60 protein-coding genes and 2 pseudogenes (2 of these 62 cut by a window edge) are annotated in these 57,671 nt (G+C 42.5%); 50 read left to right on the forward strand and 12 right to left on the reverse strand.

Annotation, left to right across the window (positions count from 1 at the left end; translation table 11 throughout):
• The 5 genes from MKP07_RS09520 to MKP07_RS09540 form a co-directional block, all read left to right on the forward strand.
• A protein-coding gene (locus MKP07_RS09520; protein WP_240846998.1) for a hypothetical protein crosses the window boundary here: on the forward strand, positions 1-281 show its 3' portion. The gene continues 322 nt to the left of window position 1, outside the view; 281 of the gene's 603 nt are visible here — the last part of the coding sequence; its start codon lies beyond the left edge, outside the window; the stop codon is at positions 279-281.
• 150 nt (positions 282-431) lie between these two features.
• Complete coding sequence (locus MKP07_RS09525; protein WP_240846999.1) at positions 432-1,526, forward strand: hypothetical protein; 1,095 nt, start codon at positions 432-434, stop codon at positions 1,524-1,526.
• A 188-nt stretch (positions 1,527-1,714) separates the two neighbouring features.
• Positions 1,715-2,524, forward strand: a complete 810-nt coding sequence (locus tag MKP07_RS09530) for a DUF4274 domain-containing protein (RefSeq protein WP_240847000.1) — start codon at positions 1,715-1,717, stop codon at positions 2,522-2,524.
• Between the two features lie 108 nt (positions 2,525-2,632).
• The gene (locus MKP07_RS09535; RefSeq protein ID WP_240847001.1) at positions 2,633-3,118 is read left to right on the forward strand and encodes a hypothetical protein; all 486 of its coding nucleotides are present in this window, start codon (positions 2,633-2,635) and stop codon (positions 3,116-3,118) included.
• Positions 3,106-3,411 (forward strand): hypothetical protein, encoded by a 306-nt coding sequence (locus MKP07_RS09540; RefSeq protein ID WP_240847002.1) that lies wholly within the window; start codon positions 3,106-3,108, stop codon positions 3,409-3,411. Before MKP07_RS09535 ends, MKP07_RS09540 begins: the two co-directional genes overlap by 13 nt.
• Here MKP07_RS09540 and MKP07_RS09545 read toward each other — a convergent pair.
• Positions 3,386-3,619: a hypothetical protein gene (locus tag MKP07_RS09545; protein WP_240847003.1), complete on the reverse strand. Its 234-nt coding sequence runs from the start codon at positions 3,617-3,619 to the stop codon at positions 3,386-3,388. The genes MKP07_RS09540 and MKP07_RS09545 overlap by 26 nt on opposite strands.
• A gap of 55 nt (positions 3,620-3,674) precedes the next feature.
• Between MKP07_RS09545 and MKP07_RS09550 the strand changes: the two genes are divergently transcribed.
• The 8 genes from MKP07_RS09550 to MKP07_RS09580 all read left to right on the forward strand — a co-directional run bounded on the left by MKP07_RS09550 (position 3,675) and on the right by MKP07_RS09580 (position 10,188).
• A complete protein-coding gene (locus MKP07_RS09550; RefSeq protein WP_240847004.1) occupies positions 3,675-4,250 on the forward strand; it encodes a hypothetical protein in 576 nt (191 codons plus the stop codon).
• 219 nt (positions 4,251-4,469) lie between these two features.
• Positions 4,470-4,988, forward strand: a complete 519-nt coding sequence (locus MKP07_RS09555; RefSeq protein ID WP_240847005.1) for a hypothetical protein — start codon at positions 4,470-4,472, stop codon at positions 4,986-4,988.
• Positions 4,989-6,370: 1,382 nt separating this feature from the next.
• Positions 6,371-6,829: a hypothetical protein gene (locus MKP07_RS09560; RefSeq protein WP_240847006.1), complete on the forward strand. Its 459-nt coding sequence runs from the start codon at positions 6,371-6,373 to the stop codon at positions 6,827-6,829.
• A 237-nt stretch (positions 6,830-7,066) separates the two neighbouring features.
• The gene (locus tag MKP07_RS09565; protein ID WP_240847007.1) at positions 7,067-7,564 is read left to right on the forward strand and encodes a GNAT family N-acetyltransferase; all 498 of its coding nucleotides are present in this window, start codon (positions 7,067-7,069) and stop codon (positions 7,562-7,564) included.
• Between the two features lie 98 nt (positions 7,565-7,662).
• Positions 7,663-7,884: a hypothetical protein gene (locus tag MKP07_RS09570; protein ID WP_240847008.1), complete on the forward strand. Its 222-nt coding sequence runs from the start codon at positions 7,663-7,665 to the stop codon at positions 7,882-7,884.
• Between the two features lie 254 nt (positions 7,885-8,138).
• Positions 8,139-8,429 (forward strand): DUF4062 domain-containing protein, encoded by a 291-nt coding sequence (locus MKP07_RS42340; RefSeq protein WP_394803551.1) that lies wholly within the window; start codon positions 8,139-8,141, stop codon positions 8,427-8,429.
• A 14-nt stretch (positions 8,430-8,443) separates the two neighbouring features.
• On the forward strand, positions 8,444-9,016 hold the full coding sequence (locus MKP07_RS09575; RefSeq protein WP_240847009.1) for a hypothetical protein: 573 nt from the start codon (positions 8,444-8,446) through the stop codon (positions 9,014-9,016).
• Positions 9,017-9,477: 461 nt separating this feature from the next.
• Complete coding sequence (locus MKP07_RS09580) at positions 9,478-10,188, forward strand: Cthe_2314 family HEPN domain-containing protein (RefSeq protein ID WP_240847010.1); 711 nt, start codon at positions 9,478-9,480, stop codon at positions 10,186-10,188.
• 220 nt (positions 10,189-10,408) lie between these two features.
• Here MKP07_RS09580 and MKP07_RS09585 read toward each other — a convergent pair whose 3' ends face one another.
• Positions 10,409-10,741, reverse strand: a complete 333-nt coding sequence (locus MKP07_RS09585; protein ID WP_240847011.1) for a hypothetical protein — start codon at positions 10,739-10,741, stop codon at positions 10,409-10,411.
• Between the two features lie 1,697 nt (positions 10,742-12,438).
• Positions 12,439-12,720: a helix-turn-helix domain-containing protein gene (locus tag MKP07_RS09590; protein ID WP_240847012.1), complete on the reverse strand. Its 282-nt coding sequence runs from the start codon at positions 12,718-12,720 to the stop codon at positions 12,439-12,441.
• Between the two features lie 149 nt (positions 12,721-12,869).
• Here MKP07_RS09590 and MKP07_RS09595 point away from each other — a divergent pair, with 149 nt between their 5' ends.
• From MKP07_RS09595 to MKP07_RS09600, 3 genes are all read left to right on the forward strand, one after another.
• A complete protein-coding gene (locus MKP07_RS09595; protein WP_240847013.1) occupies positions 12,870-13,358 on the forward strand; it encodes a hypothetical protein in 489 nt (162 codons plus the stop codon).
• A gap of 119 nt (positions 13,359-13,477) precedes the next feature.
• Positions 13,478-13,612: a hypothetical protein gene (locus tag MKP07_RS38130; protein ID WP_262919229.1), complete on the forward strand. Its 135-nt coding sequence runs from the start codon at positions 13,478-13,480 to the stop codon at positions 13,610-13,612.
• A 226-nt stretch (positions 13,613-13,838) separates the two neighbouring features.
• A complete protein-coding gene (locus MKP07_RS09600) occupies positions 13,839-14,036 on the forward strand; it encodes a hypothetical protein (protein WP_240847014.1) in 198 nt (65 codons plus the stop codon).
• 52 nt (positions 14,037-14,088) lie between these two features.
• Here MKP07_RS09600 and MKP07_RS09605 read toward each other — a convergent pair whose 3' ends face one another.
• Complete coding sequence (locus MKP07_RS09605; protein WP_240847015.1) at positions 14,089-14,244, reverse strand: hypothetical protein; 156 nt, start codon at positions 14,242-14,244, stop codon at positions 14,089-14,091.
• A 367-nt stretch (positions 14,245-14,611) separates the two neighbouring features.
• On the opposite strand from MKP07_RS09605, the gene MKP07_RS09610 reads away from it, so the two are divergent.
• A complete protein-coding gene (locus MKP07_RS09610) occupies positions 14,612-15,460 on the forward strand; it encodes a glycoside hydrolase family 43 protein (RefSeq protein ID WP_240847016.1) in 849 nt (282 codons plus the stop codon).
• A 509-nt stretch (positions 15,461-15,969) separates the two neighbouring features.
• Positions 15,970-18,450: pseudogene (locus MKP07_RS09615) on the forward strand (DUF5695 domain-containing protein).
• 247 nt (positions 18,451-18,697) lie between these two features.
• On the opposite strand, the gene MKP07_RS09620 reads toward MKP07_RS09615, so the two are convergent.
• Complete coding sequence (locus tag MKP07_RS09620; RefSeq protein ID WP_240847017.1) at positions 18,698-19,351, reverse strand: DUF6805 domain-containing protein; 654 nt, start codon at positions 19,349-19,351, stop codon at positions 18,698-18,700.
• Positions 19,320-20,969, reverse strand: a complete 1,650-nt coding sequence (locus MKP07_RS09625) for a glycoside hydrolase family 127 protein (RefSeq protein WP_240847018.1) — start codon at positions 20,967-20,969, stop codon at positions 19,320-19,322. Before MKP07_RS09625 ends, MKP07_RS09620 begins: the two co-directional genes overlap by 32 nt.
• A 252-nt stretch (positions 20,970-21,221) precedes the next feature.
• Here MKP07_RS09625 and MKP07_RS09630 point away from each other — a divergent pair, with 252 nt between their 5' ends.
• The 30 genes and pseudogenes from MKP07_RS09630 (at position 21,222) to MKP07_RS09765 (ending at position 54,183) form a co-directional block, all read left to right on the forward strand.
• Positions 21,222-21,677, forward strand: a complete 456-nt coding sequence (locus MKP07_RS09630; protein WP_240847019.1) for a ligand-binding sensor domain-containing protein — start codon at positions 21,222-21,224, stop codon at positions 21,675-21,677.
• A gap of 11 nt (positions 21,678-21,688) precedes the next feature.
• Positions 21,689-22,363: a ligand-binding sensor domain-containing protein gene (locus MKP07_RS09635; protein ID WP_240847020.1), complete on the forward strand. Its 675-nt coding sequence runs from the start codon at positions 21,689-21,691 to the stop codon at positions 22,361-22,363.
• Complete coding sequence (locus MKP07_RS41075) at positions 22,360-23,790, forward strand: ligand-binding sensor domain-containing protein (protein WP_317235978.1); 1,431 nt, start codon at positions 22,360-22,362, stop codon at positions 23,788-23,790. Before MKP07_RS09635 ends, MKP07_RS41075 begins: the two co-directional genes overlap by 4 nt.
• Positions 23,791-23,825: 35 nt before the next feature.
• Positions 23,826-25,412, forward strand: a complete 1,587-nt coding sequence (locus MKP07_RS09645) for a hybrid sensor histidine kinase/response regulator transcription factor (RefSeq protein WP_262919673.1) — start codon at positions 23,826-23,828, stop codon at positions 25,410-25,412.
• A 143-nt stretch (positions 25,413-25,555) separates the two neighbouring features.
• Positions 25,556-26,710: a glycoside hydrolase family 43 protein gene (locus tag MKP07_RS09650; RefSeq protein ID WP_240847022.1), complete on the forward strand. Its 1,155-nt coding sequence runs from the start codon at positions 25,556-25,558 to the stop codon at positions 26,708-26,710.
• Between the two features lie 143 nt (positions 26,711-26,853).
• Positions 26,854-27,411 (forward strand): family 43 glycosylhydrolase, encoded by a 558-nt coding sequence (locus MKP07_RS38145; RefSeq protein WP_317235979.1) that lies wholly within the window; start codon positions 26,854-26,856, stop codon positions 27,409-27,411.
• The gene (locus MKP07_RS38150) at positions 27,386-27,733 is read left to right on the forward strand and encodes a family 43 glycosylhydrolase (RefSeq protein ID WP_262919230.1); all 348 of its coding nucleotides are present in this window, start codon (positions 27,386-27,388) and stop codon (positions 27,731-27,733) included. Before MKP07_RS38145 ends, MKP07_RS38150 begins: the two co-directional genes overlap by 26 nt.
• A 42-nt stretch (positions 27,734-27,775) precedes the next feature.
• Positions 27,776-29,173, forward strand: coding sequence for a glycoside hydrolase family 2 protein (locus MKP07_RS09660; protein WP_240847023.1), 1,398 nt, complete (start codon positions 27,776-27,778; stop codon positions 29,171-29,173).
• Positions 29,158-30,210, forward strand: coding sequence for a DUF4982 domain-containing protein (locus MKP07_RS09665; RefSeq protein ID WP_240847024.1), 1,053 nt, complete (start codon positions 29,158-29,160; stop codon positions 30,208-30,210). Before MKP07_RS09660 ends, MKP07_RS09665 begins: the two co-directional genes overlap by 16 nt.
• Before the next feature lie 32 nt (positions 30,211-30,242).
• On the forward strand, positions 30,243-31,070 hold the full coding sequence (locus tag MKP07_RS09670) for a glycoside hydrolase family 16 protein (RefSeq protein ID WP_240847025.1): 828 nt from the start codon (positions 30,243-30,245) through the stop codon (positions 31,068-31,070).
• Between the two features lie 397 nt (positions 31,071-31,467).
• Positions 31,468-31,845, forward strand: a complete 378-nt coding sequence (locus tag MKP07_RS09675) for a carboxypeptidase-like regulatory domain-containing protein (RefSeq protein ID WP_240847026.1) — start codon at positions 31,468-31,470, stop codon at positions 31,843-31,845.
• Between the two features lie 17 nt (positions 31,846-31,862).
• Complete coding sequence (locus tag MKP07_RS09680) at positions 31,863-34,409, forward strand: SusC/RagA family TonB-linked outer membrane protein (RefSeq protein WP_240850727.1); 2,547 nt, start codon at positions 31,863-31,865, stop codon at positions 34,407-34,409.
• Entirely contained in the window at positions 34,406-34,735 is a 330-nt protein-coding gene (locus tag MKP07_RS09685) for a hypothetical protein (RefSeq protein ID WP_240847027.1), read from the forward strand. Before MKP07_RS09680 ends, MKP07_RS09685 begins: the two co-directional genes overlap by 4 nt.
• A gap of 11 nt (positions 34,736-34,746) precedes the next feature.
• A complete protein-coding gene (locus MKP07_RS09690; protein WP_240847028.1) occupies positions 34,747-36,750 on the forward strand; it encodes a RagB/SusD family nutrient uptake outer membrane protein in 2,004 nt (667 codons plus the stop codon).
• Positions 36,751-37,016: 266 nt separating this feature from the next.
• Positions 37,017-38,155: pseudogene (locus MKP07_RS09695) on the forward strand (glycoside hydrolase family 88/105 protein).
• A 16-nt stretch (positions 38,156-38,171) separates the two neighbouring features.
• Positions 38,172-38,498 (forward strand): hypothetical protein, encoded by a 327-nt coding sequence (locus MKP07_RS09700; RefSeq protein WP_240847029.1) that lies wholly within the window; start codon positions 38,172-38,174, stop codon positions 38,496-38,498.
• A 256-nt stretch (positions 38,499-38,754) separates the two neighbouring features.
• A complete protein-coding gene (locus tag MKP07_RS09705; protein WP_240847030.1) occupies positions 38,755-39,303 on the forward strand; it encodes a family 43 glycosylhydrolase in 549 nt (182 codons plus the stop codon).
• A gap of 16 nt (positions 39,304-39,319) precedes the next feature.
• Positions 39,320-39,646 (forward strand): hypothetical protein, encoded by a 327-nt coding sequence (locus tag MKP07_RS09710; RefSeq protein WP_240847031.1) that lies wholly within the window; start codon positions 39,320-39,322, stop codon positions 39,644-39,646.
• The gene (locus tag MKP07_RS09715) at positions 39,568-40,620 is read left to right on the forward strand and encodes a DUF2264 domain-containing protein (protein WP_240847032.1); all 1,053 of its coding nucleotides are present in this window, start codon (positions 39,568-39,570) and stop codon (positions 40,618-40,620) included. Before MKP07_RS09710 ends, MKP07_RS09715 begins: the two co-directional genes overlap by 79 nt.
• Positions 40,584-41,357, forward strand: coding sequence for a hypothetical protein (locus tag MKP07_RS09720; RefSeq protein ID WP_240847033.1), 774 nt, complete (start codon positions 40,584-40,586; stop codon positions 41,355-41,357). The genes MKP07_RS09715 and MKP07_RS09720 overlap by 37 nt, the downstream gene beginning before the upstream one ends.
• 526 nt (positions 41,358-41,883) lie before the next feature.
• Complete coding sequence (locus MKP07_RS09725) at positions 41,884-44,919, forward strand: SusC/RagA family TonB-linked outer membrane protein (RefSeq protein WP_240847034.1); 3,036 nt, start codon at positions 41,884-41,886, stop codon at positions 44,917-44,919.
• A gap of 40 nt (positions 44,920-44,959) precedes the next feature.
• Positions 44,960-45,094 carry a hypothetical protein gene (locus MKP07_RS38155; RefSeq protein ID WP_262919231.1) on the forward strand — a complete coding sequence of 45 codons (135 nt, stop codon included), beginning with the start codon at positions 44,960-44,962 and terminating at the stop codon, positions 45,092-45,094.
• Positions 45,095-45,165: 71 nt separating this feature from the next.
• Positions 45,166-45,564 carry a hypothetical protein gene (locus MKP07_RS09730; protein ID WP_240847035.1) on the forward strand — a complete coding sequence of 133 codons (399 nt, stop codon included), beginning with the start codon at positions 45,166-45,168 and terminating at the stop codon, positions 45,562-45,564.
• Positions 45,552-47,102, forward strand: coding sequence for a RagB/SusD family nutrient uptake outer membrane protein (locus MKP07_RS09735; RefSeq protein WP_240847036.1), 1,551 nt, complete (start codon positions 45,552-45,554; stop codon positions 47,100-47,102). Before MKP07_RS09730 ends, MKP07_RS09735 begins: the two co-directional genes overlap by 13 nt.
• A 36-nt stretch (positions 47,103-47,138) precedes the next feature.
• Positions 47,139-48,329 (forward strand): DUF5000 domain-containing lipoprotein, encoded by a 1,191-nt coding sequence (locus MKP07_RS09740; RefSeq protein WP_240847037.1) that lies wholly within the window; start codon positions 47,139-47,141, stop codon positions 48,327-48,329.
• A 33-nt stretch (positions 48,330-48,362) separates the two neighbouring features.
• Positions 48,363-49,616, forward strand: a complete 1,254-nt coding sequence (locus MKP07_RS09745) for a DUF4998 domain-containing protein (protein ID WP_240847038.1) — start codon at positions 48,363-48,365, stop codon at positions 49,614-49,616.
• 95 nt (positions 49,617-49,711) lie between these two features.
• Positions 49,712-50,947 carry a fibronectin type III domain-containing protein gene (locus tag MKP07_RS09750; protein ID WP_240847039.1) on the forward strand — a complete coding sequence of 412 codons (1,236 nt, stop codon included), beginning with the start codon at positions 49,712-49,714 and terminating at the stop codon, positions 50,945-50,947.
• Positions 50,948-51,023: 76 nt separating this feature from the next.
• The gene (locus MKP07_RS09755) at positions 51,024-51,365 is read left to right on the forward strand and encodes a hypothetical protein (RefSeq protein ID WP_240847040.1); all 342 of its coding nucleotides are present in this window, start codon (positions 51,024-51,026) and stop codon (positions 51,363-51,365) included.
• Positions 51,314-53,344, forward strand: coding sequence for a glycoside hydrolase family 2 TIM barrel-domain containing protein (locus MKP07_RS09760; RefSeq protein WP_240847041.1), 2,031 nt, complete (start codon positions 51,314-51,316; stop codon positions 53,342-53,344). The genes MKP07_RS09755 and MKP07_RS09760 overlap by 52 nt, the downstream gene beginning before the upstream one ends.
• Positions 53,345-53,346: 2 nt before the next feature.
• The gene (locus tag MKP07_RS09765) at positions 53,347-54,183 is read left to right on the forward strand and encodes a beta-galactosidase small subunit (protein WP_240850729.1); all 837 of its coding nucleotides are present in this window, start codon (positions 53,347-53,349) and stop codon (positions 54,181-54,183) included.
• 61 nt (positions 54,184-54,244) lie between these two features.
• On the opposite strand, the gene MKP07_RS09770 is transcribed toward MKP07_RS09765, so the two are convergent.
• The 6 genes from MKP07_RS09770 to MKP07_RS09795 form a co-directional block, all read right to left on the reverse strand.
• On the reverse strand, positions 54,245-54,496 hold the full coding sequence (locus tag MKP07_RS09770; RefSeq protein ID WP_240847042.1) for a zinc-binding dehydrogenase: 252 nt from the start codon (positions 54,494-54,496) through the stop codon (positions 54,245-54,247).
• Positions 54,496-55,170 carry an NAD(P)-dependent alcohol dehydrogenase gene (locus MKP07_RS09775; protein WP_240847043.1) on the reverse strand — a complete coding sequence of 225 codons (675 nt, stop codon included), beginning with the start codon at positions 55,168-55,170 and terminating at the stop codon, positions 54,496-54,498. Before MKP07_RS09775 ends, MKP07_RS09770 begins: the two co-directional genes overlap by 1 nt.
• Positions 55,171-55,293: 123 nt before the next feature.
• Positions 55,294-55,584 carry a cyclic nucleotide-binding domain-containing protein gene (locus MKP07_RS09780; protein ID WP_240847044.1) on the reverse strand — a complete coding sequence of 97 codons (291 nt, stop codon included), beginning with the start codon at positions 55,582-55,584 and terminating at the stop codon, positions 55,294-55,296.
• Between the two features lie 31 nt (positions 55,585-55,615).
• The gene (locus MKP07_RS09785) at positions 55,616-55,867 is read right to left on the reverse strand and encodes a hypothetical protein (protein WP_240847045.1); all 252 of its coding nucleotides are present in this window, start codon (positions 55,865-55,867) and stop codon (positions 55,616-55,618) included.
• A gap of 49 nt (positions 55,868-55,916) precedes the next feature.
• On the reverse strand, positions 55,917-56,207 hold the full coding sequence (locus MKP07_RS09790) for a macro domain-containing protein (protein ID WP_394803553.1): 291 nt from the start codon (positions 56,205-56,207) through the stop codon (positions 55,917-55,919).
• Entirely contained in the window at positions 56,204-56,428 is a 225-nt protein-coding gene (locus MKP07_RS09795; RefSeq protein WP_240847046.1) for a macro domain-containing protein, read from the reverse strand. The genes MKP07_RS09790 and MKP07_RS09795 overlap by 4 nt, the downstream gene beginning before the upstream one ends.
• Before the next feature lie 344 nt (positions 56,429-56,772).
• On the opposite strand from MKP07_RS09795, the gene MKP07_RS38160 reads away from it, so the two are divergent.
• Positions 56,773-57,516, forward strand: coding sequence for a glycoside hydrolase family 10 protein (locus tag MKP07_RS38160; RefSeq protein ID WP_262919232.1), 744 nt, complete (start codon positions 56,773-56,775; stop codon positions 57,514-57,516).
• 43 nt (positions 57,517-57,559) lie between these two features.
• Positions 57,560-57,671: the 5' portion of a family 10 glycosylhydrolase gene (locus MKP07_RS38165; RefSeq protein WP_317235980.1), read on the forward strand. Its footprint extends 335 nt past the window's final position; 112 of the gene's 447 nt are visible here — the first part of the coding sequence; it begins with the start codon at positions 57,560-57,562; the stop codon falls past the right edge of the window.

The raw sequence follows: 57,671 nt of genomic DNA on the forward strand, positions 1-57,671 counted from the left end.
TGGTTAGGATTGACGGTGCCGACTATATTCTGAGGTTTGACGATAAGCCGCAGCAGCTAACCACCTTGAAGGTGAACGACAAAATAATAATAAAGAGCCATGCCGTATCGCACGCACCCAAATATGCCTATCCGATCATATCGGGAGAATATGCAGAACGGGATGGTAAAGTGCTTTATAGCCATCTCCCCGCAAAGGTGGTTGTTGAGGAGTATACAACCAGGTGCTTTGTTTCCAATTCTTGTTTTAGCGCTCTTTTGGGGGCGCTTTTTTCTTCTTGATTGTTATTGCAATAGTGTGGCTAAATAAAAACGTTGGTATAGTTTACAACTATTGAATAACAAATTAAAATAGTGAGTAACATTTAATAACAGAATGGTTTCGCCTATATTTGAGTTAGCTGCAATATTCCCAAATCATTAGGAGAAAAGATGACACCGGAACTTAAAGAAATAGAAAAACAAATCCCTGGAAAACATAAATTTGGATTTACTCCAAAGTATAAATCAGATTTCCATACTCAGCTTTCTGAAAAATCATTTTTTGCAATTACAAACCAGGTATTTGAAAAGCTCGAATGGAAAGTAATCTATATTGATGAGCATTCGACTAAAGCAAGACGAAAAACGAAAAGCCTGGGAATGACTCAATATACGGAATCCATCACTGTTTCATATGATTATGGTAACGTAACAATAAAAAGCGAATCTTTAGGGAATGAGATTTGGGACAATGGAAGAAACTCAAAAAGAGTTCGTTTATTTATTAAAGTGTTTCAAGATATTGCAAAGACATATAATCGAGAAGAGTTAAAACAATTGGAAAAAGAACAAGAAGCCGAAGAAAATTGGGATGATTATCAACTTCCTTCGGAATTACCCGCACCTAAAAAAGTAAAAACACCTAATATTTTATTTCCTATCGTAATCGCAATTTTGACTTCAATTATTTTAGCATTTGCATTAGCAAAAATTTCAATAACAGGAAAATATATGATTTTTTTGTTTGAGTTTGCAGTAGGGTTAGGCATTGCATTTTCCCTAAAACTTGGAATTAAGCTTGGAAATTATACAGATATTATCAAGTTAAGAAACATATTAATTGCATCAATAATAATTGTTTTCATCGGAAATCAAATATTTCAATATAACATCGTTGTAAATGAAAACAATTTGGGAGGAATAGAATTTTTTGGATTTATAAAATTAAAGCTGCAGCAAGGTTTAACAATCAAAACATTAAATCTTGGAAGTATTGGACTAATTATAAGTTGGGCGATTCAACTGGGCTTAACATTCGTATTTGGTTATTTATATTTGATGAGATTTTTAATCAATTATGTTATTAAACGGGTACCACAAGAAGTTACGGATTTTGCATTCTATCATTTTATAAAAGGAAAAGATGAACAGCAAGTTAGACTGGAATTATCTGCTTTAGGATGGTCAAATGAAAATAATCAAAATGAAGTTTTCGAAGCAATCGACGGAATCCAGGGAAACAACGAAATGAACAGAACAACTTAAAATATTACGGCTAACGAGCAGTTCGGCAAAAGAGCGCAGAGCAGCTAGGTTGAGCGTATGTACTTAATTGTGCTGCCAATGTTGTGGGCATTAACTACGTTCTCGCAAAGCCTAACCTTTCCGCTGCTTTTTCCGCTCTATTGCCAAGCCACAGAATTATTACGTACTCCTAATTAACACCACTTCATATGACAGAGCTATCACCTCACAGGAAAAAATTCATTGACGACAACTTCTATGAAGCACAGGCAGACAAGGAGCTTGACCGACAGAAATTTAACCTATTGACAAATCCCGAGGAACTTCATTATCTGGCTGATCAACATAATTGGGATGACGGGGTGACGATATTACAATGGATTGCGGAAAGTAAAAACTGCAGCCAGGCCACTGCATTGCAAATTTTTTGGCTGGCACAACCACAAGACTTTCAAACCTACAAATTGACGGAAAGTCTTAAAGACGATGATGCTGATCAAACCTTTAGCCTGCTAAAAACGATCTACAAAAACTACCAGGAAGGTTTTTATCAAAAAGCAGATATACATTTTGACCCGGCCATTCATATAGAAAAAGAACAACAGGTTCCAGACTTTATGAAACAACCCACAAACGGAGAAGAAACTTATATTTATTTAGACAAAAACGAGGTGGATAGTTGGTTTGGCGAAGGTTTAGCAAATAAAATAACCCGCTGCGACAGCGCCATGGAGTTGTTTAATATTGCTTCCTTTACAAAATCGGTAGACGCGGCAAAGCTAATTTTAAACCATCCCTTATGTGACAAAGGAATTGCAGTGTTGCTTTTTTGGCGATTAAAAACCTTTGCCAATATGTGGTACGAAACCAACTCGATGGCGGCAGATATCATTGGCAAAATTCGTAAAAATGAATTTGCTGAAATGGTGGCGTATCATCCAAAGTTGGATAAAGAAATCAAATTGAAGGAACCAAAGCCTAAGTGGGCAATACCGGCAATGATGAAGCAAAAAGTTTAATGGCATCAAACAGGTTTTCTGCCCTCGTTGGGTGTTTTCATCAACCGTTTATAACCAAATGGCTTCACATATATTTGAGTTGGTAGCAATAAATCTAAGACCCTGCAAATGACAAAAGACGACTTTTTAAAACTATTAAGACATTCATCGACAACTGCATATGACTTTGCAAAAAACTATGTTATTGATGACTTGCCGAACAATTTTAAATATTCTGTGATTTTGAACGCTTCCTCTGACGACCACAGTTTGACACAATTCGACATCTATCCTAATGACAATGACAAGCAAGTTGAGCTTATAAAAGAAAATGAAGTTGCTGAACTTTTATGCAGGAAAGACAAAGTTCCTGTTTGGATAGACATAGCTGTTGAATGCGTTTATAAAAGAAACACAATTTTCAAACTACTTTGTGCAGGGCGTTATTCTGACAACCCAGAAGAGTTCTATTATACCGGAAATGGGACAGGACCATTTGGAGTCAAAAGTCCAAACTTACCATTCGACTATGTAGACGGAAATAAATTTGAACTTAAAAAAATACAAAAAGTCGCTATTAAATTAGTTGAAACGAAATTAAAATGTTGGGAGTAAGAGTAAAAATAATTGAGTTTGTGGATGACTCACAACCAGGTTGGGTTCGCTGTGTATTGACAGATGCATTTGGGAGGAAATGGTTTTTTATGGAGAAAGTTCCAATTGTTACAGCTGACTATTTAGACGAAAAATCTTCTTATCCGCAATACGGTGTAATCAACTGTGTAATTATAAGTGAAAACGGAAAAGATAACCATATTAACATTGACACAAGTAAGCCTTATGGAGTTTATTCAGAGGAGGACAATACGAATTTCACGATTCTTAAAACTCAACTAATTGACGAGTAATTTTACTGCCACCAACAATTGGTTTTGCAAGAGTGCGGCTGACAGTCATAGGCTCAACTTCGGTAATTTTATTTGTTCCTTGGTTGGTGTTTTTCCCCAGCCAATCAGCTTCTATAAAAGCGGTGCTTAGCAGCGACAACAGCGTATAACTAACATAAACGTTTGTATTGCTTACAAGTGACTGACAGTAATTCGAAATTTCAGGCAACAGTTAATAACCAATGGTTTCACATATATTTGAGTAAGTAGCAATAGAAAAACCTATGCAAACGAATAGAGAATTTTATTTTTCAGTTGGGATAAATGACATTCCCTGGGATAGGCTGGTTCATTGGTATGGACGTGCGACTGACTTTCCGGCTTATTTTTATGACCTGCTTTCCGGCGAGCCAACGCGGCAGAAGGCTGCTATTGACCAAATTGGAATAAACATCGAGCATCAGGACGGCATAATGATGGCAACACCATTCACCTTACTATTCCTGTTCCGACTTCTTTCTTTCGACAAGACTAATAAAGAACAGATCCTAAGCAAAATTTTGACCGTTGCAAAAGCCGCCCAATTTCAGCTGCAGCTTTATGAAAATCGAGAAACACCTACGACCATTAATAGCATCCGGGAACTGCTAAGTGGGAAATATATCTGGCCGGAATTTGAAAGCGAACACCAGGACGAAATAAATGGGGAAGTATATAATTACGATGATGTGCATTATTATTGGCTGAAGTATACTTTTGATATTATAGAGACATTTTCATTTATTTTGGCAAGACTTACTGAGAAGAATGAAATAGATATTTCCGGTCAAATTCTGAAAATTATCGAAAATCAGCGATAACATGTTTGGACTATTTTCAAAGAAAAATAAAAGTGAATGCCCGATCGACATGGAAACAAGGCTATGGATGGAAAACGCTTTTCTTTGGTTGGCTACTCAATTCGGACATGATAATATTGCTACAAAACCAATGCTCTTACCACACCTGAGCATTTCCCCGTTCGATATGACGGCTCAGAGGAATCATTAACCAGGACAGCAGCAATTATAGCCAGGCAAATGGAGCTTGAGATTAGTGAAATCAACCTCGACACTTATGAGCAAAGTCTTCAGGAGTTCAACGGCGGCTTTGGACATCGTATCTGGACTGAGGTAGACAAAGGCAGCGGTGAAGAAATGGCTGCGGGCCTATACTTTGATAAAAACGAGCAGGGAAAGTATGAGATCTTTATTGAAAAGAGGAATTTGAATGATCCCGAAAACCTGGTGGCAACAGTTGCCCATGAGTTTGCTCATATCAAACTTTTGGGAGAGAAAAGGCTTGATTTTAATGATGAAGAGCTGACAGATTTGACGCCGGTTGTATTTGGCCTGGGAATATTTAACGCGAACTCATCTTTTAAAGAACATAAAACATACGATGGTTATGGGCACAATAGCATCGGCTATTTAAAACAAAAAGAATGGGGGTATGCGCTTGCGCTATACGCGTATTTCCGGGAAGAAGAAAACCCGGACTGGATAAAGTACTTAACGCCCAACATAAAATCTGATTTCAAAAAAGCATTGATTATATAAACGCCAATACGGACAAGGTTTTTCAAGAGCCCTATAAAGGCGATAACTAACACTTATAGCATCTTTCAACTCTGGTTGCGCCTTAGTTGGTGTTAGAGCATTGAATATTAATGACACTCTTTCGTCTTTTTTGTTAAAGGAGACCTCTCATTACGTCCACGATAGTTATCGGGACTCCATTCGACGTAATGACCCTTGTATGTCATCGCCTCATTGATTTTGCTTGCAAATTCCCTGGTCAAAAAGGCAACAACGGCGATGTAGGGGAAGGCCAACAATGGCAAAAATGCATTGTGTTTGCCAAAACAATATAAAGCCACATGCCCTACCTATACCAAAGCGATACAGGAACGATACACGAAGGATACAGCCAGGATATAGAAAGGATACAGCCAGGATACAGAATGGATATAGCCAGGATATAGAAAGGATACAGCCCGGATACAGAAAGGATACAGAAAACATGTGCTTTGGGATCAGAAGGGGTCAGGAGGGATCACAAGGGATCATTAGGTGTCATTAGGGATCAGAAGGGATCAAAAAAATAAACCGCCCCATTGATATCCTAATTTTATAATCGACAAATGTTTTAAAAATGAAACACAAATACCATACAACCCCGCTTGTTAGCTTTGCCCATATTTTAGGCGCTGCCGATGTTTTTGAGGTTGACAGAGAATATTTTTTGCATGCTGAGAATAGCGTAATTCTCGGTTGGACTTTTTTCACCAAACACTCGTATCGTGTTTGGTGCTCATTATGAACCATTCTGTCTGCATGGTTTACAAGCATTAAATAGCCATTTAAAATATTGAGCAACATTTTATAACAGAGTTGTTTCGCATATATTTGAGTTACAGACAACCATATGAACATTGTGCAGAAATATGATAACAAAAAAAAATACTAATAGCTGGGCTAACTTTAATAGCGACAATAATAATAATTAAAATGGGGTTATTTGACTTTTTAAAACCAAAATCCAGCAACGGGCAATTTGTTAATGAGGCATCTTTCAATAGCAACCGAGACAAACAAATGCAAATGACGCCGCAAACACTTGGCGAATTAAGAAAACTTAATGTTACGGCTGACACGGAATTAAAACTTGAATATTTTTTTACACTAACGCGGCAGACAAGGCAGAGCAATTGGCAACTGAAATCCGCAAATTGAATTACTCAGTTCAATATGGCGTTTCGGCTGGTGACAAGAAGTTGTTTATAGTAACCGGATGGACAACAAAAATGAAGATCGCAGATGAAATTGTAAAACAATGGACAAAAAAATGTGCGAACTTGGATATAAATTTGACTGCGAATTTGACGGTTGGGGAGCAGACCCAAGACCGGCCCCAAATGATAAAATAAATATTACTGAAAATGCGTTTGACGGACTTCGGTATGGCGTTTTCTGTGACAGCAAGCCAACTTGGACTTTCATTACCAACAGACAGTACAATTGTTTATGGAGTAATTATGGATTGGGAAATGGGTGGTTCGACAGCAACAATAGCTTCTTATCAGACAGGTGACGCAAGTTTGTATTTAAGCTCAGGCGGTGGCGTTATCGGTGGTGGACAACACGAGAATGTTAGTAATGCAGCAAAGCGATTTGTGAGTTTATCACAAACCTTTCTTTACAAAGCGACAAAAATCGAAACGAAAACTTTGCCGACAACAGACCAAATAAAATTCTATTTGCTAACAAACAAAGGGATGTATGGTGGACAAGACATAATGAATAACTTTGAAAATAAATCTTCCAAATGGTTGCCACTATTTGAAGAAGGAAATAAAGCCTTAACCGAACTCAGACAAACAACGCCAGAAAAGGAATGACAAAATGACTGCTTGTAACATCAGTTGGTAATAGTGGGGTAGATACTTGTCAGATCATCATTTGTAGTTCTATTGGGCGTTTCTACAAAATATTAGGCTAATGTTCTCCAAATATCGCCTACCTCTTCGCCCTGGTTGGGTGTTTTCACCCACCAGTCATCTTTTGGCACTCTTGGCAGATCGCGCTTTATAATAATCAAAATCGCCGCCGTTTATTTATTTTTACGGTATCTCCATATGTACCAACAATTAGAAACCGAGCGCCTATTCATAAGGCCTATAACAACGGCAGACAGCCCATTTATACTTACACTGGTAAATACGCCCGGCTGGCTACAATTCATTGGCGACCGGCATATACACAACAGCCATGATGCTGAAAAATATATCCAGAAGATCCTCGACAGCCAAAATTTCTTTTACAGCGTTTTTGAAATTAAAGCAACCCAACAGCCCATTGGTATCGTAACTTTTTTATACCGGGATAACCAGGAGTTTCCCGACATTGGGTTTGCCCTCTTACCTCAATTTGAAAAGCAGGGCTACGCATTAGAGGCCAGCCAAAAATACCTGGACGAAATTATTGCGCAAAAAATAACGCCCACTGTTATCGGTATTACCCTTCCCGAAAATAAAAACTCCATTCAACTACTGGAGCGGTTGGGGCTGAAATTTCAGCGCTATGTTATTAAAGACGATGAGCGGCTAGCAGTATACGCTATCGACATTCAATAGTTACAGACGGAGCTTAGTTCAGTATTTGAGCGCCTTACGGTTTTCCGTAAGAAAGGCATTTAGTGCTACAATATATTTGAAGCCATATAAGTCATCATATGGCGCAGCGCAAACAATACAACCTCAATACAAAATACGGCCGGGGCAAAGCCCGCGAGCAGGCCCGGTACAATTACGATAATGGTACACCCGAATACCGGGCCGATATTGACAACATGAAAACCATTGCCTGGCTGGTGATCATCGTAATTGCCATTATAGTAGGAGCGATCACTTATTCTGTTTCAGGTACAGCAGGGTTGGTTAAATGGCTGAAATAAGAAATACGGGAAAAATACCCCCTTTATAATTTGATAATGTTTTTTTATTTTTATGGCTGTACCAAAACGTACTAAACATGAACGATTCTTAGCGAGCAATAAAAGCACATTTTCATAAATCGTTTGCAAGTGTTTTAAATAATTATAAACGATTAAAACGCTTAAATACTAAAATAAGATTTTGAGCGTCAACATCTGACAAAACTATTTCGCATATTCGAGTTACCTGCAATACAATCAACCCATTCTGATAGATGAAAATATTTTTAAGTTCGACTGCTTACGACTTATTGGACTTCCGAGCAAAAATTGTTGAAGTATTAAATAAGAATGGACATGAAGTTATTTTTCATGAAAGTCCAACTTTTCCAGCGAAAATAGACTTGCATTCACATGACCAATGCCTGCAAGCTATTGAGGAATGTCAAATGGTGTTATGTATTATTGACAAAAGATATGGAGGGAGATATAGCGGAGATTTATTAAAAAAGAAAAATCATTCAAATTTTCGATTTCAGGGTTTGATGCGAAAGGCGAAAGATTAAAAGAAGAAATTGATATGACAGTCGCAAAAATGAGTATAACATGGTGCGAATTAGAAAGAGCATATACTTTGAATAAAAATGTAATCACATTCTGCAGACAACGAACTTTGGATGAAAAAGATACCAGACGACATAATCAATATCTAAAAACATTCAAACCTGCTTATGCTGAAAAAAACGAGTTGTTTGACCTGATTGATTGGATAACTAAACAACGAAGAAATAATTGGATTGTACCATATAGTACTATTGTTGATTTTGAAGAAAAGTTAAAAGTTTACATCGATGAGTATGATAAACTCAAACTGAAAACAACAGTTAGTAAGAAATATACAAAAAATAGAATCTGCATAATTGTAGAGGGGGAAATAGATAGAATTGTAGTTCAAACGCTTATCAGAAAATCAAAAATTCAGGGAGACTTTGTAATTATTCCTTCTTATGGAAAATATAGAATTGTTCAGAATACTAATGACTATATAAGACCATTTGCTGAAACCTTTGACCAAGTAATTGTGCTTGTCGACACAGACGCAAAAACCCAGAACAATTTGAGACTTTCAAGAAGAATGCACAAACTCTATTAGATAACTTAATAAAACCAAATGTACATTTTTACGGTGCAAATCCAGAAATAGAAGCATGGATTGTTGCAGGTATAGATGAAGATTTGTATAGAAAATATGAAGGTTATATAACAAAAGAGCTGTTTAAAGATTTTTATGATATACCCACAATTGACAATGTTAGAGCTTATATGAGGAAATTCAACATTGCACAAGCTCTACAATTGTCAAATGATATGCAATTATTTGTATCTTTTCTAAGAGACATAGCATTCATGGAAAGAATCTAAAATGTACTGCAGGTAACACGGGTTTTGCGTCAGGCGGGCTGAAGTGCAAAATTCAACGATAGTTTTTCAATTAAACTTTATTAATAAATTGAAGCTTTGTACTCCGAAACCCGCCCGAACGCAAAGCCTCAAAACGTTAGCGGCAATATTTGGGCTACCTTCCTCAATTAAAGCACCTTTCAATTTTCTATAATGAATAAGACAATTACTTTGAAAGCTGACACATTTAAATATCCGACAAAAGAAGAACGCAAAAAAATTAACCAGGTTATTTCTGAAGTTAAAAATATAGAAGTTGATTATAAGTCTGCAACAATAGCAATATTAGAAAATGAGCCCTTTGAAAATGCCATTAAATCCGAAGACATATATTGGTGGAGCAACTGCCTAACTAATCGACTCGGAAAGTTGAGAGAAACTTACGTTTATGTGCAAACTCATTTTTTAAGAACGAAAGAAGACGTATCAAAAGAATCATTAAACTCTTATACAGACAAAATACTTCTTGACTATTACATAGAAATTTTTTATTACTTTTATTTTTCTTCGAGAGACGTTTTGGGACAATTAATTAATTTAGTTGAAGACTTAAAAATTGAGGAAAATAAAATATTTCTAAACGAAAAATTTGTAGAAAAAGTCAAAACATCAAAAACCAAAGAGGCTTTAAATGACTTTCTAAATAACACTAAAGACTCCTACAAAATAAGAAACTCATTTAACCATAGATTCACACCCACACATATTGACAATCGAGCAACAAAAAATATTACAAAAGAGGACAATACTATTGGATTCAATATACCCGCTGAAATAGAAATTGAAACATTCATTGACGATATTGAAAATCTAATGAATCAAATATCTAGCTTGATGAACATACTTAGTAAAGAAATTAAATAATACTGCTGCTAACAAGCGGTTTTGCAATAGTGCGGCTGACAATCAAAAACTCAACTTTTCTACCACTGTTTCGCGTTCGCCCTTTTTTATTAGCTTCTAAAAATGTAAGTTAGCAAACAAAAATGGCTACGGCTCGCAGAAGTACAAAACTGAACTTTTTGTTCACTATTGCCGCACCATCGCAAAGCCGCCAACCGTTAAGAAGCGGCAGCATCTACTATCAAGCCTTACCCTTTTTGCTGTTGATATATTCAGTCGCTTCTTCATTTGAAATCTTATCCATTATAGTGCCCAGCTTGGTATAGGTAAAACCCATGGAATCTAAAAGCAATTCAATAGTTGAAATTTTTACATCAGACTTACCAGAGAATACATCAGAAATAGTTGCTAACCTTAAGCCTGTTCGTGATGATATCTTATCATAGCTATGATCCAATGATAGATCATTGATACCTTCTTTCTTATTTTTTAAGTGTTTCTTTTTATTGATGAGCAATAGCTTGTTTAATGCGCAAGCTAATTTGAGTTGAGCTGGTATTTTATCCTCATTCAATTTCATTTTGGAAAAGAACAATAAAAAAATATTTTTTACTTACGGTGTAGCGTAAGTATTGTTTTTTTATTATATTTACAGTATGGATTAAAATCAATAATATTGAAGTTTCATATAAACTAATTTGAAAGCTTCACTTGGAGTCTCGTTCTGAAATAGGGCAAACATTAAAGAACACGGGAGGATAAGATGAAGGCTCGCGTCTTTGCGCGAGCTCTCTTATACGTGTTCGGCCTGCCCGGCCTTCAGAACGGTAAGATGAGCCTCGCGCATTTTTTATGCACTCACCTCACCAACGAGACTCATCCACCGCAAACCAGGATGAGTATGCAAACACCTAATAATACCGTTGCTAATACAAGCACCCATAGCCGGGCGCCTCCTGCCAAAGTATTGATAGCATTAGTTCTTTGACAGGATTGTTTTTAATTTCTTCGAACCTTTTTGCTTGTCTGCCACAGGCAGGCTTGTCCAAAAAATCCCGATAGCTATCGGGACAAAAAGACCCACCGGCGGCACTTATCCCGAAAGCATTCGGGACCGGGAAGGGTGCTACTAGCATCTACGAATATATGGTGTGTCCGCCCCTCTGTACCTACCGTGTTATGGGCGGACGCTGATCGGTGAATATGAATGTTCTCGTCCCGGTATCATTGACTCCGATTAAATATCTTAATCGATAGTACTAGTCCCATCATTAAGTCGAATGTTTAAACGGCCTTGATGCACGAGCGTTAAAAAAATGGATGGAGCGAAACGTTAAAAATGCCCACTGTTCGAGCCCGTGGTATCATAGTAAATATTATGGTCTACGTAGCGTCCCGAACCTTCGGGATGGCATTTTAGTGAAGCGTAGTCCATTTTTAGCAAGGGCATCACTCCCGATAGCTATCGGGATGACTTTTTGCTCCACTTTTGTGTTAAGACAAAAGTGGAAAAAGCAGTTTGCGAAGCAGATGACGAAATGAAAAATTAGGCTGAACGAGCATACGACTTCTAACAGGAGATTTCTCCACGCGCTCCACTACGTTGCGCTTGGTCGAAACGACGATAAAGAAAAGCTAAGGTCTCCGAAAAGGCCTCAGACGTAACAGGAGATCTCTCCCCGTCCATGTAGGCCGGGCAGGCATGCGCTCCTGCGTCGCTTAGTCGAAACGACGATAAAAAGAAGCGATGGTCTCCGTAAGGAATCTCCTTAGAGCTTATTCGAACTTTTTGGAATTGGATGTCGAAGGGTTTGAGCCAGCATACGCGGATGATCGTCTTTGGTAGTAATGCTCAATAGGAGTTTCGTCCGCCTTGCAAGCGAAAAGGAAAATGAAGCGGAACGGCGATCCCGCCACGGCGGGATCAAAGCCTGAAGCGCCCATTTTCCGCCAGGGCTACGCAGCGCTGCTCGCCTCAAGACTGACTAGTCCCGAAACTTCGGGATTGGTTCTTTTGTATGCACGGATGGTTGGTAATGACAAAAGAACGGAAAAAGAGACTGCATTTGTCTTCGTAAAAGGAGATCTCTCCCCGTCCATACGGCCGGGCAGGCGCGCGCTGCGCTTCGGTCGAGACGACGATAGAAAAGGGCTACTGCCTTCATAAGAAATTTCCAGGAAAGGCTCCTTAAATCGTTCAACGCTACGGCTACCGGAATGAGTGATATCCTCACCCTAAATAACTGGAACAAAATAACAAAGCAGTAAACGCTACTTCCGTTTCTTCTTTGTCTTGGCTGTTTCGTAAGGCGTTTCCTCATCAGCTGCAAGCGGCAACTGCTCGGCAGGGTTTAGGTCGGCGCAAACATACTCCAGCAGGTTGCCGGGATCAACACCAATAGCCAGGGCTATCAAATACAATTCCTCCGCCCGTAAATGACTGCGATCATTTAGCGTTAGTTCGTTCATGCGGGCTTTGGATAACCCGGCTTTGCGTGCTGCTTCCGACTTGTTTACAGAACGCTGCGACAAAAACAATCCTAATTTAGTCATTGACCTTAAGCGTTTTAGATGTCAAAATTCACACATTAAAGTTAGTTCAAAAAATACCCACTTCATAGGTTGAAAATAAAAAATAATTCTATACCTTAGTGTAGAATTTCTATACGAATATTCGTTTAACCTATGCTAAAAACACAGTTATGTTAACACCATTACATCTACAGGCTGTGGCATCGCCACTATTATGCCCTGTTTTCGATGAAGCCAAATGGCTTCGCGTGCTATTTACCATCAGCGATACCGAGCAATGGCTGCAGGAGCAGCAGGTACAACATCTCTATCGCCTGCCACTAAAAAATCATAGAAAGCTGCTGCGTAAAAACTGGTACCTGGGCGCTTCTGCTTTAGCGCATATTGTAGAGCGGCACTACTACAAAATCTCCCGGCATCCGGCTACCGGTAAGTTCACTATCGATATCCCGTATATCATTGCCCATATCCGCGATGCATTTCAACAACAGCCGGAGCCTATACCCCAAAGCAGCAACCTGCAAAGGGTTTGGGATGCCGGCGAGCCTATCGGTTATGATGATAAAGGCAATACCGTGTCTGTACTCACCGTAGTGTCTGATGCCGCAGGTAGCATTATTACGGCGTTTCCGGGCAATATCCATCAATCTTTAACCTAAACCTATGAAGTGAGTATAAAAGTCAGCTAGCTACAATATAAACCAGGCAATGATGATTTTTATGCGAATTCCCTGTCTGCTGACAGGCATCTGACCATTTTAAAATAAAAAAATAACAGATGAAAAAGCACCATTTACACCCCGGGTATTTGCTGAACCGCATTGCGGCCAACTATAGCGGCAACCCGGCAAAGGCTGATCCTATGCGGGTATTACAATCCTTTTTGATTATGCCGGGCGTGCCGAACAAATAAAAGCTTTTGATGATTATTGCCGTGCCGCCCTAAAAGACAGCTATAGCTGGTTGCGCGGCAGTCCGGCCAATGCCTTGCATTATGGCGAGCAGCTGGAGTTATTAATAGAAGCCTGTTACCTCCTGCACCAGCAGGAGGGCCGGTACCGGTGGTCCGGGTACAATGCCGTGGCTGTGTCTGTAGCAGAGTTTCCCGTACTGCTTAGTTCAAAGAGTTTGCCAACCCTATGGGTTTTATTGCTAAGTTTTTTGAAAAGCGGTCTTTACGCCGCTGGAAGCAATGGCTGCACCTGTTTACTACAGCTGCTTTATCCAACGGTTCACTGGCAGAAGAAATGGATGCGGCCGATATTTTTACTTGTATCAACTATATGAAAAAGCTGGTGGATACTGCATCGCGCCTGTTAGCATTGCAGCAAGGCTAGCAGTGGTTTTCAGGTAATGCCGCGTTGCCGGGGCGGCCTGGCCGGTGGGTAATTACCCTCGGGCAAACAGGTCGCTCATGGTAACCTCTGCCACCACACGCCCGGTAAAATCTTCGTTTTTCTTTACGCCAAACGTAGTGATAAGCGTAGGGAAGATGGCTTTGCGTGTTTGAGTTTGTCCGGTAAATACGGCTACTTTTTGCTGCACTTGTGGATGGTTTTTACATTATTTATAATTGTCCATAAAGGCATAAAAACTTAGTAGTGGACAGATATAAAAACTTATAATTGTCCATAACTCCCTTTTTGCAATGGCATTTCCTGGTGTTTTTGAGCGTATGGCTATTGCTGTAATCATTTGAATTGCAGTATATTTATTGCTTTCACCACCCTCTTGTTTATGAAAATAATAAATATGCGATTGATAAAACCAGCCCTGCTATTGGCGTTTACCGTTTGCTACTGTATTGGGTTGGCTCAAAAAGGCCGGTTGTGCTTCGCCACGACATTCCGCTGGATTCAATTCGCTTAAGCGATCCCTTTATACTGGCCGATAAAAAACAGCCACCTATTATATGACCGGTACCGGTGGCGGTTTATGGAAAAGCAAAGACCTGAAAACCTGGACCGGCCCTTACCGGGTAGTGCAGGTAGATACCAATTCGTGGATGGGCCCGAGGCCTGTAATATGGGCAGCCGAATTACATGAGTATAAAGGACGGTATTATAATTTTGCCACTTTTACCAACCCGGCAGTAATGATTGATACCGTAAAGGGAAACCCTATTGAACGCAGGGCCAGCCATGTGCTGGTAAGCGATCAACCCGATGGTCCGTATGTGCCCATGAAGGATAGGACTTACTTACCCGCTAACATGCCCACCCTGGATGGCACTTTTTGGGTAGATAAAGATCAGAAACCCTACATGGTGTATTGTTACGAATGGCTACAGAACTGGGATGGTACTATTGAAAAGATAGAATTGAAACCCGACCTGAGCGGCAGCATTGGTAAAGGGCATTTGTTGTTTAAAGCCAGTGCATCGCCGTGGAGTAAGGAGCGTGATGAAAAAGGTAATATTATTTTTAATAAGGTAACGGACGGTCCTTTTTTATTTAATACACAAACAGGCCGCCTGGGCATGTTATGGACCAGCTGGATCTTTAATGTATACACACAGGGTGTAGCTTACTCTGAAAGCGGCACACTCGATGGTCCCTGGGTGCACGAAAAAGAACCCATAACGCCACCCAATTTCGGCCATGGCATGTTGTTTAAAACCTTCGAAGGCAAGCTGCTGATGTCCGTACATAGCCATAGAGAAGACAAGCCCGGTCAAATCATTCGCATTCCCCATTTATTTGAAGTAGATGACTCCGGCGACCGGCTGGTGGTAGGTAAAGAATATCGCCCCGGCCGTTGATGTCATTAGCAGGTTTAAATCTGGTTAAAAGAGGTTAATTAACATACAGAGAAATTTAATGCAGTAAGGTACTTTAGTAGCTTACAAAGAAATGGGTGAATGATGAATGACGGTTATTGAAGTGATATGAAGCGTTGTCAGGCTGAGCATGTCGAAGCCATAGGGTCTTAAGCGATGTCTGTCAATACCCTTCGTCTTCCGATAGCTATCGGAACAGGGTGACATTATGGTTAATTGGCCCATTCAACTACTAAACCCCTTTCTCCTAAATACCATATATGCGAAAAACGCTTATTGTCCTCTCTCTTTTATATACAAGCTTCTCAGGGCTGGCCCAATCCCCTGGGAGCGGCTGGCCAAAGCCCCGTCCACACTACAGATAGAGCAAGGCTTCGACACCTATCGAACCCCGAATTTATTATAAAGCTGGTACGCGCTTCACAAACCGTTGCAGCCCTGCATCCCAATAGCCATCCCAGTTTCGACTTTACCCCGGCGATAGCCTGAAAGTGCGAAGCAGCAATGGCCTGTACCACCTGGGCGATCTAAACCTCAGGTTAAAGCAACCCGGCGATACTGCCTGGAAAAGCTTTTCAACAGCGGCCGCACGTAAACCGGTAGCCGCTATTAAGGCTACTAATGGTGTTCTTGCCGGAGCTGATATTACCCCAACTTTTGCTGCTGATATGCCTTTGCAGGTAAAGCGTTTCTGGGAGATAAAGAATAATAAACTGCTGTTGCGTTTTGTATTGCATAATGCCACAAAGCGGCCTGTCGAAATAGGCGCACTGGGTATGCCCATGATCTTTAATAACCTTATTGAAAGAAGAACATTGGAGCAGGCACATGTACAGAATGTTTTTTACGATCCGTATATAGGAGGTCGTGGGGGTTATTTACAGGTAACCAGATTAAACGGTCATGCGCCATCACTGTTGGTGTTGCCGGAACCTAATACTTCGTTTGAAGCGTATAACCCTTTACTGGATGATCCGACGCCACGCGGCATTGTGTTTGAAGGTTTTTACGAATGGATGGCTTTGAGTAAGGCTTATGCCGAAAAGGAATGGAAACAGGCAGAGCCCTGGAATAAGCCTACTTCGATCATTTTACAACCAGGCGAAACAACAACTTATGGTGTGCAACTCATATTGTCAGGCACGCCGAGGGATATTGAAACAACGTTGAGAAAGAACAACCGGCCTGTTGCTGTAGGCATACCGGGCTATGTAATACCCACCAATGTAAAAGGCCAACTCTTCCTGGAATATAAAAGCCCGGTACAGCAAATAGAAGTGGCACCTAACGATGCGTTAGCGCTTACTAAGATAACCGCTACTGATAAAAGCATACAGGCTTATGCTATAGTTGCAAAGTTATTTGGCCGGGCCAGGGTAACCATTACTTATAAGGATGGTATGCAACAGGTGGTTCATTACAAAGTGATCCATCCGGAGCGAAAGACCATTGAAACATTCGGAAATTTTTCGACCACCAAACAATGGTATGATAATAAAAACGATCCCTTTCACCGGTCGCCGGGTATTATTACTTACGATTATGAAAAACAACAACAGGTAGACCAGGATAACCGTGCCTGGATAGCAGGCCTGAGCGATGAAGGTGGTGCGGGCGGTTGGTTGGGGGCTATGATGAAGCAACTGGTATTGCCCAATAAAACAGAGATCGAAAAGCTGGAACGTTTTGTGGATGAAACCTTATTAGGCCAAATACAGGTGAAAGAAGGGCCTCAACAATACGGTGTCAAAAAAGCCTTTTTATTACGAGCCGGATTCGATGCCGAAAGGCACTTACAGCAGCAATATTAATTTTAAAACCTGGTCTGCATGGCCTTTAAAGGAAGCCAATAATCTGGGTCGCGCCTATAACTATCCGCATGTAGCAGCAGCTTATTGGGTATTATACCGGATGGCCAGGAATCATAAAGGCTTAACCACGCACCATAATTGGGACTGGTACCTGGAGCATGCCTATAATACCATTACCGGTATGATGGAACATGCGCCGTATTACACGCAGTTTGGTTTAATGGAAGGGTCGGTTTTTTATTTTATATTAAAAGACCTGAAGGCTGAAGGCAAAAAAGAAATGGCCGACAAGCTGGAAGCCATTATGAAGAAAAGGGCTATTCAATGGAACAAGCTGGAATTTCCGTTTGGCAGCGAAATGCCTTGGGACTCTACCGGCCAGGAAGAAGTATACATCTGGTGCCTTTTCTTTGGATATGAAGATAAGGCCACCGTTACGCTGAATGCCATATTAGGTTATATGCCTACATTACCGTCATGGGCTTATAATGGTAATGCCCGCCGCTACTGGGATTTTTTATATGGTGGAAAAACGCAACGCATAGAACGTATGATCCATCACTACGGATCGGAGCTGAATGCCATACCGGTGCTTACCGAATACAGGAGAAAGCCCAACGACCTGTATTTGCTGCGCGTAGGCTATGGCGGTGTATTGGGGGTATTGCTAATATTACGGAAGATGGTTTTGCTCCCTGCGCCTTTCATGCGTTTCCGGCAAGTTTAAAAAATGACGGCATTAATGGAGATTATGGATCGGGCTTTTATGGCTATGCCATCAATACCGCTACCTATATTGCCCAGGATAAAAAATTGGGCTGGCTGGCTTTTGGCGGAAACCTAAGCGAAAAGGCCGGTTGGATACATGTTGATATTACTACAGCGGCGCAAAGGGATATTTTTATTGCCCCGGTTGGCTTATGGATTACGTTGGACGCGGGCCAGGTAAAAGCCATTGCTTATAACAAGCTCACCAAAGAGATCAGGTTGACATTGGCCCCTGCTGATGCGCATACCTGGGCTGCTTATTTCAGGTTAGAATCAACAACAGTATCGGCCACAACATATAAACCGGTAACGAATCTTTCATTAGAGCAGGGGCGCTTTGCGTTGCCATTAAATGATGCTACAACAACCGTAGTATTAAAACCAAGTAAATAGGAATTAGTAACTGCTACGGAATCGTTTTTTTTACGCAACTAAACATTTAACCCCGCCTAATAAAGTCGGGAAGACGCGAGGGTAAAGCTGTATAGAGTGTACGGATGGGGCTTTAAGACTACATTTTATAAGATATGTCAAAGGAAATTGCTCATGCATGCATATTTACGAGCGCCTTTAGAATCTTTGTAGCAACCAGCCATTGCAAACATATTCGTGTATTAGTGACATTTTTATGCTTCTACTTTTACTTTCGAATGGTTCGTACCCCGAATACACGACCGGCTGTTTTACCATTGGTGGATTGAACTTTTACCCGGATAGTTGTTTTGTCTTTAACCAAATCCACAGGCAGGCTGTATTCTTCATCAAAGAATTTACCAGGCTTGCCGCCTTTTAGTTCTACCGATGCTACTTTTACATCATCTACCAGTATGTCGAAGCTGCGGCCCTTGTCGTCGCCAATATAGCTAAATAACAAGGCCGTTGGTTTGCCAGCTTCTACTTTCATGTTAAAAGAAAAGAAGCCGTCTCTTCTTACTTCACGCCCGCTGCGACCATAAGCCGCATCAACATAAGATTGTTCGCTGGCTTTAAGGTCATGATCACGTTCGGGCTGCATTTCACCGATGCGGAAATTATCGATGGTTTGTGTTTCTATCAGCTGCTGGCGCTTTTTCTCTGCTTCGTATTCTGCTTGTTTAGCCAGCCAGTCCGCATTGGTAAAATAGTCCCAGTAAACGCTGTAATGATTATCAATATTCTTATAGAACGGTGTCAGCTTCACATCAAAAGGTTTGCCGGTATTTTTAGTTTGAAAGGTTAAGGGTGCCGAAGCGTCTTTAACGATCCAGTCAGTCACATTGCGGTTATCCGTCAATAGTACCGGTATGCCATACACCGGGTCTGGTGTTTTTTACCCAGATCCCCGCCAACACCAGCGGCCCGTACATCAGGGCCACACGATTGGCATTGTCGGGCATGGCTTCGGCATATAAATTCATTTCGAAAGATACCTGCACCTTATCATTATTACGCCACTTATTGGGTACAACAATATAACCCTCATCGTTAACGGTTGTGTTAACGGTTTTGCCATTGATGGTTACAACAGGTATACCCTTGTTCCACCAGGGGTGACGAATTTTAAAAGAAAAGGTTGAGGGCTTTTGAGTGGTAACGGTAAAGCTGGTGGTATTGGCTTCGGGATAAGCAGTGTTTTGTGTAATACTTACTCCTTTGCTTCTCCAGTTGAGCTGCGAAGGAATAAACAGATTGACGTAGAGGCTGCCATCAGCCCCTTCAAAATAAATACTCTCGGTGTATTTGGTATGATTTTCCATGCCACTGCCCACACAGCAGGTAAAGCTATGCAGGGAGTCGCTGAAATGTTTTTTAGCGCCCATGCGCAACGGCTCAAAATAGAGCATCATGGCTGTGTTGGGGTTCTGTGAAGCCAGAATGTCATTGTATAATGCTCTTTCAAAATAGTTCATCAAAGTAGCCGATGGCTTCCAGGCAAAAAGCTGACCGGTAAGCTTGAGCATATTATAAATACAGCAACTTTCAGCTGTATTATCGCTGAGCGCATCGCTGAGCTTACCGGGTTGGCCCAGGTATTCGTAGTTGCCGTTGCCGCCCGTTACATAGCTATGATGGTTCACCAGTATATCCCAGGTTCTTTCAGCAATGGTGGCATCGCTTTTATTGGAAGTAAGGGTGTACTGCCTGGCGGCACCAATGGCTTTGGGAATATTGGTATTAGAGTGTTTGCCTGCAAGCGGATCAGGCTGCCCTTCGGCCAGGGGTTTCATTACGAAGTCGTCATAAAATTTATAAGAAAGATCCAGGTACTTTTTATTGCCGGTAATGGCATAAATATTCGCCAGTATATCATTCATGCCGCCAAATTCGCAACGCAGCATTTTTAGCCTTTGCTCCTCGGTTAAAGGGTTGACAATAGTGGCTGTCCAATCGGCCATTTTAATGACCGCGCCCAGTGCTTTGGTGTTGTTGCAATATAAGTAAGCATCTACCAGTCCGGCCATTACTTTATGTACCGTATACCAGGGTGCCCATCCGCCATTAAGGTCAAAACCACCACTTTTGATCTCACCCCGCTGTACGCCATAAAAAATAGAATCTTCTTTGGGTATGGCGCCAACATAGCCCGTCTTCCGGGCATCCTGGCATTTGATCAGCTCATCTACTATATAATCCACTTTTTGTTTAAAGCGTGCGTCTTTCTCCGAAGCATAGATCATAGAACAAGCCGATAGATAATGACCCAGGGTGTGGCCTGAAAGGCCCTCGCTTTCCCATCCGCCATAGGCGCTGTCTTTAGGTTTGAGGCCGGAGTTCTTATAAAACCGGTTCAGTAACCGGTCTGCTTTCAGCGAAAGTATATAATCACCATTGATCTTCATAGCATGCTTAAACGGACTTTGGCCGGTCAGTTTCACATCTTTCAAGCTAAACGCGTAAGCACCTGCCTTAATAGTGGGCTGTACTTTGAACAATGCATTACTTCGCTCAGGTATGTATGACTGAGCAAAAGCATTGGCTGAAAAAGAAGTGCTGCAAGGGTGGTGGTATATTTAAATCGCATGACAGGATATTATTAAAAGGACAAGCTCTAAAGTAAAAACTGTTTCAAAAACGGCATACGCGCATTTTAACAAAGACTAGGCGTATGTTAACTAAACAATCGGGGTTCTGTTTTTTAAAATTGTTTTGGTGGCTGATTTAAAATAGCCGCTTTTTATTACCTTGTGGGGGCCGATATGTTCCGCAGAACCATACTTTCTACCATTTGTCTGTTGCTTCTTGTTGAGATACTGCAAGCGCAGGATGCTTTTAAAGTTAAATACCTGGACAATAACCAGGGTTTATCTAACAACTCTGTAAAATGTATTTTCAAGGATAGCAAAGGCTATGTATGGTTTGGTACCTACGATGGACTGAACCGTTATGACGGGTATGAATTTAAGGTGTTACGCAACCGTATTAATGATAGTACTTCATTACCTCATAATTATATTTCTGCATTGAATGAGGATAATGATCATAATTTATGGATCGGCATGGGACAGGGTGCTGTAACCTACAATACTTTTACCAATGTAGTGTCACCCGTTTATTATTACCCGCATCAATCTTCGCAAAAACATAAGGTAAGTGTTTATATTAACAGTATAGAGAAAGATAGCGAAGGAAATATTTTTTAGGTACCAGCGGTTTGAGTGTATTAGTGCGGTTTAAGGATCAAAAAGAAGCGGTGCAGATACCACTTTATAATGCAGATGGCAGCTCCAATATTTACGCGTTCGTTCAGGCTATGTATGTTGACCCGCAAAAGCGTACCTGGATCTTTATAGCGGGGTCCGGCTTATACCGCTTTAATTATAAAGCCCGGAGGTTGGATTTGGTTAATGCCGATATCCGTAATTTTTACGTAAACAAAATCGTAGCGGATAACGCCGGTAATTTATGGCTGGGTACTTCAACAGGCTTGCTGAAATACATAACGGCTGCCAACCAGGTTAGCGCTCACTATAATACAACCAACGGCAGACTAAGCGCCAACTATATTACAGCACTTAGTATGGAAGGCAATGACCGGCTTTGGATTGGCACAGACGGGGGAGGGGTGGATATATTGAATACAAAATCCGGACAGATTAACGTTGCCAATAGTGCCAATAAGCCGGGCGGTTTGACGAGCGAATCGGTGCTAACGATATTTATTGATAAAGAGTCTCGCAAATGGGTAGGGACGAATAAAGGTGGTGTGAATGTATTTGATGTGATAGGGAACGAGTTTCGTACCGTACAACGCAATGCTATTTACCCGGGACTTAGCAGCAACTTTATCACTTCTTTTTTGAAGATCAGCAAAATAATCTTTGGATAGGCACTGAAGGCGGTGGCGTAAGCGTTTGGAACGCCGAACGCACCCGGTTTTCAACTTACAAAGAGCCTCAACTCTCCAGCAATACGGTAAGCAGTATGACGCAGGATGGGGAGGGCAATATCTGGATGGCTACTTTTGGTGGAGGTGTTACCCGTTTGGGCCCTGGAGGGAAGGCCGACCATTTCAGGCTGATCAACCAAGGGGATGGGTTTGAAAATAAGATTGCCATTCGCATTTACTACGATTCAAAAAAGAACTTATGGGTGACCACCTATGAAACCGGGCACCTGTATTTATATAATAAGCAGCTGAACCGCTTTGAAACTTTTGATGAATCGCTGGGAGACCTGATGTCGATCAAGGAAGATCAGGCAGGTGTGTTATGGGCCGGTAATGCGCAATCACTGATCCGCATTGATCAGCTAAATAAGCAACACCAGTATTATGAAATAGGGAAAACCGTAAGGGCTATTTATGAAGACCGGCAAGGCCGCTTCTGGGTAGGCTCTGAAGGTGGGGGCTTGGTATTATTTGACAGGAAGACGGGTAAGATTGCCAAACGATACAGCGAAGACGAAGGCCTTTCGAGTAATACCGTAATGAATATATTAGAAGACAGTACCGGTAACTTATGGATCAGCACTGCCAATGGGCTTAATAAATTCAATCCCCAGTCGGCCAAGTTTAACCGCTTTTATGAGTCGGATGGATTGCAAAGCAGCCAGTTTTCTTACCGGGCCGCTATTCAATTAAGGTCAGGGGAGCTGGCTTTTGGCGGTAACAACGGGTTTAATATCTTTTACCCGCAAAGAATAAGGCCCCGCACCTTTTTCCCGAGGTTGGTTATTACCTCGCTGAGGGTGAATAATAAAGACCTTTCTCCCGACCTGGATTATGAAATGAACGGGAGCGGGGATATTACCCGGCTGACGGTTCCTTACAATGAGGCCCTATTATCGCTGCAATTTGCGGCACTGGAATATTCGGCGCCCAATAAAATACAGTATGCTTACTACCTGGAAGGCTGGGATAAGGATTGGAACATGACCGGTAATACCCGTACGGTTACTTATAATAATATACGGGAGGGAACTTATACTTTACGGATCAAATCTACCAATGCCGAAGGCGCCTGGAATACAGTAGAAAAAGTGATGACCATAAAAGTATTGCCACCATGGTTTCGTACCTGGTGGGCTTACCTGCTTTATTTATCAGCAGCAGCAGCCATGGCTATTCTATATATCAGGTATAAAACCAGGCAGGCTAAAATGAAGTACGAGCTGCAGCTTTCACAGGTGAATGCTGAGATGCGCAAAGCTGAACTGGAAAGTGAGCGGATGGAAAAAGAGGTGCAGAAAGCAGAGCTGCAAAAACACATGCAGAATACGAAAAAGAAAAAGCGGAAAGAGAGACTGAGCGGGTAATCAACGACCAGGAAAAAGAGATCAATGAGAAACGGCTGTCTTTCTTCACCAATATCTCGCATGAGTTTCGCACACCGCTTACACTCATTCTCAACCCGGTTAAGGATTTGATTAAACAGTACCAGGGACAGGATAAGGAGGAACTGCGGATTATTGGTTTGAATGCAACACGATTGCTAAGCCTTACAGATCAGTTATTACTATTCAGAAAAATAGAAGAAGGTGCAGAGGGATTACAGTTAAGCCGGTTTGATTTCAGTAAATTATGTAATACAGTCTTTTATTACTTTAAGCACGAAGCAAAAACAAAAGATATCGCTTACACCGTTTCGGGAATAGAAGAGCCCATAGAGATTTGCGGAGATAAAAACAAGATAGAGATCATTTTGTACAACCTGATCTCCAATGCCTTTAAATATACGCCCAGGGCTGGACAGATTGATATACATGTGGTGCAGCAGGATGACGAGGTACAAATAACGATCAGGGATACCGGGGCAGGTATACCCGAGGGTACAGGCAACGCTATATTCGATCGTTTTTACCAGGCAGAGGGGCATATAAAGCTAGGCTTTGGTATTGGCCTTTATATGGTGAAACAGTTTACCGAAATGCACAAGGGTGCTATTGGCTACCAGAGTATGATAGGGAAAGGCACCGCATTTACCCTTCAGCTGCCGCTTGGGCAGGACAAATTTGATGCTATTCCTCCGGAAGAGGAAGAAGGAAGCTCCATCATGACTGCGGATGATTTCGATTCAACAGATGAGGAGGCCCCGGCTTTGTTTCCCGAAATGCCTTTGCTAACCACCAAAAAAGCCATTATTGTGGTAGATGATGATGAAGAGATGCGGAATTACGTGGCTTCGGTGTTCGATGATGAGTTCCTGGTATACAAAGCACAAAACGGTAAAGAGGCGCTGAAAATGGTGACAACTAAGAATCCAGACCTGGTTATCTCGGATATCTCAATGCCGGAAATGGACGGAATTACCCTTTGTGCTACCATAAAGGGTGACGTTAATACGAGTCATATCCCGGTAATCTTACTTACAGCCCACACGTCGCAGGATATAGAGCTGCGGGGAACAGAAGAGGGCGCCGACCAGTATGTGACCAAACCTTTTAACAAAGAGTTGCTGTCAGCCAAAGTAAATGGACTCTTTAAAAGCCGTGCCAGCCTGCAGCAATATTTCTATAACCAGGTTACGCTTAAAAAAGATGTAGCCGAGCAGCCTAATGTTCCGGCCGAGTACCAGGAACTACTGGATAAGTGTATTGCCATTGTAGAAAAACATCTCGACGATAATAGCTTTAATATCGAAACCCTGGCCCGCGAAATGGGCATGAGCCATTCTTATTTATATAAACGTATCAAGCTGATATCGGGGCAATCGGTAAACGGCTTTATCCGGTTTTTGAGGTTAAGAAAGGCCGCAGAGTTCCTGATCACTACCAACGATACGGTAAGTGAAGTAGCTTATTCGGTGGGCTTTAGCGATGTGAAATATTTCAGGGAACAGTTCACCAAACTGTTTAAAATGAAGCCTACTGATTACATGAAGCAGTACCGGGGTAAAATAAGCGGTAATTTAAGAATTGGCAATTCTGACGATAACTAGCCGGTTTGTGGTATTTAATATTGATTTCTTTTGCTAAATAAACCAATTTACCCCGTTTTTTATACGAATTTCTCCATGATTCCGGCAACAGATTTAGCAACTTTACAGGGCTTGCCGATAGCTTGTTGTAAAGCCGTCTGATAGTGCATTCTTTACTTAATGATAGTGTAACAGCGTATGATCAAAAAAACTACTGGTGGGTGGGGCTTGTTTTATTGTTTCCGGTTTTGCTGAAAGCCCAGGCAAAAACAACGCCTTCAAAATATGAAGGTTATCTTTTTACTTATTTCACGGGGAATAGTAAAGAGGAAGAAGCCATCCGTTTTGCGATCAGCACCAATGGCTACGATTTCCAGGCACTCAATAATAATCAGCCGGTAATAGCGTCTTCGGGCATCAGCTCAACAGGTGGTGTGCGGGATCCGCATATTTTGCGGGGTGCAGATGGTAAGACCTTTTATATGGTTGCAACTGATATGGTGTCTGCTAATGGGTGGGACTCTAACCGGGCGATGGTATTGCTTAAATCAACCGATCTGATCAACTGGACCTCGGCAATAATTAATATTCCGCAAACTTTTAAGGCTTTTGAAAAAGTAAACCGGGTGTGGGCGCCACAAACCATTTATGATTCTAAAAAGGGCCAATACATGATTTATTGGTCGATGAGAGCGGGTAATGACCCGGATGTGATTTACTACGCGTATGCCAATAAAGAGTTTACAGCATTAGCAACAGAACCCAAACAGCTGTTTTTTAGTCCGAACAATGGTGCCTGCATTGACGGAGATATTGTGGAGAAAAACGGCAGGTTTCACCTGTTCTTTAAAACCGAAGGTCAGGGTGCTGGTATAAAAGTGGCTGTTTCAGACAAACTAACGGAAGCATATACGCTGCGCGAATCCTATGTACAGCAAACCAAAGACCCGGTTGAAGGGGCTGGTGTATTTAAGCTCAATGATGGTAGCGGATATATTTTAATGTATGATGTGTATACCAAGGGGCGTTACCAGTTTACGAAAACAACGGATTTTAAAAACTTTAAGGTGGTGGATGAACAGGTATCGATGAACTTTCATCCGCGGCACGGTACAGTATTGCCGGTTACTCAAAAAGAAATAGAACGTTTAACCGCAAAATGGCTGAGCGTTGCAAATGTGTTTGGCTCCGCACAATCCAAACAAATTAAAAAGAACAATATAGTGATGGATACGGTAGCTAAGAAATTATGGTTACCTGTTTTAGCCAATACCTCACTCAATAAGTTCGATCCGCAGTTCAAAAATTTCCAGGGGTAAAGATCTCGGCGTCTGGCTCAGATTTTTCCAAGAGACCGGTTGCTTATACTGTTTCAATAACAGGCCGTAAGCCCGAGACCTGGCAGGTACAGGTATTACAGAACGGAAATCCGGTATTAGCCGGCTACTATGCCGATCCGGAGATACTCTATTCCGAAAAAACCAAAAGGTATTATATCTATCCTACCAGCGATGGCTTTACCGGGTGGGCAGGTAATTATTTTAAAGTATTTTCTTCAGCTGACCTTACCAACTGGAAAGATGAAGGCGTGATGCTGGACCTGCCTAAACAGGTTAGCTGGGCCAACCGCAACGCCTGGGCGCCCTGTATTATTGAAAAGAAGATCAATGGTCAATATAAATACTTCTATTACTTCACAGCAGCCCAGAAAATAGGCGTTGCCGTGGCGGATGAGCCAACTGGACCATTCGTTGATTCGGGCAAGCCCCTGGTGGCAGACAAGCCTGCAGGAATAAAAGGCGGGCAGGAAATTGACCCGGATGTTTTTACAGACCCTCAAACCGGCAAAAGCTACCTCTACTGGGGGAATGGCTATATGGCGGTAGCGGAGCTGAATGAAGATATGATCTCTTTTAAAACGGCATCGCTTCAAATAATTAAGGTAGATAAAACCTACCGCGAAGGAACCTATGTTTTCTACAGGGAGGGAACTTATGCACTTCATGTGGAGCGAAGATGATACCCGTAGCCCTGGTTACCGGGTACGATATGGCACGGCTACCTCACCAACCGGCCCTTTAACAATACCTGCTGATAATATCGTCATACAAAAAAATGAAGCGGAAGGCATTTATGGAGCCGGTCATAACTCGGTAATACAAATACCGGGAACGGACGACTGGTATATCGTCTATCATCGCTTTACTTATCCTAACGGTATTAAAATGGGCAGTGCTGCCGGGTATAACCGCGAGGTATGCATTGACAAGCTGGTATTTAATGCAGATGGCTCTATACGGCAAACGATTCCTACACATAAAGGAGTAACTGCCATAAAATAAAAAATCAACAATTAGTTTCATTCATTCAATCAAAACCTTACAATGGCCCGCTTTCTTTTTCTCTTTACGCTCATCGTTGCAACAAACTGCTTCGCTCAACCCGGATTTGGCGATGCTCATAAGATCAACAACGGTTGGCAATTTACTTTGAATAGCACAGACTCTGTAGCTGAAAAGCCTGCTCAGTCCGCGTCCTGGCAACCCGTTGACCTGCCTCATGACTGGAGTGTACGGCAGAAGCTAGACCCCAAAAATGCCAGTAGCATGGGCTATTTATCAGGGGGTATTGGCTGGTATAAAAAAGAGATCGTAGTGCCTGCATCCAATAAAAAAGTGTACCTCTATTTCGAAGGAGTGTATAATCGCAGCGAGGTTTTGGTGAATGGACAATCGGTAGGTAAACGGCCTAATGGCTATATCTCTTTTATGTACGATATAACACCTTATTTAAAGCCAGGCAAGTCCAATGAAATATTGGTGAAGGCCGATCATCACCGGGATGCGGATTCGCGTTGGTATACGGGATCGGGTATCTACAGGGATGTGTGGCTGGTATATGCCAACCCGGTACATATAGCGCAGTGGGGCGTTTACGCTTATCCGCAGATGACAGACGGATCTGCCGTATTGAATATTGAAACGGCTATTGAAAATAAAGATGCTAAAGAAGAACAACTAACCGTAGTGCAGGAGCTGGCAGGACCTGATAAAAAAGTGGTTGGCCAAAGCAGTACTTCTGTTACAGTGGCGGCTAATAGTTTGGGCAAAGTCGTTGCGGCAATAAAAGTGGCTAATCCCAAACTTTGGAGTTTAAACAACCCCACATTATATACACTACGCACCAAAGTGCTGCAAGCCGGTAAACAAATAGACGCATCAGTAACTACTACCGGATTTAGAAAGTTCAGCTTTGATGCGAATAAAGGATTTGCATTGAACGGTCAATGGATGAAAGTAAAGGGTGTTTGCCTGCATCACGATGCCGGTGTTTTGGGTGCGGCAATGTATAAAGATGTTTGGCGCAGAAGGTTACTGCATCTGAAAGAAGTAGGTGTAAACGCCATCAGAACCAGTCATAATCCGCAGGCAACGGTGGTTTATGAATTATGCGATGAGCTGGGTTTACTGGTAATGGATGAGGCTTTTGATGAGTGGGAGTTTCCCAAACGCAAATGGCTGGAAGGATGGAATGCCGGTACACCTGGTTACCAGGGTACTTTTGACTTTTTCCCTGAATGGGGCGAAAAAGACCTGGCGGATATGGTGCGCAGAGACAGGAACCATCCTTCTATATTTGCCTGGAGCATTGGCAATGAAGTAGATTATCCTAACGATCCTTACTCGCACCCTGTTTTAGATGGTGGTGCGCAAACCGGGTTCACCCAAAAAATATTTGGCGGCTATAAAAAGATGCGCCCGATGCCATGCGCCTGGGTGTAATTGCTAAAAAGCTGGCAGCCGTTGTGCGCGAGTACGACCGGTCCCGCCCGGTAACTGCAGGCCTTGCCGGTGTTGCCATGTCTAACGAAACGGAATACCCATCAGCATTGGATATAGCGGGCTATAACTACACAGAAAACCGTTATACCAGTGATCATAAAAAATATCCCAACCGTGTTATATTTGGTAGTGAAAACCGGCACGACCTGAGCGCCTGGAAAGCAGTTACGGATAACGAACACATATTCGGACAGTTTTTATGGACGGGTATAGATTACCTGGGCGAATCTGGCAGATGGCCTTCGCGTGGTTTTTATTCTGGCTTGCTGGACTTCGGCGGCTTTATAAAACCAAGAGGCTTTTTCAGACAATCGCTCTGGGCCGAAAACCCGATGGCTTATATAGGTACTTACCTGGTGAAAGGTGGCAACAGTTCGCAGGATGTACTCTCACAATCAGAAGGAAAAAGAGAAGAGTATCTGTCAATGGATGCCTGGGCATCATGGAACTATAAAGAAGGACAAACCGTAAGAGTAGTATGCTATACGAATACGCCGAAGGCAAGATTGCTGCTGGATAATAAAGAGGTAGGAGCGATAAAAGAGTACGATGGCAAAACCGGCATTATTTATTGGGATCTGCCATTTAAGCCAGGCGCTTTGAAAGTAGAAGGTTTGAATGCTGCGGGTAAGCTGGTAACTGCTTATACAGTTGCAACTGCGGGTGAGCCAGCTGCTTTACAAATCATAAATGAGAGTAAGAAAGATGACCAGATAAAGCAGGTAGCTGTGCAGATAGTGGATGCCAAAGGAAACCCGGTTTACACGGAAGACGCCAATATTACCTGTACTGTATCAGGCGGTGAGCTGCTGGGACTGGAGGCAGGTGATAACAGCGATATGGGCGACTATACCGATAACGTTCAAAAAACTTTCAGGGGCAGGTTGCTGGCTTACGTAAAGAAGCATCAAAAGTCCGGGCCGGTTAAAATAACCTTTAGCACACCCGGCTTAAAAAATGTAGTGATAACCCTTTAATTGATGGTACGATCAATACTAAAATAGTCCCCATGATTTTATCCATTATTTTTTCGGCGCTTGCTTTGGTGAGCCCAGGCGATACTACCCAGGCAAAGAAAACTGCGGATGATTATAAGCTGGTATGGTCTGAAGAGTTCAATAAAAAGGGAGCTGTTGATACTTCTGTATGGCAGTTTGAAAAAGGCTTTGTGCGTAATAATGAGCTGCAATGGTATCAGCCACAGAATGCCTGGTGTGAAAATGGTAAACTAATTATTGAAGCCAGAAGAGAAACCAAGGCAAATCCCCGTTACAAAGAGGGGAGTAATGACTGGAAAGAAAAACGAAAGGAGATTCAATATACATCTGCCAGTATTAATACCCGCCAGTCTAAGACATGGCAGTATGGTCGTTTTGAGATTCGTGCTAAAATTATTGCAAAACCAGGTCTCTGGCCCGCGATATGGACATTGGGCGTAAACGGGGAGTGGCCCTGGAATGGCGAGATCGATATCATGGAATATTATAAGGGTGATATCCTGGCTAACGTGGCTACAGGCACCAATAAACGGTGGAATGCCAAATGGTTCAGTACACATAAGCCAGTGAGCGCCTTTAAACCCAATTGGGACCAGGCGTTCCATGTGTGGCGGATGGATTGGGATGAAAACTCTATCAAACTTTTTGTAGACGACCTGCTGCTGAACGAGGTAAAGCTGAGCGATGCGAATAATCCTGACGGAAGCAACCCCTTTAAACAACCGCATTATTTGTTGCTCAACCTGGCTATAGGCGGCGATAACGGAGGCGACCCTTCAAAAACGGAGTTCCCTAGTCGCTACGAGGTGGACTATGTAAGAGTGTACCAGAAAAAATAGCTTACCCTGTAGTAAAGGCAGCCAGTACAATAAACCAGGTAAGTTGTTGATCTCTTTCTTGTATAGAGGAACTTCTTTAACAGGGAGGTACTTGCTATGCCTAATTTAGCAGGCCCGTTCAGTTCGCTCACCCGATTAACAAAGGAATTCCAGAACGCCAAACGTTCAGAGGTCCCACAACAACCTGTCAAAAAATCAGTCTGCTACTTATTTATTGATCTTGAAACCATTATAGGAAAATTTATTTTCTTCCTATACCAAAATCACCCCTCTTTTATAACGATTTCTCCCCGCGATCCGGTTGTTCGTGAGCTATTTTCATTCAACAATAAGGGCTAATAGTGTTTAGCTTTTAGCTGTAAGCGTTGTATTCATTTAAATATAAAAACGATTGTTTATGCAAGCCAAATTAAAATTTCGGCGCTCAAAGCTGCTGAATGGTGGTGCCCTGTTATTCCTCATGATGGCACTTTCGGTTGTTACCCACGCGCAGGTTACCATTAAAGGAACGGTTACAAGGGCAGATGGAATGGGTATTCCGGGAATATCTGTGGTAGTAAAAGCGTCTACCAATGGTACGGTAACCAATGACCAGGGGAACTATACTATCAAGTCGAAAAAAGGAGACAGGCTGGAGTTTTCAGGAACCGGCTATGTATTACAGGAAGTGGAAGTTGGAGATAATGATGTGATCAATATAACCTTGCGCGAAACCAACGTATCAATGGATGAGATTGTAGTAGTGGGTTATGGTACTATGCGAAAAAAGATTTAACTGGTTCTGTTGTTCAAATCAGGCCGGACGATCAGGCCAATGCTAATCCCAATACCGTTCAGGACATTCTTCGCGGCGTTCCTGGTCTGCAGGTGGGTTACGATCCATCCGCCAAAGGAGGCGGTTCGCTGCAGGTTAGGGGCCAGCGTTCGGTATATACGGCAGGCGGGCATAATAATCCATTAATTATTTTAGATGGTATGATATTCTACGGGGAGCTCTCCGAAATTAACCCTGATGATATCGGCCAGATTGATGTTTTAAAAGATGCTTCTGCGGCTGCTGTTTATGGGGCACAGGCTGCCAACGGTGTGATCATTATTACTACCAAAAAGGGTAAAGTGGGTAAGCCGGTAATTAATGTAAGCGCGAACGCGGGTCTTACTACCCGTAGCGCTTACCGGGGCGTATATGGCCCTGATGGTTACATGAAGTTCAGGGAAGATTGGTATAAAAAGGACACCTACGGGCTTAATGCAGAATCCGGGAGCTACGAGGCTTATCAAACCGGTACTTTAAAAGGCAAGCTTGGGTATTATGATAGCCCGGATAATCTTTCTCAATATGGAATTACTTTGGAGCAATGGCGGGCTTATACCACTAATGCAGCGGGTGAATCTGATGCGAGCATTTACGCCAGACGTCTGAATCTAAACGATCTGGTACTCGCTAACTATGTTGCGGGAAGAACTTTTGATTGGTACGATCACACTTTTCGTACCGGGTTTAACCAGGATTATAACGCCAGCGTATCAGGCGCCAGTGATAAAATGAACTACTACCTTTCATTTGGACATTTAAAAAATGAAGGAGCCGTAACAGGCAATGTATATCGCGCCACCCGTGCTAATATGAAGCTGGATGGTAAGATCACTAAATGGTTACAGGTAGGCGCTAATGTTAATTTCCAGGACCGTAGCGATGGAGACCTGCAGCCGGGGCTGGGACTTAATTATTGGGACAATAACCAGATACGTCTGAGCCCCTATGCTTCTTATACAGATTCAGCAGGAAACCTGGTACACCGCCCCATGGGACAGAATCAGGGCTACGCATATAACTTTGATTTTAATAAGCAGTTTATTGAAATGGAGAAGGGCTATACTGTGCTAAACAGTATTCTTACTGCCAAGATCACTTTGCCGTTCAATATTACCTATTCTTTTAACGCCTCGCCCCGATACCAGTTTTTCTACGATCGCTATTTTGAGTCTTCAAAACATCCGGACTGGAAGGCCTCCAATAACGGGCTGGTAAACAGGGAGCAGGCAAAACGTTTCGACTGGTCGCTTAACAATACGATCAACTGGGAGCAAACATTTGCAAGAAAACACCGGGTAAACCTTACACTTGTGCAGGAAGCTGAGGAGCGCAGATATTGGCAGGACCGCATCGAAGCCCGCAATATTTTACCATCAGACGCATTGGGCTTTCATAACACCGCCAACGGCGATAAAACAAGAAGCAGCTTCTCTTCTTCTGATTCGCGCCAGACCGCGAATGCGTTGTTTGGCCGCTTATTTTATTCGTACGATAGTAAATATATGCTTACAGCAACCGTACGACGTGATGGGTATTCTGCATTTGGCGCTAATAATCCTTACGGAATATTTCCATCAGTAGCATTAGCCTGGGCATTCACGAACGAGAAGTTCTTTAACTGGGAGCCGATGAGCACGGGAAAGCTACGCCTGTCTTATGGTAAAAATGGTAACCGCGCGCTCGCAGATCCTTACATTGCCCTGGCAAATCTGGGATCAGGAACCGGTCGCTTCCAGGGATACCTCGATGGCTCGGGCGCCTTGGTAAATATGCGTTATTTATCGGTAGACCGCCTGGCGAACCCCAACCTTCAGTGGGAGAAAACTGCTGCATATAATGTGGGCCTTGATTATGGCTTTTTGAACGATCGTATTTCAGGTACCATCGAGTATTATGTAATGAATACGCACGATATGATCATGAGTCAGCGCCTTCCCGGTTTTTCTGGTTTCAGCAGTATTGCCACCAACCTGGGAGAAGTTTCCAACAGAGGGGTCGAGTTTACTATCAGCACCCTGAATCTGAAAACCAATATACTGGAGTGGAATACTACGTTGAACTTTTCTTACAATAAAAACCGGATCAAACATTTATATTATCAATACGAGAATGTGCTGGACGCCTCAGGAAATGTGATCGGTACCCGGGAAATGAATGACAATACGAACGGTTGGTTTATTGGTCAGCCTATCGGTGCTATATGGGACTACAGGGTGACAGGGATCTGGCAGGCAAGTGAAATAGAAGAAGCAAAAAAGTATGGGCAAAAGCCTGGCGATCCAAAGGTGGCTAATAACTACACTGCTGATGATAAGAAGAACACTGATGGCTCTACAACTCCTGTATATAATGATAAGGACCGGGAATTTATGGGACCAACAGCTCCGCCTGTACACTGGCAGCTGCGCAACGACTTTACACTTTGGAAATCCCTGGCGCTCTCCTTTAATTTATATTCTTACATGGGACATAAGTCTATCGACTGGAACTACCTTAATCGAGATAATGATTTGGCTCTTTGATCACTAATGGACTGAATACATTTACAAAGGAATATTGGACGCCACAAAATGCAACCAATGATTATGCAAGACTGGATGCACAGGGACCAGGTGGTGTAGCTTCTCCTGGTAAAGTGTATGACCGCTCCTTTATCCGCTTCGAAAGCATATCAATGGGTTATACGTTGCCCCGAACCTGGACCAGTAAATACCAGATGTCTAATGTAAAAGTATATGGATCGGTGCGTAATGTGGCGGTATGGCAAAAAGACTGGCAGTATGGCGACCCTGAGACAGGAGGGCTAGCTACAAGGATTTTTTCACTGGGTTTAAACGTTACTTTCTAAAATATACAGACATGAATTTACCGATATATAAAAATAGAAAAGCATTATATACACTTACACTCGCAGCAACTGTAAGTGGTGCGCTATTCCTTGGAGGCTGTTCTAAAGAGTTTTTAAAACCAGATCCATTATCTTTTTACGAGCCAACTACTACCTTCAGCACAGAAAGCGGGCTACAGGCAGCGTTGGCGATGGCAGACCGTCATATTCGTACTTACTGGACCAGTTTTGAAAATCGTAATATTTCTGTTCCTATTGGTACTGAGTATTTATTTTCTGAGTTAAGCGTTGCTTCTAAAACGGATGATGCATCTCTCTTTGCAGATGTGCCCACGCAGTTAACGCCTATCGGAGGCCCCGGGTATGATGCGGGAAACTGGACTACTTATTTCTGGGACCAGACTTACGAGGGTATTAAATATGCGAACACTATTCCCAGCTTTATTAACAATGTAACCGGGTTAGATGATGCTACTAAAAACGCCTACCTGGGAAGGGCTTACTTTCACCGGGCATTCCGTTATCTTTCGCTGGTATTCCAGTTTGGAGACGTACCGTTAGTAACTAAAATCCTGGAAGTACCCAAGCAAAACTACAGGTCCACCAAACGTGAGGCGATTCTGCAAATGATCACTAAGGATATGGAGTTCGCGATTCAATGGGTACCCGAGCAAAAAGATATGATCTATAAGGGCATGGTGAATAAAGGCGCCTGCCGAATGCTTTTGATAAAATGCTACCTGGCTACGGGGCAGTTTCAGAAGGCAAAGGATCAAGCAGACATATTGATCAATCAGTCTGGTTACGAGCTGATGAAAAATAGCTTCGGTACTTTTATAAATACTTACTCGCCTCAAACCTGGCAGGTAACACGCAACGTGATCTGGGACCTGCACAGGCCGGAAAATAAAATGATTGCCGCCAATAGGGAGGTAATTATGGGCATGCCTAACCGGGGAGCTACAGCGGAGTCGATGATTGACTTTTTAACTCTGCGTATTTTTGGTCCGAGTTATACCAGTGGCTCAGATTTAAAAACGCCTGATGGTAAACAGGCTGTTCAAAATTATGCCCGAAACAATGGTAGCTATCGCCAGAATTATGATTATATAAGATCGATTGGTCGTGGAATTGCCACCTGGAGATTAACTTCTTTTGCTACTAAAGAAATGTGGAACGTTAATGGTCAAAATGATCTGGGAGACCTGCGGCATAACAGTACAGTTGGTAACTGGGGTAGAATGGACTCTATAAAATACAATGATCCCACCAGTACCTGGTTTGGTAAGAATTTGCTCTTCAACCATCCAACAACCGGGGCTTTGTTGTGCACCGATTCATTACGGGTTTGGTTTGACTGGCCTCATTATAAAATATACCTGCAGGATGTAGTGGCTGAGGCTAACCAGGGAGCCAACCAGTTCAACGGCGCTACCAACGGAAGCAATGCAGACTGGTACCTTTACCGACTGGCAGAAACTTATCTGTTACGCGCAGAGGCTAAATACTACCTGGGCGACGCAGCAGGTGCAGCAGCAGATGTAAATGAAGTAAGGAAAAGAGCGGGTTGTACCCAACTGTATAATACCGTTACAATAGGAGAAATTATGGATGAAAGAGCCCGTGAATTGTACCTGGAGGAGTGGAGACATATGGAGTTAAGCCGTGTTTCTTACTGCCTTGCACTAAGTGGTAAACCCGATGAGTGGGGAAATTCCTATGATGTGAATACTTATGATAAGCAGGATGGCACCGGTACAGGCGGCGGCAGCTATTGGTATCAGCGTGTGGTTCGCTATGGTATGTATAATAAAGGAGAGATTGCTGTAAGGCCACGCACAATTAATTATCGCATGGCAAAGCATAATCTTTACTGGCCTATACCTAATTCAGCCATAACAGCAAATAACAAAGGGCAGTTAGCTCAAAATTTTGGTTATGATGGATACAATGCAAATACGCCGAAATGGGAAACCTGGGAAGAGGCTGTAGCTGATGAAAGCAAAGTTCAATAGTTTAGATCATTTGAAGATTGGTATAGATAATATAATTGGGCTGTCTCTTTTACAGAACACAATAATTAGACAGCCCTTTTTATATATCGATTGTAAAAAATGTGATATCGAAGTGATTTTTGCTTTTTGCCGGCTGCTTTAATGAATTTACCCCCACAAAAAACGAATATGCCCCGCTGTTATTCTGGTTGAAATGGCATATTGCAGGCAATAGGTCTGCCGATTTAAGTAATCTGAATTTTAAATCGGCTCAAAACTAATCGTCTATGAATTTAAAAATTTTGGTTGTCGCTATAGCCTTTTTGTTTCAGAACAAAAGTGAGGTGTTAGATGCAGAGGCGCGTAAATATCCATCCAGAACGGAAGTACTGTCTCATATTCGTAAAGTAAATGATTATTGGCAAAGAACGCATGTTAAGCCTGGCTGGGCTTTTTGGGATGTGGCCGCTTATCACACAGGCAATATGATGGCATATAAGCTCACAAACAATGATGTTTATAAAACCTATTCGGAAAAGTGGGCAGCGCATAACAAATGGATGGGTGCCACATCTAACAACAAGGCCGAATGGAAATACAACTATGGCGAAACCAATAAACATGTTCTTTTTGGTGACTGGCAGATCTGTTTTCAAACCTATATCGATTTGTATAATCTTGATAAGGTGAAAGATCCGAAAAAGATAGCCCGTGCAAAGGGGGTAATGGAATACCAGATGAGCACACCGCAAAATGATTATTGGTGGTGGGCAGATGGCCTATACATGGTAATGCCGGTGATGACCAAAATGTACCATATTACGGGCAACTCCTTATATCTTGATAAAATGGGACAATACTTTGAGTATGCTAACAGCATTATGTACGACTCTGTGGAAAAGATATATTACAGGGATGCCAAGTATATTTACCCCAAACATAAAAGCGTAAACGGTAAAAAAGATTTTTGGGCGAGGGGTAATGGTTGGGTAATAGCGGCACTGGCAAAAGTGTTGGAAGATCTCCCGGCAAACGATAAAAACAGGAAAGAATATGAAAATAAATTTTTAGGTCTTGCTGTTACGGTGAAAAAGCTGCAACAGCAGGAAGGTTACTGGACACGCAGTATGATGGATCCCCAGCATGCGCCAGGACCAGAAAGTAGCGGCACGGCTTTTTTACTTATGGTTTGTTATGGGGAATCAACAATGGATACCTGGATAAAGAAGAATACTGGCCGTCTGTACAAAAAGCATGGAATTTTCTTACAAAAACGGCTCTGCAGCCCGATGGAAAAATAGGGTATGTGCAACCGATAGGAGAACGTGCTATACCAGGCCAGGTAGTGAATAAAGATTCTACTGCCGGTTTTGGAGTGGGCGCTTTTTTGTTAGCTGCGGCAGAAATGTACAAATTGGTTAAATAATAGTATGATCATGAAAATGAAATACAAACTGCAGGTTTTTCTTTGTTGTGTTGTTATAAACATGGCAATGTATGCACAGGCACAGCAAAAATTACAGCATTTTAAGCCGGGTGAACTGTGGATGGATGATAAGGGCAATCATATCAATGCCCACGGAGGCGGCATCTTATTTTACAACGGTATGTATTATTGGTTTGGCGAGCATAAAGGGGAACGGTCTAACAATGCTTATGTTGGCGTAACGGTGTATGCTTCAAAAGATCTGTATAACTGGAAGAATGAAGGCGTAGCATTTAACGTCAATGATGATAAGGAAGTCTCACGCAGCGCGGAGCGATTATAGAAAGGCCCAAAGTTATTTACAATAAGCATACAAAGCAGTTCGTCATGTATTTTCATCTGGAACTGGCGGGGCAGGGTTATGGCGCTGCTTATGCAGCTGTGGCTGTCAGCCATAAAGTTACAGGTCCTTATACCTTTCTACGTGCTTCAAGAGTGAACCCTGGTTACTGGCCGTTGAATATGCCGGGGGCGATCGCAGGCAAAGAATCAATCCTGATGATTACAAAACCTGGTGGACCGCTAAATGGAGAGAGGGCGTGGAAAAGGGGCTGTTTGTGCATGAACATTTGTACAGCGGCCAGATGTCAAGAGATATGACTTTGTTTGTAGATGACGATAACAAAGCCTATCATATTTATTCATCAGAGGAAAATCTAACACTGCATATTGCAGAGCTTTCTGATGACTATACGCAACATACAGGCAAATATATTCGTATAGCGCCCGCAGGCCATAATGAAGCACCTGCCATTTTTAAAAGAAACGGGAAATATTATATGATTACTTCTGGCTGTACGGGTTGGGACCCTAATGCCGCCAGGCTTTTGGTAGCAGATCAGATAATGGGTGAGTGGAAACTGCTACCCAATCCCTGCGTAGGTGATGGGGCTGATAAAACATTTCAGTCACAGGGAACTTATATTTTACCTGTAGCCGGAAAGAAAGATGCTTTCATTTTTATGGCTGACCGCTGGCGACCTAAAAATCCCATAGACGGACGCTACGTTTGGCTGCCTGTACAATTTAAAAATGAGTTGCCGGTTTTAAGTTGGCTGGATGAATGGGATTTAAAAGTATTTGACTAATAGAGAGCGATTGTATATGAAAAGTTTTTTTATTTTAATTGCGGTAAGTATTTGTTATAGCCAGTTGTTATATGGGCAGGGTGGCTCCATGAGTTGGGACACCGTATTGCAGCAGAAGAGAGTTGCCAATCAACCTGCTTTTAAGGTAACCAATCCCGACTATAAGAAAAGCCCGAAAACCGGTATGACCCGGGAACACTGGAAACAAATGGCTTTGTATTTACTAAGGGGGCATTTAGCTATGTCGACAATATCGACGATCCCATGCAGTTTCCCCGCGAGCCGGGCAAGAGCTATCCCAGGCAAGCTTCGCAGGTTCCTACTGAAAAACTCGAAGGTCTGAGCCGCACTTTATTTATTGCCGCACCTTTGTTGAAAGAAGACTCCAACCTGGTATTGAATAAGGTTCGCGTGGCAGATTATTATCGCCACCAGATATTAAACCTCTTAAACCACCAAAGCGAATCCTATATTAAACCGCAGGATAAGAACGGTGGGCCGAGCCAGATACTGGTAGAATTTGGAGCTTTAGCGGTATCCTTATTTTATGCGCCCGAAGTATTGTTTGATCCTTTAACCAAAGAGCAACGGGACCTGTTAGCGCATACCATGCTCAGTTATGGTGATGGTAAAACTGTTCCTTCCAATTGGAAGTTCTTCAACATATTTGTATTGAGCTTTTTCAAAAGCAAAGGCTATGCGGTTAATGAAAAACTATTAGTTGACTACCTGGATAAATCCCTGGATCACTACCGCGGAAATGGCTGGTATAATGATAACCCAGCTTACGACTATTACAGTATGTGGGCCTTCCAGATGTATGGACCATTATGGGCTGAATACTTTGGAAAGAAATACTATCGAATACGCGCAGAAATTTCTAAAAACTTTGATGACCTCAAACAGAAATATCCTTTTATGTTTAGTAAGGACGGCAATATGATTGTTTGGGGAAGAAGCATGACTTATAGAATTGGTGCGATCGTTCCATTTACTTTGATGGGGTTACAAAATGATCCGGCAGTTAACTATGGCTGGATGCGCCGGATCGCCTCCGGTGTGATGAAGCAGTTTATAACACACCCTGAATTTATGAAAGACAATGTGCCTACACTAGGCGTGTATGGTCCTTTTGAACCTGCGGTTCAGCCCTACAGCTGTCGCGGAAGTGTGTACTGGATGGGCAAAGCTTTTTTTGCATTGATGTTACCAAAGGATAGTCCGTTCTGGACTGCTACAGAAAATGATGGCGCCTGGGAAACGGAGATGAAAAAGGAGAAGTGTACAATCGTTTCGCAGATAGCTCCAATATTTTGATAACCGATTATCCCAATATAGGTGCATCTGAAATCAGGGCCTGGTGCAAGGTAAAATTGATAGGCGCCTGGGAAACTTTTCGCGCCAGTGAAAATTATAATCGCCTTTCTTATAACAGCGCATTCCCCTGGCAGGCAGATAGCGTGGAAGGTGTAGTGTCTATGAACTATCTCATCAAAAATCAAGACAAGGAATGGGAGCCGTTGAGACTATACGATTTTAAAAAATTTGAAGAAGGTATTTACTATCGTGATGCGGTATTGGAAACAAATCCTGGTGTAAAACTAAAGCTGACGGATATACCGCTTGCTAATGGTATCCTTAGAGTTGATAAGATCAGTTCGCCAGTTGAAACTGAAATAAGGTTGGGACATTATGCATTACCTAAACTGGCAAAAAACATTACTACTTCACACAAAAAAGTAAAAGGCAAAGATGTTGTGATTATAGACAACGGTGTATACCAATTAGCCATGGTTAATTATGAGGGATGGGATAAGGTATACGATGTTAATACAACGGGTGTTCATCCTCAAAGTAAAGATAGCAGGGTAATTAATGCCGCAACCAATGTGGCTGCTGAAAAAGAAAGGACATGTATTACGCTGATGCTTTGGAAAAAATCCGGCGAACGTTGGTCAGATGATGAGCTAATACCCGTTAAAAAAGTAACAATCATTAATGGAGTGACAGAAGTGCAACTCTATGGCAAGTCGAAAGAACTAAATATAAGATAGGCTAAGCCTTGCTGATGGGAAGGAAAAAAAGGTCTGAGTGCCAGCTTATCGTGTAAATATAGTAAGCAGGAATTCTTAACGAACAGCCGTCATAACTGTATAAGTATTGGAGTATATCATGGAGTGCTCAAAGTGGCTCCAGTACTGCATTACAATACAAACGATACGGTGTAAACACATGAGTTAAATTTTGGTTAACAACGGTTAATATCTAACAATGAGTAATAGAGAAAAACAGATACTTTTATAAAAGTAGAATTGACAAATATTGTATGAGCTTGCGATTAAACAGAACATAATTTGACTGGAGAATTTATATAACAAACCAAACTTTTCGATGATGCAGAAAGTGTTGAAATTGAAAATTACCGACAGATAATAGCCTTTCGTTGCTGCTGTAGCAGATAGACAAAGCTTTTTTCGATGCCATAAAAACCGGCCTCCAGGGCTGGCTGGGAGAGGTATGCACTTCAACGAAATGCACGGAGCTAAAAATTATTTTTCATTTAAACCTTACAAATCAGGTATGCTTATTCGATTTTACTTTAGATGCTTACTTGCAGTTGGTCTTGCCTTTATCATACAAGGCGATGCTATTGCACAGCAGCAAAACATTGTAGTAAAGGGTACTGTTACTACAGATGCAGGAGCGGCGCTTGCCAATGCTACCGTCTTCCTTAAAAGCGACTCTACCCGGGCTACACTAACAAGCGTGAACGGTGAATACCAGTTGGAAGTACCCGCTAATGGTACGCTTATCTTTTCGGCCATAGGCTTCGCACGAATAGAGCGGTCGATACAAGGAGAGTCTGTTATAAACGCCACCCTGACTGCACAGTCTACGACTATTGACGAGGTGGTAATAACAGCATTTGGTAACAAGCAAAGACGATCCAGTATGGTTAGCGCTGTAGCTACTATTAACCCCGAAGAGTTAAAAGGGCCTACCAGTAACCTAACTACTATGATGGCGGGCCGGGTTGGCGGTATGATTGCCTACCAGCGGAGTGGTGAGCCTGGTGCTGATAATGCCCAGTTCTTTATACGGGGACTGGGAACATTTGGTACCGGCAAACAAGACCCGCTGATATTGATAGACGGTATTGAGTCAAGCAATACAGATATGGCACGTTTACAGCCCGACGATATTGCTGCCTTTAGTGTATTGCGTGATGCGACTGCGTCTGCTGTATACGGTGCACGGGGCGCCAATGGTGTTGTTTTAATTACTACTAAAGTAGGTTCAGCAGGTAAAACCAAGTTTACATTACGCTCAGAGGTTACCGCGTCTTCCAATACACGAAATTTTGAGTTTGCTGATAATATTACTTATATGCAGTTGGCCAACGAGGCTGCACTTACCCGCAATCCGCTGGCTCCATTACCTTATTTACAAACTAAAATAGATGCAACAGCCCGCCCGGATGCCGATCCATTGTTATATCCTAACAATAACTGGATTGAACAACTGGTAAAAGATTATACGATCAATACCCGTAATAACCTGAGCATTGCCGGCGGGTCTGACAAAGCCCGCTATTATATCGCCGGAACTTTTAACGTAGACAATGGTGTATTAAAAGCGGAAAAACTTAACAATTTTAATAGCAATGTAAAGCTGATCAACTATAGTGTAAGATCGAATGTGGATCTGAAGCTTACCCGTACTACAGATGCCGCTGTTAGGGTATATGCCCAGTTTGACGATTATAAAGGACCCTTGCTGGGTTCGAACGGGGAAAACGGTGGCTCGCGCATTTTTAGAACTGCCATTTGGGCCAATCCGGTAATGTTCCCGGCAATTTATCCCTCCTCAATGGCAGAGTTTCCAACACATCCGCTGTTTGGTAATGCCATCGCGCCTAATGGAGGTCTGTATGTAAATCCTTATGCAGAAATGGTGAAGGGCTATTCGGAATATAACCGTTCTAACGTGCAGGCGCAAATCGAATTGAAACAGAATCTCAATGCAATCACGCAAGGTTTAAATGCACGGTTGATGTCTTATGTAAGAAGAGAGTCTTACTTAAGTGTATCCAGAAATTACAATCCCTATTTTTATACGACACAGCTTACCGATGGTGAGGTAACCTTATTAAGACTCAACGGTGGAGGCCTGGGTTCAATAGGAACCGTAGGTACAGAGTATCTTAATTTCTCAGCCGGTTCGAGAGATGTGCTGGCTACTTTTTATACGGAAGCAGCGCTCAATTACGATCGTGCTTTTGGAAAGCATACGGTAGGTGGTATGCTGATCACTACGCTGCGTAACTATGTGTCTGGCAATATGAGTAGCCTGCAGTTATCGCTGCCGGCGAGAAACCAGGGACTTTCCGGAAGATTCAGTTATGGATATGACAGCCGCTACCTGGCGGAGTTTAACTTTGGCTATAATGGATCTGAACGTTTTGCAGAAAATAGCCGTTTCGGATTCTTTCCTTCCTTTGGCTTAGGGTATGTGGTATCTAACGAGAAGTTTTTTGAACCGCTTACCCACGTTATTAACAACTTTAAATTAAGAGCGACCTACGGGTTTGTAGGTAGTGATCAGATCGGTAATTCGGCCGATAGGTTCTTTTATCTCTCAGAGGTTGGTATGAACAATGCTGACTACGGCGCCACTTTCGGAGAACTGTATGGTTATAACAGGCCCGGTGTATTAGTGAGCCGTTATGCAAATCCAAATATTACCTGGGAAAAATCAGAGCAAATAAATCTGGGTATGGACCTGCGTTTGTTCAAAGCCTGGGAGCTCAATGTAGATGTATACCGTAACAAGCGCAGCAATATTCTCAGTGGCCGTACTTATATACCAACCACAATGGGGCTCCAGGCCAGCATTATAGCTAACACTAATGAGGGTCAAAGTGAAGGCATAGATGTAATGACTACTTACAACAAAGACTTTGGTGGAGGATGGAGCACTCAGTTACGGGGCAATTTTACCTATGCTACCAGTAAAGTATTAAAATATGATGAGCCTACTTATGGTGAGAATGAATGGTTTCTTTCCCGGGTAGGCAACTCAATGGCGCAACGTTACGGTTATATAGCGGAGCGTTTATTTGTAGATGACTACGAGGCAATGAACTCGCCTATACAATTTGGAGGTACGCCTGGTGTGGCTAATGGCGGATCTTATGGCGGAGGCGATATTAAGTACCGTGATGTTAATGGCGACGGCGTTGTTGATAACCGCGATCAGGTGGCTATTGGCTTTCCTACTTCTCCCGAAATTATTTATGGATTTGGAGGTACCATAGCGTACAAGAGTTTTGACCTGAGCTTGTTTTTTCAAGGTTCAGCAAGATCATCGTTCTTTATTAACTCCGAAAACATAGCTCCATTTGTATTCAACAACGGGAGCCAGAACGCCTTATTGCAGGTTATTGCAGACAGCTATTGGAGCGAAGAGAATCGCAACTTATATGCAACGTGGCCGCGCTTAAGTCAAAACTTCGTCAATAATAATAGCAGGGAAACGGTGGCCGGCGAGACATCAACCTGGTGGATGCGAAATGGTAGCTTTCTACGCTTCAAAAAATGCGGAGCTCGGGTTTAATCCTCAACCGCGCATCATTAAAAGGTTTGGGCTCACTTCAATGCGGGTTTACTTAAGCGCCACCAACCTCGCAGTATGGAGCAAGTTCAAAATGTGGGATCCTGAGATGGGTGGCTCAGGCCTGGGTTATCCTATTCAGGGCGTCTACAATTTTGGTTTACAGGTTGCTTTTTAATCATCGTCTTACATAACTCAATATAAAATGAAAATCTATACTTTTTTACCGATGTTATAAAAAGACATATTGTGGTATTAGGAGCAGTATTGCTTTTAGCAGGCTCATCCTGTAATAAATACCTTGATATAGTTCCGGATAATATCGCTGTTATCGATAATGCTTTTACCATGCGTATTGAGGCAGAGAAATATTTATTTACCTGCTATTCTTTTCTTCCCCGTAATGGTGATCCCGTGTATAATATTGGCTTTTTGGGAGGTGATGAAATATGGCTTCCGCGTAATCCCAGGGATTTAGACGCGTATGCATGGGGTACTTTAAACATATCCGGAATCGCTACGGGCGGGCAAAACGCGGCAGAACCTCGTTTAGATGCATGGAGAGGCTGGTGGCAGGGCGGAGGCCCGGGCGATCGGTATGGACTTTGGAAGGCTATTCGCAACTGTAATATTTTTTGGAAAATGTAAAGGACCTTAGTAAGGTGCGCGATCTTCGATTAGACGAGCGTACACGATGGATAGCGGAAGTGACCTTCTTAAAAGCCTACTACCATTATTATCTTTTGCGCATGTACGGCCCTATTCCTTTAGTAGATGTTAATATCGATATCAGCGCACCAGAGGAAGAAGTACGCATTAAACGAAAACCATTCGATGAGTGTGTAAATTATATTTCTGATCTGTTGGACCAGGCTGCGCCTAATCTTCCATCTGTTATTTTAGACAGAACAACAGAGTTGGGTAGAATCACACGGCCCATAGCTCTTGCCATAAAAGCAAAGCTTTGGTTAATGGCCGCCAGCCCGCTTTTTAACGGTAATCCGGATTACACAAGCTTTAAGGATAAAGATGGGGTAGCGCTTTTCCCTGCCAGCTATGATGCCACTAAATGGGACAAAGCTGCGGAATATTCAAAGGCAGCTATTGATGCAGCCGAGGCTGGAGGGCATAGTTTACACCGGTTTTTGGGTACTACGTTTCAATTGTCCGACACAACGCTTCAACAGCTGAATATCAGAACTGCTATGACGGAAAGATGGAGCACAGAACATGTTTGGGCCAATCCAAACAGCAGGGCAGGATTTGATATGCAGGCCCGTGCCATGCCTAAACTGGCAGCCGAAGCAAGTGGACAGGCCAGGATGCAGTTTGCCGCTCCAATGAAAATTGTAGAAATGTTTTACTCAAGCCATGGAGTACCTATTAATGAGGATAAATTGATTGATTTTAGTAATCGTTACACTACGAGACTGGCCGTTTCTTCAGAAAGGTTTTACATAAAAGAAGGCTATGAAACTGCCCGTATCAACTTTGACCGCGAGCCTAGGTTTTATGCCTTTCTTAGCTTTGATGGCGGTGTATGGTATAAATATGACAGCCCTTCCAATACAGACGAAAATACTTGGGTGGTAGAGGCTAAGTATACACAAGCCTCGGGAGCAACCGATGCCCTGGGATTTTTAAACGAAACGGGCTATTTTATCAAGAAACTGGTAGACTGGAATGCCACACACACCAACAGCAATCAGGGTATTAACTATCGCGATTACCCATGGCCGGAAATCCGCTTGCCTGACCTGTACCTGATGTATGCTGAAGCATTAAACGAGAGCCAGGGTCCTGTAGGCGATGTATTGCTATACCTCGATAAAATCAGAACGCGTGCTGGTTTGGAAGGTGTTGCTGCTGCCTGGTCCAAGTACTCAACTAATCCGTCTAAGTATACCACAAAAGATGGCATGCGTGACATTATTCACCAGGAAAGAGGTATTGAGCTATCGTTTGAAGGGCAACGTTTCTGGGATCTTCGTCGCTGGAAAAAAGCTGCAGAATCAATTAACCAGGCCATTACAGGGTGGAGTGTATACCAGGATAAAACAGCCGACTATTACCGGGTGCGCACGATCTATACACAAAACTTTGTATCTCCACGCGACTACCTGTGGCCCATACGAATTGACGATTTGAGAGTAAATCCTAATCTGGTACAAAACCCAGGGTGGTAATAAAAACGAATAAATATTCTTAAAAACTTTATAGCTATGAATAAAGTAAATATACTGATCTGCTTTCTTGCTGTTTTGATAGGAACAGGGTGTGGCAAGGAACGAACGCTGGAGCCGCTTGAAAAAAATAGCCGGCCTCCGGGAAAAATATCAAATGTGCAATGGACTGCCGGACCGGGCAAGGCTACCATTACCTATGCACTTCCTTCAGATCCGGATTTGCTATACGTAAAAGCTGTTTACAGCCTGGCTAATGGACGCGAGATGGAAGTAAAAGCCTCTTATTATATTAATAACCTTACGGTGGAGGGATTCGGAGATACAGAAGCGCATGAGGTAAAGCTGTATGCTGTAAACAGGAGCGAAGTGGCTTCTGATCCTGTATCAGTACAAATAACGCCACTTGAAAATCCTATCTGGGGTGTTTTCCGAAGTCTTGCAATTACGCCCGACTTTAGCGGAATAAGGGTTACAGCCAAGAATATTTCAAAATCAAGTATGGCATTTGAAGTGTTCGCAGAAGACAGCACCGGTGTTCTAAAGCCAACAGCCAATAATATTTATACTTCAGCTGAAGATGTAATCAGAACGATCCGTGGTTATGACTCTATTTCGAGAAATTTTGCTGTAACAATAAGAGATCGCTGGTTAAATTACAGTGATACATTATTTGCAAAGCTTACTCCCTTGTACGAAGCCGAAATACCAAGATCAGGCTTCAGGGCCGTAACATTGCCGGGCGATGTAGGACTACATACATCCACGCCTATGACTGGCATGTGGGATAATGTTGCAGATTGGTGGCCTAATATCGTAATGACAAGTTCGGCAGTGCTTACGCCGCAATGGATCACTTTTGATATAGGTAAACTGGCTACGCTAAGCCGTATAGTGATTTATGATTACGGCGAGTATTATAATGGACGTACTTACTTTTATGCGGGTAACCTGTTAGACTTTGAAATATGGGGTTCCAATAATCCTCCTTCTGATGGCAGCTTTAACAATTGGGTAAAGTTGGGCACATTTAAGTCTGTAAAACCATCGGGCACTCCCTACGGTATCAACACAGCAGAAGATCTTGAAGTAGCAAGAGCAGGTATTAGTTACACTTTTGATGCCGGAATGCCTAAGGTAAAATACCTCCGTATAAAGAGCAATAAAAACTGGCAGGGAACCACCTATTTTGCCATTGCAGAAGTTCGAGTGTTTGGTGATCCCAGATAAGTAAAAACAATTTTAATCACTAAATTTCTTCAAATGATCAAAATAAAATGCTTGAATATTTGCCTGGTTGTTGTAATAGCAACCTGTGCTATCGCACTCCTGCTTTCCTCCTGCTCCAAAGAAGATGCTTATAAAAAATTTACAGAAGGGGGCGAGATTGCTTACACTGGTAAGCTGGATTCTATAAAAATATACTCGGGCAAAAACAGGGTAATCATCAGGGGCTTGTTACTCGCAGATCCTAAGGTAACCAAGTGTGTTATCTACTGGAATAACAGGGTCGATTCGGTGGTTGTTCCGGTGACGCGTACTCAAAATGTGGATACACTCATGGTGGAATTGAAAAATTTGCAGGAAGGAGTACACAATTTTATTATTTACACCTACGATAACCTGGGCAACGAATCGGTACCAACTTACAAGGCTGGAAGGGTATATGGAGAAAGGTATTCCGGCACACTTTTAAATAGACCCATTAATAACGCCTTTACTAACGAAGCCGGGCTTACAGTCATCGATTGGGGTGCTATGGACAGGTTAAGCGGAATTTTTGCTACAGATATGACCTATACGGATGCTTCTAATCAGCAACGAACTATTAGGGTTCCAATTGATTCTGTTGCTACCAGGCTTACTGATTTTAAAGAGAAAACCAGCATACAGTTCAGAACCTTGTTTAGACCTGATACCTTAAGTGTAGATACATTTTATACTACCTACACAACAAAGTATATTCCCAAGTTTAGTCAGACGGATCTTACAGCAACATATATTAAGAATGCCGGACCCAATATTAGGTATAGCTCAATCAACAGCGCTAACAGGTGGGGTATTTTGGCAGATTGGACCAGCAATGCGGCTATAAATAATGCCAGTGGGTTTGGTTCTCTTGAGCTAAGGTCTGGTGTTGGAAATATATCGATGGAAGCAGGTTGGGGTTTGCCGAATGTAACCAACGGGAAAATTTTTCAAACGATAACACTACCAGCCGGCACTTACAGGTTTAGTATAGATATGACTGAATTTAATACGGGCGGCTCGAAATTTATTTGCGTTGCTGCAGGTACCACATTGCCAGACGTAAGTGGTGTTACCGGTGGCAGTATTGGATTTGCGAACCTTGAAGGCAAAGTGATGGAATTTACTCTGGAAGAAACAACCCAGGTTTCCATTGGCTTTGTGGCAACCCTCACAGCACCTTCCGGGGAGGCCTGTACAACAAGATTAAATCGGTTAAATTGTATAAACTGGAATATTTGTAGATGCTTTTACTTCAGCATTAAATAACAGGGCTTTTTGAATGAATATGTTCTTTCGAAAAGCCCTGTTTGATTAACCCAATAACATCTTTTTGGTGTATCATCCACTGTTTAAATTAACCCATGAGATTGAGACGATATTTCTTATTTGCAATGATCCTGCTTTCATCTTTGTATCTTAACTCCTGTTCAAAAGACGAGGCTGGCACAATAACCCCTGAGGAGCCGGTGGCCCCGGCAGTAAGTGTAGCAACTATTACCACTGTCGTTCCCCATACCATTACTACCGTTGAAGCGCAAGCAGGAGGTCGTGTAACCAATAACGGTGGCGCAACAGTTACAGAGCGAGGTATCGTGCTGGGCACTGCACCTTCGCCTACCGTAAGTAATATAAAATTTAATACAACCACAGCTTCGGGCGATGGTTCTTTCACCAGCAGGTTAACAGGCCTGTCTGCCTCCACCAAATATTATGTACGGGCGTTTGCCGTTAATGCTGCCGGTATCGCTTACGGCAACGAATTATCTTTTACAACTGTGGCAATCGGGTCCGCTACTTTTAACATAGCACCTTTGTACATTATTGGTAACTCCTTAGCTCATTGGGAGGTGGAGTTAACGGCAGATGGTGGGGACCCCGTAACCGAGCGTGGGCTTTGCTGGTCGCTTACGGAAAATCCAACGATAGCGGATAGTAAAAGCACTGATGCCGGGAAAGGAATCGGAAAATACACAGGAGCTATAACCGGGTTGCAGCCTCAAACGGAATACAATGTACGGGCTTATGCGAAGAACGGTGGAGGTATCAGCTATAGTGCTAACATGAAGTTTAAAACAATTCGCAAAGGCAGCCTTACTTATACATTTAATAAATCGGCTAGCCCTTCTACAGAAGAGCAGGCCGCTTACACCCGTTTGCAAATAGCTATAGACAGTGCTGTATGGTATGTAAACAATTATACTTCTGCAGTGAAGCATGTATGGTTGAACTATGTGCCCGGCGTAGCTACTGCCGATGCTAACAATGAAGGTTGGATGCGCTTTGGAACGGGAGAGGGATATCAGAATCTACGCACGATGCTACATGAACTAAACCATACTTTTGGTACCGGTACCACCAGCTGGTGGACAGGGAAAATAGTAGGAGGTAAATACCAGGGTGTCTTTGCAAATGACTTACTAAACAAAATACAAAAATCTACAGGAGCCCAGATCAGCGGCGATACGCAGCATTGGTGGCCGTATGGGCTCAACCAGAATTCGGAAGTGACTTCCAGCCGGGACTATGTTTTTAACTGCCTGTTGATTGAGCAAATGAGAAGGGATGGTTTATCTGCAGCTGGTGTATGGATACAATAAGTAATGCTGCTTAAAGATGTATTAACAACAGTTTGCCAATAAGGAAAAGAACTTTATATCATTAAAATAATTGAAGATGAAAAAAACAATGTCATTGCTGTTAACTTGTTTAAGTGTAGCAGGAGTGTACGCCCAAACAAAACCCGATTGGGAGAATCCTGAGGTATTTGCAATTAATAAAGAAAATACAAGAGCGACGTCGTTGCCTTATGCAACAGAGAATCAGGCCTTGCAAAATGAATACAAAACCTCTCCCTATTTTAAGTCACTAAATGGTAACTGGCAATTTTGCTGGGTCGCAAAAGTGGCTGATGTGCCCGCTAATTTTTTCGAGGAAAGTAATTATAGTCCCATTACCACGGGACCATGGAAAAAGGCAATCCCAACCAGATCAATGGCAAGTCAGACTGGACTTTGATGCCCGTACCGGGTAACTGGGAGTTCAACGGTTTCGGTGTTCCTATGTATGTCAATACAGGTTTTGGGTTCCCTAAAAACCCTCCTTTTATTAACAAAGATGATTCTCCAACCGGCGCCTATCGCTACCAGTTCGACCTGCCGCAAAGCTGGGATGGACGTAAAGTGTTTTTGCACTTTGAGGGTGGCACCAACTCCATGTATGTATGGATCAATGGTAAGAAAGTGGGTTATACTGAAAATGCAAAAAGTCCCGCTGAGTTTGATATTACGCCTTACATACGCACAGGAAAAAACCTGCTGGCTTGCGAAGTGCATAAGTTTAGCGATGGCACTTATCTCGAAGACCAGGATATGTGGCGCCTGGGAGGTATTAACCGTAATGTGTATCTCTATAGCACGGCGCAAACCCGCATATTGGATTTCTTTTCACATGCTGATCTGGATGCTTCTTACAAAAATGGCTTGTTCAGCACAGATGTGAAAATTAAAAATTATGGCAACAACGCTGCCGCGCAAACAGTGGAAGTATCCATTTTTGATAAAGCAGGTAAAAAAGTGTTTTCTCAAAATAAGAAGCTGACTGTTCCTGCAGGTGCAATTGATTCTTTATGGTTTGAGGGCACCGTTAAAACACCACTGCAATGGACCGCAGAAACGCCCAATCTATATAACATGCTCATCACTTTAAAAGATGAGCGCAATGCAGTAGTAGAAGCGACTTCTCATAAGATTGGTTTTAGGAAAATAGAATTGAAAGATGGACAGGTGTTGGTGAATGGCAAGAAGGTTTTATTTAAAGGCGTAAACCTGCATGAGTTTAACACCAATACGGGTCAGGTGGTTGATTCGGCTGTGATGTTACGTAATATACAGTTGTTTAAAGAGCTTAATATTAATGCCGTTCGTACTTCGCATTACCCTCAGCAACCTTTATGGTACAAGCTTTGCGATGAGTACGGCATTTACCTGGTTGATGAAACCAATCTCGAATCGCATGGACTGGGTTATGGCCCGGATAATGTTTCTAATTTCCCTGAATGGCAGGAAGCCCATCTTGACAGGGTAAAGCGTTTGATAGAAAGAGATAAGAATCATGCATCTGTGATCTTTTGGTCTTTGGGTAATGAAGCTAGTAACGGTAAAGCATTTTTTACCATGTATGACTGGGCTAAGGCTCGTGATAAGAGCCGCCCTGTACAGTATGAGCAAGCCTACCAGCGGGATCGCAATACCGATATTATATGCCACATGTATCCTTCCTGGGAAAGTATGAAAAGGGACGCGGCAAAAGACCTGAAGCGTCCTTACATTATGTGTGAGTATGCACATGCCATGGGTAATAGTATGGGTAATTTCCAGGATTACTGGGACCTGATGCGAACCAGCAAAAATATGCAGGGTGGTTTTATCTGGGAGTGGTACAATCACGGTTATAAAACGAAAGACGAACAAGGCCGTGAATATTGGGCTTATGGCGGCGATTTGTATGGGTACAACAAGCTCAATGAAGGGAACTTCTGTATGGATGGTATTATAACTCCAGATCAGCAATACCTGCCCCATACGCACATTGTAAAAAAAGTGTATCAGAATATACTTTTTGAAGCAAAGGACCTAAACAATGGTATCGTTAATGTGATCAACGATTTTAAATATGTTCCCATTACACCCAGGGACTACACTTATAAATGGGTGCTGTTGAAAAACGGCGATACGGCTGCAACCGCCAACTTTGATCTAACTGTAGCCGCCGACTCGAAGAAGGAAGTGAAGCTAAGCCTGCCTAAAATAAGCGCCGGACCAGGTAACGAATACTTCTTGCATGTATATGCTTTAACCCGCAACGCTTCCCGATTTTTACCTGCAGGTTTTGAAGCTGCTAAAGGCGAGTTTGCATTAAGTGGCAATAATTATTTTGCAGGAGTAGTAGCCACCGAAAATAAAACCTGGGAGAAAAAGAGGAAGGAGAAAAGGTAACGATACAAGCCAGTGGCGTTACTTATGAGTTTCAGAAAAACTGGCGGGGATTAAGCTCTTTTAATCCATCCTCCTTAGGCTGGTTATTTGGAAAACATCCGAAAGTAAATTTCTGGAGAGCGCCAACCGACAATGATTTTGGAGAACAGGCCCAATACAACCTTCGCTTATGGGATGCGGCTTCGCATAATCAAAAAACTAGTTTTAAGAACGTAGAGGAGAAAGATGGAACAATTACTTTCAACTACGAAATAAAACCTACAGGCATCGAAGCTATCGTTAATGTTTCTTACACCGTTAATAAAGACGGCTCTTTAACGATAGGTGCACATTATAAGGGGTTATCCGGCGATTTGCCGGAAATGATGCGTTTTGGAATGAACATGGAATTATCTAACAGGTTCAGCAATTTTTCCTGGTATGGCCGTGGTCCCTGGGAAAACTATGTTGACAGGAAAGAAGATGCCTTTATGGGTGTCTGGAAAGGAAATGTAGCCGATCAGGCTTTCCCTTATTACCGTCCTCAGGAAGCGGGCAATAAAACGGATGTCCGTTGGTTGACCCTTACCGATAAGAATGGAAAGGGCATACGCATCGTGGGAGCGCAACCGCTGTCTGTTAGTGCTACCAACTACCGTACTGAAGACTGGGACCCGGGTACCACCAAAAAACAACAACATGCTTCAGATATATTATCTGCTGACCGTGTTATACTCAATGTTGACCTGTTCCAGAGAGGAGTAGGCGGATTGAATTCCTGGGGCGCCAAACCATTGGATCAATATCGTTTTAGAGATAAAGAGTATAGCTATCAGTATACGATCAGCGTTATTCAGTAATATTAAATACAGATAATTATGTGACTTCAAGCGTACCGTTTAAGCGGTGCGCTTGTTTGTTTTATAGCAAATGGTTAATGACTACATTACCTTTCTTATGACCTTTATCTACATAACAGTGCGCCTGTTTTAATTGGTCAAAAGAATAGATCCTGTCGATGACAGGGACCAGCTTTTTGTCTTCAATCATTTGGTGCAGCAGGTCCAGGTAAGCTTGCTTTTCATGCGTCATTGATTTCACCGAGCAGAATACTCCGCCCTTTTTTAAGATCGATCGGGTATCCGACCTGCTTATTATCCCAACAGCATCCATTACAATATCAAAAGAATCTTCCAGCGCTCCAATATGTTTTTAGTGTAGTCTACAGCTGTATCGGCACCCAGAGATACAACCAATGAAAGATTACTATGGCTACAAACTGCAGTCACCCTGGCGCCGTAATATTTTGCTATCTGGATGGCATAGCTTCCAACGCTACCAGATCCTCCATAGATCAAGATGTTGTCAGATGACTTGATCTTTGCTTTTAAAAGAATATGAAGCGCTGTCATAGCGCCGATAGGCAATGCCGCTGCCTGTTCAAATGACAATGTATCAGGCATTTTAGCTATCACACCCCATCTCCACGTCTCGGGAACTACCAGGTAATCGGCGTAGGAGCCGGCGTTTAAACCTGTGGCAGTGCCATACACGGCATCTCCTTTTTTAAATTGAGTAACGGTAGCTCCAACTGTTTCAACAATCCCGGAAAATTCATAACCAAGTATAGGCCGTCTGGGTTTGCGTATACCAAACACCAAACGCATTAACAGCGTTTTGAATGTAGAGCCGGGAACAATTCCCTGCCTCACATAGCTCACTCCTGGGGTTACGGTGGAAGCGTGAACTTTTACCAGGAGATCTTTACCTCCGGGTGTTGGTATAGGCAGTTCGGCCAGTTGCAATACTTCTGGTGGTCCGTACGATTGATATAAATAAGCTCTCATTTATTTTGATTTGAATGTAAGCGAGCCGAATGCGTTGGCTGCTGTCAATATTTCAACACAAAATAATCTGGCAAACAAATTTTGCCATTCACTTAAGTTAATAAATGAGGGACCAACAAAACATCAACCCTTGCCTGCAACCCGGCTACGTAAACGACTTAATGATTGCGGAGTGATGCCAAGGTAGCTTGCCAACTGGTATTGAGGTATTCTCTGTATCAGGTCGGGCCTGGTGTTTTGAAGGTGCAGGTAACGTTCTTCGGGTGAAGACGTTTTGAAGTGATCGAATGATGCCTGGTTTTTGGCCAGCTGTTGTTCTGAAAAAATACGACAAAGTGATTCTAAACGTGGGAATTTTTTGAATGAGTTTTTTTGAATCGCATCATTAGACATAAGGATAATAGAATCCTCCACACAGGCTACGTAATAAGCAGATTATTTTTTGCTAATGACGCAGAGAGGTTCCGGGGATTCCAGTTCGGTATAGAAGGCGGTTGTTTTCTCCTGGCCATCTACCAGGTAATAACATCTGATGCAGCCCTTCAACAAAATATCCGTTGGAGGTATACTGACCCGCTTTTAATAAAATATCATTTTTAGAGAAGTGTTGAAAGAGATCAAGCTCCCTGATAAATTGTTGTTCCTCATTGGTAAGCTCTATGTACTGATCCAGGTAGTCGAACAAAACTTGACTCATATCGTATTTAAATTATTGAATGAGAAACCCGCTGCTTTGCTTTAAGAAATTATGGCTTTAACAGCGAATGATAAATCATATAGTTCTCCTCGTCAAAGCAAACAAAAATTACTTTTTGAATAACGGCTTGTGCTTTCAAAAACTCCTGAACTGCTTCAATAGCAAAGGGTGCCGCCTCGCCTTTCGGAAAACCATAAATGCCGGTACTGATGTTGGGAAAAGAAATGCTGGTTACATTGTTTTTTTCGGCGAGTTGAAGACTGTTGTAATAAGCAAGGCGCAGCAATTCTTTTTCTCCCTGTTGACCACCTTGCCAAACCGGGCCAACCGTATGTATCACATATTGTGCAGGCAAATTGCCGGCCGTGGTAATAACGGCTTGTCCTGTTTTGCAGCTTCCTGCCTGGCTCGTATATTTCTGCAGTCTTCCAAAATTGCCGGACCGCCGGCGCGGTGAATAGCGCCATCTACACCTCCACCCCCTAAAAGTGAGGAATTCGCAGCGTTTACAATAGCAACTACTTCAATTTTGGTGATGTCTCCTTTTATCAGCTCAATCATATCTTTTTATTTGCAAACTGAAGTTAATGCATTGGATTGGTTTGGAAACAGTGGTGCAGGCGTAGTATGGACAAAACGTATTTGAACTGTCCGCGAGCCAAATATGTTTTTTTGAAATCCCGCGAGGGATGAAATAATTATAACAGGGCCTGACTAAGGTTCTTGAAACCCCGAAAGGGGTGACATATTGAATGCGGCTGTTAGGGTTCTTTTGTTTGAAATGCCAGCCCTTTAAGCTAGATATGGACGTCTCTGTAAGATTTATTAAGTACATTTAAATTTCCTAAACCCTGTTATATGTTTACCCGTTATCTGTCTTTTTTACTTTAATAGCCGTTATCTTAATGGCTTCCTGCTCATCGCCGAAAACTGCTACACATCAAACTCCGCAGACTGACATAAAGCCTGCGTCTGTTCCCGATGCAGTGAGAGAATTCAGAGCTGCGTGGGTAGCTACCGTGGCCAATATCAACTGGCCCAGCAAACCCGGCCTGTCCGTAAGCGATCAGCAAAAAGAAGCCATTACATTGCTCGATTTCCTACAGCAACATCATTTCAATGCAGTGATATTCCAGGTAAGGCCGCAGGCAGATGCATTGTACAAAAGTACCTTAGAACCCTGGTCGTACTACCTTACCGGTCAGCAGGGAAAAGCTCCCGAGCCGTTTTACGATCCATTACAGTTCTGGATCGAGGCGGCGCATAAGCGCGGACTGGAATTGCATGTGTGGTTGAATCCTTACCGGGCGCATCATGTGGCAGGTGGTCCCATCAGCGATCAGTCGCTGGTAAAGACAAAACCCGGCCTGGTAGTGCAATTAAAAGAGGGTTATTGGTGGTTTGATCCCTCGTTAAAAGAAACACAGGATCACGGCGTAAATGTAGTGATGGATATTGTAAAGCGATATGATATAGATGGCGTGCACTTCGATGATTATTTCTATCCCTATCCTTCTTATAATAAAAATGAAGATTTTCCCGATACGGCCAGCTGGAAAAAATATCAACAGGCCGGGGTGATCTATCCCGCGGTGATTGGCGCAGAAAGAGTGTTAATGACTTCATTGAACGTTTATATGGCGAAATAAAGAAAGAAAAAAGCATGTAAAATTCGGACTAAGTCCTTTTGGTATATGGCGACCTGGTTACCCGGCTTCAGTAGAAGGATTTGATCAGTACGAAGAATTGTATGCAGATGCTAAATTGTGGTTGAATAAGGGTTGGATAGATTATTTCTCTCCCC

Origin of the sequence: Paraniabella hibiscisoli, assembly GCF_022512515.1 — a bacterium.
GTDB classification, from domain to species: Bacteria; Bacteroidota; Bacteroidia; order Chitinophagales; family Chitinophagaceae; genus Niabella; species Niabella hibiscisoli.

What these genes read in the sequence shown, in the direction of transcription:
- MKP07_RS09525 (WP_240846999.1), top strand. Translation starts at nt 432, where the DNA reads ATGACACCGGAACTTAAAGAAATAGAAAAACAAATCCCTGGAAAACAT.
- MKP07_RS09530 (WP_240847000.1), top strand. Translation starts at nt 1,715, where the DNA reads ATGACAGAGCTATCACCTCACAGGAAAAAATTCATTGACGACAACTTC.
- MKP07_RS09565 (WP_240847007.1), top strand. Translation starts at nt 7,067, where the DNA reads ATGTACCAACAATTAGAAACCGAGCGCCTATTCATAAGGCCTATAACA.
- MKP07_RS09740 (WP_240847037.1), top strand. Translation starts at nt 47,139, where the DNA reads ATGAATAAAGTAAATATACTGATCTGCTTTCTTGCTGTTTTGATAGGA.
- MKP07_RS09570 (WP_240847008.1), top strand. Translation starts at nt 7,663, where the DNA reads ATGGCGCAGCGCAAACAATACAACCTCAATACAAAATACGGCCGGGGC.
- MKP07_RS09670 (WP_240847025.1), top strand. Translation starts at nt 30,243, where the DNA reads ATGATTTTATCCATTATTTTTTCGGCGCTTGCTTTGGTGAGCCCAGGC.
- MKP07_RS42340 (WP_394803551.1), top strand. Translation starts at nt 8,139, where the DNA reads ATGAAAATATTTTTAAGTTCGACTGCTTACGACTTATTGGACTTCCGA.
- MKP07_RS09785 (WP_240847045.1), bottom strand. Translation starts at nt 55,867, where the DNA reads ATGAGTCAAGTTTTGTTCGACTACCTGGATCAGTACATAGAGCTTACC.
- MKP07_RS09580 (WP_240847010.1), top strand. Translation starts at nt 9,478, where the DNA reads ATGAATAAGACAATTACTTTGAAAGCTGACACATTTAAATATCCGACA.
- MKP07_RS09550 (WP_240847004.1), top strand. Translation starts at nt 3,675, where the DNA reads ATGCAAACGAATAGAGAATTTTATTTTTCAGTTGGGATAAATGACATT.
- MKP07_RS09690 (WP_240847028.1), top strand. Translation starts at nt 34,747, where the DNA reads ATGAATTTACCGATATATAAAAATAGAAAAGCATTATATACACTTACA.
- MKP07_RS09725 (WP_240847034.1), top strand. Translation starts at nt 41,884, where the DNA reads ATGCTTATTCGATTTTACTTTAGATGCTTACTTGCAGTTGGTCTTGCC.
- MKP07_RS09770 (WP_240847042.1), bottom strand. Translation starts at nt 54,496, where the DNA reads ATGGATGCTGTTGGGATAATAAGCAGGTCGGATACCCGATCGATCTTA.
- MKP07_RS09540 (WP_240847002.1), top strand. Translation starts at nt 3,106, where the DNA reads ATGTTGGGAGTAAGAGTAAAAATAATTGAGTTTGTGGATGACTCACAA.
- MKP07_RS09535 (WP_240847001.1), top strand. Translation starts at nt 2,633, where the DNA reads ATGACAAAAGACGACTTTTTAAAACTATTAAGACATTCATCGACAACT.
- MKP07_RS09710 (WP_240847031.1), top strand. Translation starts at nt 39,320, where the DNA reads ATGAAAAGTTTTTTTATTTTAATTGCGGTAAGTATTTGTTATAGCCAG.
- MKP07_RS09675 (WP_240847026.1), top strand. Translation starts at nt 31,468, where the DNA reads ATGCAAGCCAAATTAAAATTTCGGCGCTCAAAGCTGCTGAATGGTGGT.
- MKP07_RS38160 (WP_262919232.1), top strand. Translation starts at nt 56,773, where the DNA reads ATGGCTTCCTGCTCATCGCCGAAAACTGCTACACATCAAACTCCGCAG.
- MKP07_RS09665 (WP_240847024.1), top strand. Translation starts at nt 29,158, where the DNA reads ATGCGCCTGGGTGTAATTGCTAAAAAGCTGGCAGCCGTTGTGCGCGAG.
- MKP07_RS09715 (WP_240847032.1), top strand. Translation starts at nt 39,568, where the DNA reads ATGCAGTTTCCCCGCGAGCCGGGCAAGAGCTATCCCAGGCAAGCTTCG.
- MKP07_RS09660 (WP_240847023.1), top strand. Translation starts at nt 27,776, where the DNA reads ATGGCCCGCTTTCTTTTTCTCTTTACGCTCATCGTTGCAACAAACTGC.
- MKP07_RS09745 (WP_240847038.1), top strand. Translation starts at nt 48,363, where the DNA reads ATGATCAAAATAAAATGCTTGAATATTTGCCTGGTTGTTGTAATAGCA.
- MKP07_RS09760 (WP_240847041.1), top strand. Translation starts at nt 51,314, where the DNA reads ATGGAAAAAGGCAATCCCAACCAGATCAATGGCAAGTCAGACTGGACT.
- MKP07_RS09750 (WP_240847039.1), top strand. Translation starts at nt 49,712, where the DNA reads ATGAGATTGAGACGATATTTCTTATTTGCAATGATCCTGCTTTCATCT.
- MKP07_RS09610 (WP_240847016.1), top strand. Translation starts at nt 14,612, where the DNA reads ATGACCGGTACCGGTGGCGGTTTATGGAAAAGCAAAGACCTGAAAACC.
- MKP07_RS09600 (WP_240847014.1), top strand. Translation starts at nt 13,839, where the DNA reads ATGGGTTTTATTGCTAAGTTTTTTGAAAAGCGGTCTTTACGCCGCTGG.
- MKP07_RS09575 (WP_240847009.1), top strand. Translation starts at nt 8,444, where the DNA reads ATGACAGTCGCAAAAATGAGTATAACATGGTGCGAATTAGAAAGAGCA.
- MKP07_RS09700 (WP_240847029.1), top strand. Translation starts at nt 38,172, where the DNA reads ATGAAATACAAACTGCAGGTTTTTCTTTGTTGTGTTGTTATAAACATG.
- MKP07_RS09555 (WP_240847005.1), top strand. Translation starts at nt 4,470, where the DNA reads ATGGAGCTTGAGATTAGTGAAATCAACCTCGACACTTATGAGCAAAGT.
- MKP07_RS09795 (WP_240847046.1), bottom strand. Translation starts at nt 56,428, where the DNA reads ATGATTGAGCTGATAAAAGGAGACATCACCAAAATTGAAGTAGTTGCT.
- MKP07_RS38130 (WP_262919229.1), top strand. Translation starts at nt 13,478, where the DNA reads ATGAAAAAGCACCATTTACACCCCGGGTATTTGCTGAACCGCATTGCG.
- MKP07_RS09755 (WP_240847040.1), top strand. Translation starts at nt 51,024, where the DNA reads ATGAAAAAAACAATGTCATTGCTGTTAACTTGTTTAAGTGTAGCAGGA.
- MKP07_RS09775 (WP_240847043.1), bottom strand. Translation starts at nt 55,170, where the DNA reads ATGAGAGCTTATTTATATCAATCGTACGGACCACCAGAAGTATTGCAA.
- MKP07_RS09595 (WP_240847013.1), top strand. Translation starts at nt 12,870, where the DNA reads ATGTTAACACCATTACATCTACAGGCTGTGGCATCGCCACTATTATGC.
- MKP07_RS09560 (WP_240847006.1), top strand. Translation starts at nt 6,371, where the DNA reads ATGCGTTTGACGGACTTCGGTATGGCGTTTTCTGTGACAGCAAGCCAA.
- MKP07_RS38155 (WP_262919231.1), top strand. Translation starts at nt 44,960, where the DNA reads ATGCGGGTTTACTTAAGCGCCACCAACCTCGCAGTATGGAGCAAGTTC.
- MKP07_RS09590 (WP_240847012.1), bottom strand. Translation starts at nt 12,720, where the DNA reads ATGACTAAATTAGGATTGTTTTTGTCGCAGCGTTCTGTAAACAAGTCG.
- MKP07_RS38150 (WP_262919230.1), top strand. Translation starts at nt 27,386, where the DNA reads ATGCACTTCATGTGGAGCGAAGATGATACCCGTAGCCCTGGTTACCGG.